General features: G+C 64.8%; 50 protein-coding genes, 2 tRNA genes and 1 other RNA gene (2 of these 53 only partly in view). All 53 read right to left on the minus strand.

Annotated features, from left to right (window positions below; translation table 11 throughout):
• Nucleotides 1-224: the beginning of a TPM domain-containing protein gene (locus IPP68_06175; protein MBL0349944.1), read on the minus strand. It extends 589 nt beyond the left edge of the window; 224 of the gene's 813 nt are visible here — the first part of the coding sequence; it begins with the start codon at nucleotides 222-224; its stop codon lies beyond the left edge, outside the window.
• Nucleotides 221-1393 (minus strand): tetratricopeptide repeat protein, encoded by a 1173-nt coding sequence (locus IPP68_06180; GenBank protein ID MBL0349945.1) that lies wholly within the window; start codon nucleotides 1391-1393, stop codon nucleotides 221-223. The genes IPP68_06175 and IPP68_06180 overlap by 4 nt, the downstream gene beginning before the upstream one ends.
• A gap of 38 nt (nucleotides 1394-1431) precedes the next feature.
• The gene (rpsI, locus tag IPP68_06185) at nucleotides 1432-1851 is read right to left on the minus strand and encodes a 30S ribosomal protein S9 (protein ID MBL0349946.1); all 420 of its coding nucleotides are present in this window, start codon (nucleotides 1849-1851) and stop codon (nucleotides 1432-1434) included.
• Between the two features lie 20 nt (nucleotides 1852-1871).
• Nucleotides 1872-2348 (minus strand): 50S ribosomal protein L13, encoded by a 477-nt coding sequence (rplM, locus tag IPP68_06190; GenBank protein MBL0349947.1) that lies wholly within the window; start codon nucleotides 2346-2348, stop codon nucleotides 1872-1874.
• A gap of 52 nt (nucleotides 2349-2400) precedes the next feature.
• A complete protein-coding gene (locus IPP68_06195; GenBank protein MBL0349948.1) occupies nucleotides 2401-2985 on the minus strand; it encodes an N-acetyltransferase in 585 nt (194 codons plus the stop codon).
• A gap of 30 nt (nucleotides 2986-3015) precedes the next feature.
• A complete protein-coding gene (locus IPP68_06200; protein ID MBL0349949.1) occupies nucleotides 3016-6579 on the minus strand; it encodes a 2-oxoacid:acceptor oxidoreductase family protein in 3564 nt (1187 codons plus the stop codon).
• Nucleotides 6580-6609: 30 nt separating this feature from the next.
• Nucleotides 6610-8292 (minus strand): DNA repair protein RecN, encoded by a 1683-nt coding sequence (recN, locus tag IPP68_06205; protein ID MBL0349950.1) that lies wholly within the window; start codon nucleotides 8290-8292, stop codon nucleotides 6610-6612.
• A 3-nt stretch (nucleotides 8293-8295) separates the two neighbouring features.
• The gene (locus tag IPP68_06210) at nucleotides 8296-9123 is read right to left on the minus strand and encodes an NAD(+)/NADH kinase (protein MBL0349951.1); all 828 of its coding nucleotides are present in this window, start codon (nucleotides 9121-9123) and stop codon (nucleotides 8296-8298) included.
• Nucleotides 9124-9132: 9 nt separating this feature from the next.
• Nucleotides 9133-10101: a response regulator gene (locus tag IPP68_06215; protein MBL0349952.1), complete on the minus strand. Its 969-nt coding sequence runs from the start codon at nucleotides 10099-10101 to the stop codon at nucleotides 9133-9135.
• Nucleotides 10102-10199: 98 nt separating this feature from the next.
• Complete coding sequence (locus IPP68_06220; protein ID MBL0349953.1) at nucleotides 10200-11855, minus strand: glycosyltransferase family 39 protein; 1656 nt, start codon at nucleotides 11853-11855, stop codon at nucleotides 10200-10202.
• A 65-nt stretch (nucleotides 11856-11920) separates the two neighbouring features.
• Nucleotides 11921-12338, minus strand: an RNA gene (rnpB, locus tag IPP68_06225) — RNase P RNA component class A.
• A gap of 2 nt (nucleotides 12339-12340) precedes the next feature.
• Nucleotides 12341-12697 (minus strand): ribonuclease HI family protein, encoded by a 357-nt coding sequence (locus IPP68_06230; GenBank protein MBL0349954.1) that lies wholly within the window; start codon nucleotides 12695-12697, stop codon nucleotides 12341-12343.
• Between the two features lie 98 nt (nucleotides 12698-12795).
• Nucleotides 12796-13521, minus strand: coding sequence for a hypothetical protein (locus IPP68_06235; protein MBL0349955.1), 726 nt, complete (start codon nucleotides 13519-13521; stop codon nucleotides 12796-12798).
• A 122-nt stretch (nucleotides 13522-13643) separates the two neighbouring features.
• Nucleotides 13644-13715 (minus strand) — tRNA-Val (locus tag IPP68_06240).
• A 40-nt stretch (nucleotides 13716-13755) separates the two neighbouring features.
• A tRNA-Ile gene (locus IPP68_06245) sits at nucleotides 13756-13828 on the minus strand.
• 478 nt (nucleotides 13829-14306) lie between these two features.
• Nucleotides 14307-14822, minus strand: coding sequence for a DcrB-related protein (locus IPP68_06250; protein MBL0349956.1), 516 nt, complete (start codon nucleotides 14820-14822; stop codon nucleotides 14307-14309).
• A complete protein-coding gene (locus IPP68_06255) occupies nucleotides 14812-15489 on the minus strand; it encodes a sigma-70 family RNA polymerase sigma factor (GenBank protein MBL0349957.1) in 678 nt (225 codons plus the stop codon). Before IPP68_06255 ends, IPP68_06250 begins: the two co-directional genes overlap by 11 nt.
• On the minus strand, nucleotides 15438-16535 hold the full coding sequence (locus IPP68_06260; GenBank protein MBL0349958.1) for a hypothetical protein: 1098 nt from the start codon (nucleotides 16533-16535) through the stop codon (nucleotides 15438-15440). Before IPP68_06260 ends, IPP68_06255 begins: the two co-directional genes overlap by 52 nt.
• Nucleotides 16536-16537: 2 nt before the next feature.
• Nucleotides 16538-18361, minus strand: a complete 1824-nt coding sequence (gene dnaG, locus IPP68_06265) for a DNA primase (GenBank protein ID MBL0349959.1) — start codon at nucleotides 18359-18361, stop codon at nucleotides 16538-16540.
• A gap of 111 nt (nucleotides 18362-18472) precedes the next feature.
• A complete protein-coding gene (locus tag IPP68_06270; GenBank protein MBL0349960.1) occupies nucleotides 18473-18673 on the minus strand; it encodes a 30S ribosomal protein S21 in 201 nt (66 codons plus the stop codon).
• A 124-nt stretch (nucleotides 18674-18797) separates the two neighbouring features.
• Entirely contained in the window at nucleotides 18798-19142 is a 345-nt protein-coding gene (locus IPP68_06275; protein ID MBL0349961.1) for a histidine triad nucleotide-binding protein, read from the minus strand.
• A gap of 40 nt (nucleotides 19143-19182) precedes the next feature.
• Nucleotides 19183-20085 (minus strand): PorV/PorQ family protein, encoded by a 903-nt coding sequence (locus IPP68_06280; GenBank protein ID MBL0349962.1) that lies wholly within the window; start codon nucleotides 20083-20085, stop codon nucleotides 19183-19185.
• Nucleotides 20082-21872 (minus strand): hypothetical protein, encoded by a 1791-nt coding sequence (locus tag IPP68_06285; GenBank protein ID MBL0349963.1) that lies wholly within the window; start codon nucleotides 21870-21872, stop codon nucleotides 20082-20084. Before IPP68_06285 ends, IPP68_06280 begins: the two co-directional genes overlap by 4 nt.
• A gap of 64 nt (nucleotides 21873-21936) precedes the next feature.
• Complete coding sequence (gene mtaB, locus IPP68_06290; protein ID MBL0349964.1) at nucleotides 21937-23130, minus strand: tRNA (N(6)-L-threonylcarbamoyladenosine(37)-C(2))-methylthiotransferase MtaB; 1194 nt, start codon at nucleotides 23128-23130, stop codon at nucleotides 21937-21939.
• Nucleotides 23127-23543, minus strand: coding sequence for a hypothetical protein (locus IPP68_06295; protein MBL0349965.1), 417 nt, complete (start codon nucleotides 23541-23543; stop codon nucleotides 23127-23129). Before IPP68_06295 ends, mtaB begins: the two co-directional genes overlap by 4 nt.
• Nucleotides 23533-24273: a 16S rRNA (uracil(1498)-N(3))-methyltransferase gene (locus IPP68_06300; protein ID MBL0349966.1), complete on the minus strand. Its 741-nt coding sequence runs from the start codon at nucleotides 24271-24273 to the stop codon at nucleotides 23533-23535. The genes IPP68_06295 and IPP68_06300 overlap by 11 nt, the downstream gene beginning before the upstream one ends.
• Before the next feature lie 9 nt (nucleotides 24274-24282).
• Complete coding sequence (locus tag IPP68_06305; protein MBL0349967.1) at nucleotides 24283-24771, minus strand: prepilin-type N-terminal cleavage/methylation domain-containing protein; 489 nt, start codon at nucleotides 24769-24771, stop codon at nucleotides 24283-24285.
• 69 nt (nucleotides 24772-24840) lie between these two features.
• The gene (gene dnaJ, locus IPP68_06310; protein MBL0349968.1) at nucleotides 24841-25947 is read right to left on the minus strand and encodes a molecular chaperone DnaJ; all 1107 of its coding nucleotides are present in this window, start codon (nucleotides 25945-25947) and stop codon (nucleotides 24841-24843) included.
• A gap of 848 nt (nucleotides 25948-26795) precedes the next feature.
• Nucleotides 26796-28685: a molecular chaperone DnaK gene (dnaK, locus tag IPP68_06315; GenBank protein ID MBL0349969.1), complete on the minus strand. Its 1890-nt coding sequence runs from the start codon at nucleotides 28683-28685 to the stop codon at nucleotides 26796-26798.
• Nucleotides 28686-28746: 61 nt separating this feature from the next.
• Nucleotides 28747-29283 (minus strand): nucleotide exchange factor GrpE, encoded by a 537-nt coding sequence (locus tag IPP68_06320; protein MBL0349970.1) that lies wholly within the window; start codon nucleotides 29281-29283, stop codon nucleotides 28747-28749.
• Nucleotides 29280-30356: a heat-inducible transcription repressor HrcA gene (hrcA, locus tag IPP68_06325; GenBank protein ID MBL0349971.1), complete on the minus strand. Its 1077-nt coding sequence runs from the start codon at nucleotides 30354-30356 to the stop codon at nucleotides 29280-29282. Before hrcA ends, IPP68_06320 begins: the two co-directional genes overlap by 4 nt.
• A 153-nt stretch (nucleotides 30357-30509) precedes the next feature.
• A complete protein-coding gene (locus IPP68_06330) occupies nucleotides 30510-30881 on the minus strand; it encodes a hypothetical protein (GenBank protein ID MBL0349972.1) in 372 nt (123 codons plus the stop codon).
• A gap of 130 nt (nucleotides 30882-31011) precedes the next feature.
• On the minus strand, nucleotides 31012-42168 hold the full coding sequence (locus tag IPP68_06335; protein MBL0349973.1) for a methyltransferase domain-containing protein: 11157 nt from the start codon (nucleotides 42166-42168) through the stop codon (nucleotides 31012-31014).
• 64 nt (nucleotides 42169-42232) lie between these two features.
• Nucleotides 42233-43390: a radical SAM family heme chaperone HemW gene (gene hemW, locus IPP68_06340; GenBank protein ID MBL0349974.1), complete on the minus strand. Its 1158-nt coding sequence runs from the start codon at nucleotides 43388-43390 to the stop codon at nucleotides 42233-42235.
• Nucleotides 43387-44220, minus strand: a complete 834-nt coding sequence (gene lepB, locus IPP68_06345) for a signal peptidase I (protein MBL0349975.1) — start codon at nucleotides 44218-44220, stop codon at nucleotides 43387-43389. The genes hemW and lepB overlap by 4 nt, the downstream gene beginning before the upstream one ends.
• A 113-nt stretch (nucleotides 44221-44333) precedes the next feature.
• Nucleotides 44334-46145, minus strand: coding sequence for an elongation factor 4 (gene lepA / locus IPP68_06350; protein MBL0349976.1), 1812 nt, complete (start codon nucleotides 46143-46145; stop codon nucleotides 44334-44336).
• A 13-nt stretch (nucleotides 46146-46158) separates the two neighbouring features.
• On the minus strand, nucleotides 46159-47907 hold the full coding sequence (gene ptsP, locus IPP68_06355; GenBank protein MBL0349977.1) for a phosphoenolpyruvate--protein phosphotransferase: 1749 nt from the start codon (nucleotides 47905-47907) through the stop codon (nucleotides 46159-46161).
• Entirely contained in the window at nucleotides 47904-48167 is a 264-nt protein-coding gene (locus tag IPP68_06360) for an HPr family phosphocarrier protein (GenBank protein ID MBL0349978.1), read from the minus strand. Before IPP68_06360 ends, ptsP begins: the two co-directional genes overlap by 4 nt.
• Nucleotides 48167-48910 (minus strand): PTS system mannose/fructose/sorbose family transporter subunit IID, encoded by a 744-nt coding sequence (locus tag IPP68_06365; protein ID MBL0349979.1) that lies wholly within the window; start codon nucleotides 48908-48910, stop codon nucleotides 48167-48169. Before IPP68_06365 ends, IPP68_06360 begins: the two co-directional genes overlap by 1 nt.
• Nucleotides 48907-49575, minus strand: a complete 669-nt coding sequence (locus tag IPP68_06370) for a PTS sugar transporter subunit IIC (GenBank protein ID MBL0349980.1) — start codon at nucleotides 49573-49575, stop codon at nucleotides 48907-48909. The genes IPP68_06365 and IPP68_06370 overlap by 4 nt, the downstream gene beginning before the upstream one ends.
• Nucleotides 49572-50066, minus strand: a complete 495-nt coding sequence (locus IPP68_06375; GenBank protein ID MBL0349981.1) for a PTS sugar transporter subunit IIB — start codon at nucleotides 50064-50066, stop codon at nucleotides 49572-49574. The genes IPP68_06370 and IPP68_06375 overlap by 4 nt, the downstream gene beginning before the upstream one ends.
• Nucleotides 50063-50488, minus strand: coding sequence for a PTS mannose transporter subunit IIAB (locus IPP68_06380; protein ID MBL0349982.1), 426 nt, complete (start codon nucleotides 50486-50488; stop codon nucleotides 50063-50065). The genes IPP68_06375 and IPP68_06380 overlap by 4 nt, the downstream gene beginning before the upstream one ends.
• A 48-nt stretch (nucleotides 50489-50536) precedes the next feature.
• Nucleotides 50537-51385, minus strand: a complete 849-nt coding sequence (gene rapZ, locus IPP68_06385; GenBank protein MBL0349983.1) for an RNase adapter RapZ — start codon at nucleotides 51383-51385, stop codon at nucleotides 50537-50539.
• A gap of 50 nt (nucleotides 51386-51435) precedes the next feature.
• Complete coding sequence (gene hprK, locus IPP68_06390) at nucleotides 51436-52416, minus strand: HPr(Ser) kinase/phosphatase (protein ID MBL0349984.1); 981 nt, start codon at nucleotides 52414-52416, stop codon at nucleotides 51436-51438.
• 4 nt (nucleotides 52417-52420) lie between these two features.
• Nucleotides 52421-52879: a PTS sugar transporter subunit IIA gene (locus IPP68_06395; protein ID MBL0349985.1), complete on the minus strand. Its 459-nt coding sequence runs from the start codon at nucleotides 52877-52879 to the stop codon at nucleotides 52421-52423.
• A gap of 32 nt (nucleotides 52880-52911) precedes the next feature.
• Nucleotides 52912-53445, minus strand: a complete 534-nt coding sequence (raiA, locus tag IPP68_06400; protein MBL0349986.1) for a ribosome-associated translation inhibitor RaiA — start codon at nucleotides 53443-53445, stop codon at nucleotides 52912-52914.
• A 134-nt stretch (nucleotides 53446-53579) separates the two neighbouring features.
• Entirely contained in the window at nucleotides 53580-54299 is a 720-nt protein-coding gene (gene lptB / locus IPP68_06405) for an LPS export ABC transporter ATP-binding protein (protein MBL0349987.1), read from the minus strand.
• On the minus strand, nucleotides 54283-55236 hold the full coding sequence (locus IPP68_06410) for a hypothetical protein (GenBank protein MBL0349988.1): 954 nt from the start codon (nucleotides 55234-55236) through the stop codon (nucleotides 54283-54285). The genes lptB and IPP68_06410 overlap by 17 nt, the downstream gene beginning before the upstream one ends.
• On the minus strand, nucleotides 55233-55778 hold the full coding sequence (gene lptC, locus IPP68_06415; protein ID MBL0349989.1) for an LPS export ABC transporter periplasmic protein LptC: 546 nt from the start codon (nucleotides 55776-55778) through the stop codon (nucleotides 55233-55235). Before lptC ends, IPP68_06410 begins: the two co-directional genes overlap by 4 nt.
• Nucleotides 55775-56344: an HAD hydrolase family protein gene (locus IPP68_06420; GenBank protein ID MBL0349990.1), complete on the minus strand. Its 570-nt coding sequence runs from the start codon at nucleotides 56342-56344 to the stop codon at nucleotides 55775-55777. Before IPP68_06420 ends, lptC begins: the two co-directional genes overlap by 4 nt.
• Entirely contained in the window at nucleotides 56334-57308 is a 975-nt protein-coding gene (locus IPP68_06425; protein ID MBL0349991.1) for a KpsF/GutQ family sugar-phosphate isomerase, read from the minus strand. The genes IPP68_06420 and IPP68_06425 overlap by 11 nt, the downstream gene beginning before the upstream one ends.
• Nucleotides 57305-57505 (minus strand): hypothetical protein, encoded by a 201-nt coding sequence (locus tag IPP68_06430; GenBank protein ID MBL0349992.1) that lies wholly within the window; start codon nucleotides 57503-57505, stop codon nucleotides 57305-57307. Before IPP68_06430 ends, IPP68_06425 begins: the two co-directional genes overlap by 4 nt.
• Nucleotides 57506-57512: 7 nt before the next feature.
• Nucleotides 57513-57671, minus strand: partial view of a 3-deoxy-8-phosphooctulonate synthase gene (kdsA, locus tag IPP68_06435; GenBank protein ID MBL0349993.1) — the end only. The gene runs 696 nt beyond the window's last position; the window shows 159 of its 855 coding nt (coding positions 697-855); its start codon lies beyond the right edge, outside the window; the stop codon is at nucleotides 57513-57515.

Raw genomic sequence — 57671 nt, forward strand, 5'->3', positions numbered from 1 at the left:
GCGTTCTCCACCGTGTCGCCTTCCAGGGAGGGGACGGTGACGATGGCCAGTTCGGCCGTGGTCTTGTTCTCCAGGCCGGCGGCCAGGGACGTAAGCCGGGCCCGGGCGTCGGCGTCCAATACCCCGGCGAAATCGGATACGGCGCCCTGGGGTTTGGGGAATTCCCGGGCCACGGCCGTCCCGGCGGCCGTCAGAAATCCCAGGGCCAAAAGGGCCTTTTTCATGGAATGTCTTTCCAACGTTTCACGGTCGCCGGAGATACCCCGAAGGAGCCCAAGGCCGCGACGTTGTTGGGGTTCAAGGCCCACTGGGCCAAAGCCGACTCGTAGGGCAAGTCGTGGCGAAGGGATTCCCGAAGGGCCCGCCGACGGAAAGCCGTTGCCAGGGTCGGCCGGCCGGCCTTTTCCGCCCAGGCCCCCAATCCCAGCAACGCCATCGCGACGCCCCGGGCATCCTCGGATTTACGGAAAAGAGCGAGGGCTTTGTCGTAGGCGCGGCGGGACTCCGCGAGTCGATCCAACCGACGAAAGCTCCCCCCGAGTCCCCACCAGGCGAAGCCTTCGCTGCTTTCGTCCCCGAGCTTTTTGTAAAGACCGGCGGAACGGCGGTAAAGGGGGAGGGTTTTTCGGGCGTCGCCGTAGGTCCGGTGGGCGTTGGCCATGCCGCAAAGCCCGTACGCCCGGCCGAAGGGATCCCCCAGGCGGTCCAAGAGGCCGTGGGCGCGTCGATAGAAAGCGAGGGAGGGGGCGGAGCGGCCGATGACCCGGGCCACGCCGCCGGCGCCGCAGAGGGCAAAGGCTTCCGCGGAACGATCGCCCAACCGTCGGGCCAAGGCCGCCGCCCTGGAAAAAGCACCGACGGCGGAGGGGAGATGGCCGGAAAAACGCTCGACCCCGCCCAAAGACCACCAGGCGTGCTGCCGGGCGGCCGGAGAGGCTCCTTGGGCGCGGAGGACCCGCTGCAGAAGGGCCCGGGCTTTCGGGAAATTCCCCAGGCCCCGCTCCACCAGGGCCGATTCCATCCAAATTTCCTCGGGCGGCGGGGACGAGGCGCCGAACCGGCGCGCCCGCTCCACCGTTCGCCACAGGGCCCGGGCCCGGGCGTACCGGCCCAAAACCCGAAGACAAGCGCTCACTCCCAGGAGGGTTCGAAGGCGCTCCGTGGGTACGTTTAATCGGCGATAGAGGGCGTGGGACCGGCCGTAGAAGGAAAGGGCCTTTTGAAAGGCCCCCAGGGCGCGGAGGGTTTCGGCTTCTTGATGAAGGACGTCCGCCCGCAAATAAGGGTCGCGGGCGATTCGACGAACACGGGCGTAGAGGGGCCGGGCGCGATCGTATTGCCCCTGGGCAAAGAAGCGCTCGGCCTTCTGAAGAAGGAAGAGAGCGTCCGCCATGGCGGGTCGATTGGGGGAGCGGTCGGGGACCGCGGGAATTACCGCTTGGAGTGCTGGTAGCGGCGCCGGGCTTTGGGCTGGCCGGCTTTTTTTCGCTCGACGGCCCGGGGATCGCGCGTGAGGAACCCCTTCGCGCGGAGCGGCGAGCGGAGTTTCGGATCCACGGTCACGAGCGCCCGGGAGAGGCCCAGGCGGATCGCGTCGGCCTGGCCGGTGATGCCGCCGCCGGTGGTCGAAACGATGATGTCAAAGGTGGACAGGGCGTTGGACACCCGGAACGGCGCCAAGGCCGACGCTTTTTGACGCTCGTTGCCGCCGAAAAAGGTTTCAACGCTTTTGCCGTTGACCGTCACGCGGCCCTCGCCGGGAATGAGGCGGACGCGGGCGATGGCCGTTTTTCGGCGGCCCGTGGCCCACAGCGGATTTTGGCGCGTGATTTCGATGGTTTCGGACGTCATGATCGGCCTTTCAGAAAAGGTTACTTGCTCGCCAGGGCGAAGGGACCGCCGGAGCGAATTTTTGGTTTTTTGGTGTCCACGACGATCGCGCCGGGGTAAATCTTGGAGCCCTCGGCCGCCCGGAACACCTTGAGGCGGCGCATGAAGCGGTCGCGCAGGCGGTTCTTGGGAAGCATTCCGTAGACGGCCAACTCCACCGCCCGCTCGGGTTTTTCTTCCAACAGTTTCCCGTAGTGGGTGTAGGTTTGCCCGCCGCGGAAACCCGAGGCGCGGAAATCCATTTTTTGGGTTTTCTTGTTGCCGGTCAGGGCGACTTTTCCGGCGTTGATGACCACGACGCCGTCGCCCAGGTCCTGGTGCGTGTTGAAAGTGGCTTTGCCTTTTCCGCGCAGGAGGCCCGCGCTCAAAGTGGCCAGGCGGCCCAGGGCCACGCTGTCGGCGTCGACCACGAACCAGCGGCGTTCGACGGTGTTCGGTTTGGGGTGATGGGTTTGTATCGTCGGCATAGGGGCAGGATTTTAGAAAATTAATTTCAATTGGTCAAGGGCTTCAGCGTTTTTTTCCGGCGCGGGCGTTTCGGGCCGCGGGGAACCCTTCGGGTTCCGTCGGAGTGGTGCCGTCGGACGGCAAGTCGCCGGCCTTAAACAACGGGGCCGGGGCCACGCCGCCCAGGTCCTTCACCATGGCGATTTCCACGCAGGCGTCGGGGAAATAAGGGCACCGCACGCATTCCGTCCAGACTTTGTGGGGCAGATCGTTTTTGCCCACCCGGGAAAATCCGATTTTATCGAAAAAACCGTCCTTCATGGTCAGGGCAAACACCCGGGTGATGCCCAGGGTTTTCGCGTCTTTCAGGCAAGCGTCGAGCAACTTCCGCCCGATGCCGCGCCCCTGGAAGTCGGGGTCCACCGCGAGGGCTTTGACCTCGGCCAAATTGTCCCATTGAACGGCCAGGGAGCAACACCCCACCACCCGACCCTTGTCGTCGGCCACGTGGAACTGCTGCAAGTTTTCGTAGAGCTCGGAGATGGCCCGGGGCAACAGCTCCTTTTTCTCGGCGAAAACCGAGAGGAGCTTGTGCAGGGCGCGCACATCGCCGATTTTGGCCCGTCGAATGGTGATCACGGGAAGCATTTTACCATTTTGGCGGCGTCTCCCCGGGACTCAGGCGCGGCGGGTGGAGGCGGGTTCCGCCGGACGGCGGAGCTTGAGACGTCCGAGGATCTCCTCGGCCCGGGCCCGGGCCGCGTCCATTTTCGGATAGCGGATTTGCCGGTAGCCCCGGACGCCGGCCGGGACTTGCAGGGCTTCCACGTATTGGCGGTAGGTGGCTTCGTCGTGGAAAATCTGGAAACCGTCGACGATTCCCGTGTACCAGTCGCGGAACGCCTTTTCCTTGTCGTGCCATTGGGGCAGAAGGCGGCGGAGGAGTCCCAGCCGTTTCATGACGTGAAGCTGCCAATTCTGGGACCGCAGATCGAACTCGACCTTCCGACCGAACAACACGAATTGCGGGCGGTTCAGGTGGACGTAGGTCATTTGGTCCCCCCGGGCGGGGTCGACGTCGTAGCGGGCCCGGTCCCGGCGGTATTTTTCCTCCGACGTCAGGAGGCGCGCCACGTACACCTCGTCTTTAATCGCGGTGACCCGGTGCAGATTTTCCAACACCGCGCGGGTGGCGGCGTGCCCGCGGTCTTTTCGGTCTTTTTGATAAACCGTCCAGAGGCGGACCAAATACCCCTTGGCGGCGTCGGGCCCGCCGTATTGAAAGAGGTCGTAAACGGCCTGGGCCAGCCGGGCCCGGGGGGCGTCGTCCATGTCCATCCAGCGGACGGCTTCTTCGACCATCCGACGGTATTCCTTGGACCAACGGCCGCCGCGCACCCAGTGGGATTTCCGCAGAAGCTCGGCGCGGTCTTCCAACACCTCCCAGTAGCCGGGCAGCCGGGGCGAATAGGCTTCGAACCGCCGGGCGTCCACGGTGGCGGCGCGGCCCAGGTCGAAGGCCCGGAGATTTTCCTCCAGGTCCTGGGGCGGCACCATGCGCCCGATGGCCTTCTTCAAATTCTCCAACCCGATGGGAATGACGCCCTTCTGGTAGAGGGCGCCGAGCAGGAGGACGTTGGCGTAGAGTTTCGTCCCGAAGAACGCCTCGGAAATATTCGAGAAATCCAAGCCCAAATACTGGTCCGCCCGCGTGTGGGTCCGGAGGGCGGTTTCCAATTCCAAGACGGAAAAATCGTCCTTGCCGAGGAGCGTTTTGACCGTGGGCATCTTGTGGGTGTTGACCACGGCCACCGTTCGGTCGGGGCTGGCCACCCGCAGATTGACCTTGGGGTCCAAGCCGCGGACCGATTCCAGCAGATCGATGCCGAGCAGAACGTCCGCCCGGCCGTAGGGCACGAGCGGCGCCTTGACCCGTTCGTCCGGGGAGAAAATGACGTGGCCGTAGACGCCGCCGTTGCGGATGGCGAGGCCCTTTTTATCGGCGAAGAGGACGTGGTAGCCCTGGAGCATTCCGGCCTGAACCAGAATGCCCGTGATGACGCCGGAGCCCATGCCGCCCACGCCGGCGGTGTAGCAGTACCACCCGTCGCCCAGGGGGTTCGGCGTCACGGGCGGAAGCGGCGTGGACTCCCAGGGCCGCGGCCCCGGGGCCCGACGGCGGCGGATGGTGATTTCCTCGAAGGACGGGCAAACTTTGCCCTTGGCGCAGGCCCCGTCGGCGATGCACAGGGACTTGTCGGTGATGATTTTGGGGCCCAGCAGGGTTTCCTCGATGCCGAGGCCCGGGCACCCGGTGGCGTTGGTGCATTCGAGGCAGTACTCGCAGACTTCCGGCGTGATGTTGATCACTTTTTCTTCCGGCAGGAAGCCCAGCGCGCGGACGATTTTTTTGCGTTCCTTGCGGACCCGGCGATGGTAGGTGATGCCGCATTCCTTGTCGGCGATCACCACTTTGACGCCGGCCTTCAAAATGACTTCCTCCAGGAGGGCGCGGTAGGATTCCCGGTAGGCCGGGTTCACCCGGAAGATGGGGATGCTGTCCCGGGCCATGCCGCGAATGACCTGCTCGATGTCCTGGGCGAAGGTTTTTTCGGCCATCAAATTCTCGGCGCTCCCCGGCGTGGGCTGGTGCCCCGTCATCGCCGTGGTTTTGTTTTCCAGGATGATGTAGGTGATGTCCTGCCCGTTTTTGATGGAGTCCGAGACCGCGAGCATGCCGGAGTGAAAAAAAGTCGAGTCCCCGAGGAACACCACCTGCTTGTTCTTGATGAAGGGGTCCATGCCGGAGCCCGTGCCGCCGCCCAACCCCATGCCGGAATAATCCTGCATCAGGCCGATGTTCGGCTCGAACTGGAGCATGGAGTGGCAGCCGGATTCGCCGTGGAAAATGACTTCGACCGGCTCCCGCTTGTGGTTTTCCTTCATGAACGCGGCGTCCTGAAAATCGGCCTTGAGGGCTTTGGTCACCGTCGAGGAGTCTCGGTGGGGGCACCCCGGGCAAAAGGTCGGCGTTCGGATCGGGATGGAAATTTTGTAGTCGGCGGTTTTCCGCGCCCGGGCCACGGCCCCGGTGCGGGGCGCGGCGGGGCCGGCCATTTTCATTTCCAAAAGGGGCGCCAGACGGTCCATGACGATCGCGACGTTCAAGCCCCGCTCCACGGGGAAGCCGGGAAGCTCGTCGGGAAACTTCTTCCCCCACACGGCGGGCGGGCGCGTCAGCCGACCGTCCTGGTGCGCCCGCTGGAGGGCCCGCACGACCTGGGTTTCCAGAAAATCCCGCTTTTCCTCCACGACCACGAGGTGTTCCACCCGCGCGGCGAAATCCCGCAACAGGGTTTCGTCCAGGGGAAAGGACATGCCGAATTTGAGAACCGGAAACTGTCCGGCCAAACCCATTTCGTCCAAGGCTTGGACCAGGTAACCGTAGGAGAGCCCGGCCGACACGAAGCCCAGGGGCGCGGAACCCGTCGGGCCTTCCACGCGATTCAGGCCCCGGGTCCGCACGGCCGCCAACAGCTTCTGATAACGGGCGGCCAGCGTGGCCTCGCGCATCGATGTGTGAGGCGGGATCATGACGGTGCGGTCGACGGGCAACTGCCCGGCGGTCAGGACGGTCCGTTGAAGGTGGTTCACGGTCGGAAACAGATTGGGACGGCAGCGCACGGTGCCGCCGCCGTCGGCCTGGTTGGTCGTCAGCACGTAGGTGAAATAGAGGTCGGTCTCGCCGGAAAGTTCGAAGGCGTCTTTGATCCAGTCTTTGATTTCCTGGAAGGTGGCGGGTTCCAACACGGGCATGTGGAGGTGGAGGCTCAAGAACCGGGAATCGGAGTTGATCTGGGTGGTTTCGTTCCAGGGATCGTCGCCGACCACGACCAGGGCGCCGCCGGCGGGTTGTTGGGGTTCCGACAGGTTGCCGATGGCCAGGCCGTCGGCCGCCACGTGCATGCCGACCGATTTCATGACCGCCATGGCGCGCAGATTGGCCAGCCGGGCGCCGTTCAAGCGCGCCGCGGCCAACGCTTCGTTGTTGGCCATTTGGGCCACGACGCCGTTTTCGAGCAGAAGGGGCGCGGCGCGCCCCACCGCGTCGAACACCTCCGACACGGGCGATCCGGGGTATCCGGTCAGGAGCGCCACGCCGCCTTCCAGGGCGCCCTTCAACAGGAGCTCGTTGCCCGTGAACGCGGCCCAACCGTCTTCTTTTAGAAATCGTTTGTCCACACAGCCTCCAAGGTCAAATCGTCGCCCCGCTCAACGGCGGGAAGATTCCAGCAATTCCCGGGCGTGCCGAAGGCCGATGTCGCCTTCGGATTCCTTGCCCGTGCCGCCGAAGAGGCGGGCGATTTCCTGAACCCGGTCCGTTTCCGTCAACGCGCGGACCGACGTCCGTGTCCGGGTTTTTTGAATTTCCTTTTCCACCACGAAATGCCGGTCGCCGCAGGCCGCGATCGTGGCCAAATGCGTCACGCACAGCACCTGATGGGAGCCGCCCAGCTTCGCCAGCTTCCGGCCCAAGACGGCGCCCAGGGCGCCGCCCACGCCGGCGTCAATTTCGTCGAACACCAAGACCGGCACGGCGTCGGTTTTGGCCAGAACGCTTTTAACGGCGAGCATGACCCGGGACAGCTCTCCCCCGGACGCCACGTCGGCCAGGGGGCGCCGCCCTTCGCCGGGATTCGGCGTAAACCAAAACCGAACCTCGTCCATTCCCGCGCTCGTGTAGCGGCCCGGCTCGGCCAGGGCTTCGATGTCCAAGACGGCGTGGGGCAGGCCCACGTCCCGAAATTCCTTGTTGATGGCGGCGTCCAGTTTCTTGGCCGCCGCGCCGCGGGCCGTGGACAACTTTTCGGACCGGGCGGCCAATTGTTTCTCGGCGGCCGCGAGGCGTTCGGCCATGTCCCGGTTTTTGTTTTCCAAATTCTCCAGCCGGTCCAGTTCCCCCGCCACCCGGGCCCGGTAGGCCACCACGTCGGCCAGCGTGGGGCCGTATTTTTTCTTCAGTTTCGCCAGCTGGTCCAACCGCGAAAGGGTTTCCTCCAGCTTCGCCGGGTCCTGTTCCAGACCGCCGGCGAAGGCCTCCAACCGCTGGGCGGCTTCCTCCAGCTGGACGATGGCCCCGTCCAGCAAATCGGCCGTTTCGCCCAGCGGCGCCCCCAGGGCGCGCAAGGAGTCCAACAGCGACCGGGTCCGGCGCGTCAATTCCGCGGCGGAGCCCTCCCGCCGGGAAAGACCGTCCAGGGCCTCTTCGGAGGCGGCGCGCAATTTTTCGGCGTTCTTGAGCTGGGGCAGCAATTGATCCAGGACGGCTTCTTCCTCCGCCCGGGGATCGGCCGCGTCCAACTCCTGCCGTTGATACCGGTACAAATCCAACCGCTGGGCCCGTTCCTGCTCGGAGAGCGCCAAGGTGTCCCGCTCGGCCACCACGGTGCGCCAGGCGTCGAAGGCCGCCGCCACCTCGTCCCGCAAACCCTCCAACCCGCCGTGGGCGTCCAGCAAATCCCGTTGTTCGGCCGCCTTCAGCAACAGCTGGTGTTCGTGCTGCCCGTGCACGTAGGCCAACCGCTCGGCCAGACGCGCCAGGGCGGGCAGGCCCACGGGCCGGTCGTTCACGAAGGCCCGGGATTTCCCCCCGGCCTCCACTTCCCGGCGAATCAACAGCTCCCCGGGCTCTTCTTCCGATAAAACGCCCAGTTCCTCGGCGATCTTCCGCAGGCGCGGCGAACCGATGTCGAACCGCGCCGAGACGGTCAGCCGGGCGGCCCCTTCCCGCACCAGTCCCGCGTCGGCCCGACGGCCCAACACCAACCCCAGGGCGTCCAGGACGATGCTTTTGCCCGCGCCGGTCTCTCCCGTTAATACGTTCAACCCCGGCGCGAATTCGAGGGCGTCGTCTTCCAGCAGGGCCAAATTTTTGATGGACAAATGCGTTAACACGGCCTAACGTTCCCCCCAGCTCAGTTTTTCCCGCAACAAGGAAAAGAAGGGCTGATCCCCCTCGGAATAAATCCGAACGCGCTCCCGGGCCTTGCGGAGGACGAGGGGATGTTCGGAACCCGCCGTCCAATGCTCCTGGCCGTCCAGGGAGATCACCAGCCGCTCCGCCCGGTGCCGGGGATCCAGGCGCACTTCCACCACGCTCTCCGGGGGCAAAATGATGGGCCGCTGGTTCAAACTGTGGGCGCACACCGGGGTGAGCACCAGGAGGTCCATTTCGGGCGACACCAGGGGTCCGCCGGCGGCCATGGAATAGGCGGTGGAGCCCGTGGGCGTCGCGACGATGAGACCGTCGCCCACGTAGTTGCCCAAAAGGGCGCCGTTCACGTGCACCGCCAACCGGACCGCCCGACCCGGGGCCTGGGCGTGGATCACGACGTCGTTGAGCGCCAACCGGGGGCGCCCGGCGGACGCGTGGCCGTCCGCCGACAACATCATCCGGCCGATGGCCGGAAGGCGGCCCTCAAACAACCGTTCCAATAGGGGGTAGACCCGCTCCACGTCCGTGGCCGTGAGAAATCCGAGCCGCCCGACGTTGACGCCCAGGAGCGGCACGCCCCAGGGCGCGGCGAGGCGGGCCGCCGCCAGAAGCGTCCCGTCTCCCCCCAGGGCCAACACCGCCTTGGCGGCGCGCAGGCCCGTGCGGCCCACGACCTTGACGCCCCGGCGGGCCAGCCAGGCCTTGATGTCGGGCAACGCCCGTCGCGCGGCGGATTTGTGGGGGTTGTGAAAAAGAGCGATGGGGGAAAAGGAACCCGGATTGTTCTTCATGCGAAAACCTCAGCCCAGGCTTTCCCGCTTGACCAGTTCCTCCCACACCTTGAGAACGTCGCCGTCCCACCACCCGCGCTCCACCTCTTCCCACATGGTGCGGAAGGCCTTTTGAACCGGGTAGGCGTCTTTGTAGCTCCGCCGGGAGGTGAGGGCGTCGTAGATGTCGACCACGTTGACGATGCGGACCAACTTGGGCACCTGGGCGCCCTTGAGCCCGTCGGGGTACCCGGTGCCGTCCAGGCACTCGTGGTGGTGGCGGATCATGGGCAATATGCCCTCCAAACTTTTCAGCCGCTGGCATATCTCGCAACCGATGGTGGGGTGTTTGCGCATGATTTCCCACTCGGCGTCGTCCAGGGGGCCGGCTTTCTGAAGAATCGCGTCCGGGATGCCGATTTTGCCGATGTCGTGGAGCATGCCGGCCTTCCGCAGGGAATCCAATTCAAAGGCGTTGCAGCCCAGGGCGCGCCCCAGGGTCACGGCGTAGCGGCCCACCCGGTCCGCGTGGCCGAGCGTGTAGCGGTCCTTGGCTTCCAGGGTCCGCACGAGGGTCATCAAGATCGCCTCGGCGTCCTCCAACTCGTCCGTCAGGGACTTGATGCGCAGGAGCGATCGGATCCGGGTCATCAGCTCCATTTGCTGATAGGGTTTGGGAAGAAAATCGTCGCAGCCGGCCTCGATGGCGCGGACGCGTTCTTCGTCCGGCAAAAGCCCCGTCACCATGATGACGGGCAACAGGCGCGTGGTGTGGTGGTTTTTGATCCGACGGCAGGTTTCCAGGCCGTTCAGGCGGGGCATGTCGAAATCGATGATGCAGAGATCGGGGGGGCGTTCCTGAATCCGCTCCAGGGCCTCCTGCCCGTCCTGGGCGGTCACGACCGCGAACCCCTCAATGGTTAAAAGCGTTTCGAGGGCTTTTTGGGCGTAGCGGTCGTCATCGGCAATTAAAATCGTGGCCGAACCCGCGGGTGTCATATTGAGAGATAATACCAGATTCTCCCCCGGGCCTCAACGGAAAAGGCCCCCCGTGCGCCGCCGTTTACCCCGGCCAAATCAAGGCAAAAGAGCGTCCCTCAGCGTCTCGGCCGGGCGCCGGGGGGCGCCGCCGGAACGCTCGTCGCGACGACTTCAAAAAGGGTGTAGCGGTCCAGGGGTTCCTTGGAAAGCGTGTAGGGCAGGGCGCCCCAGGCCGAGGCGTAAAACCCCGCCGCGCCCAGATTGTCCATGACCCGCAGCGGAAACCGCCAGGGGTATTCGTAACGCGCCAAGGGCCGCAGGCCCCGGGGGTTGAACCACCACCGGGGCATGATGACTTCCGACCGCAAAAGCAGGTCCCCGGGACGAAAAATCGTGGATTCAAACGCCGGCTTCCAGCCGGCGTCTTTCAGATCGCTCCCCGTGAAGGAATCGCCCAAAAAGTAACCGGTCCGCCCGTGGGTCAGCCACCCGGCCGCGGCCACGTCGCGGATGATCCACCGGCCCGTTTCCGCCTGGAGGTAATCGGCGAGGCCCAAGGCTCCCCCCGCGACGGCCAACGCCCCCACCCACCCGGCCAATCGCCGGCCCCGTCGCTGGGGGAAGAGTTTAAGATCCTCCCCCCATCGGCGCAGGGTCAAAAAAACCACCGGCGGCAGCAGGGTCAGGAAATACCGCGCCGCCACCCATTGCATCACGTAGATCATCTGAAGGGAGGCGGACAGAAGCCACAGCCAGAGAAAAACGTCCAGCGGGAACCGGGAAAGGAGGGCGGTCCGTCCCGATTCGATAAAAAACGCGGCCCCTCCGACGACCAAAACCGCCATGAAAAAAGATTGAAAGGGCGAGAACCCGCCGAAGGGACTCGAGAGGAACCACGTCAGAAAAACCGCGGCCAAAAGAATCCAGAGGCGGAATTTTCGGGAACGAACAACACCGCCCCAGGTCCCCATCGGGAGGAGGAACACGCCGGAAAAAAAAGCCAGGAAGACGAGAATGTGGCTCCAGGCGAAGGATTGCATCACCCGTTTGGAGGATTCGGTGAGGTGCACGGCCCCGTAGGTGGCGATGTTCCAAAAACTCCAGAGACCCAGGACGACGAAGGGGATGGCCAGGGCGGCCAAGCGCGCGGGCCGGCGGCCGGATTCCCGATCGAACCACCACAGGAGGCCCGCCAGGGGCACCACCGTGGCCGCGGTGTATTTGGTGACGATGGCCAGCCCCATGAACGTCCCGGCGAAAATCAGCCATCCCGCCGACCGGCGGCGCAGGCCTTCAAACCAGCCCCACAAGCCGCCCAGGAAAAAGACCAACATGGTGGAATCGATGAGCAAGGCGTGGGACGACAGCCAAAAGGCCGGCGTCAGGGCGGCGAGAGCCGCGGCGGGCCCCGGCGGCACCGCGAACCGCTGGGCGAGCAAATAGAGAAAAACGATCGCCGCCCCCGACACAAAGAGGGAGAGCAAACGCACGGCCCACAAGCGCCCGCCGGTGAATTTCCAAAAGAGGGCCAGCAGGTAGTGGTGAAGGGGCGGGTTGACCATCCGGGGCGGCTGGCCCCGCTCCCAGCCGACGTTGTCCACGCCGGCGTCGTCGGCGATGAAGTCGTAGGGCCGCGCCGGATGTTCCAGCAGGCCCCGGGCCATCAGGAGGTGGTAGTGGTCGTCGACGAAATAGGCGCGCCCGATGAACGGCAGGCCCAGCAGAACCGGGAGAAGGCCGAACCACAGCGCGGCGGGAATTTTCTTGGTCACGAAGGCATTATAGCGAATCAAAAAGTGGGGCCATGGAACGCGTTGGCGATCCATGGCCCCGTTGGCGTTTGCGGCGGCCTGTACACCGAGTCCTGTCCCCGTCGGCGACCGACGGGGCCGGATCATTTCTCTGGGCCCGACGTCGCCGTCGGGCTCAAGCGGTCCACCGGGAACGTCGCCCCCCTTGCGGGGGACGGGGGCCGGGCCGGCCCGCGCGCGTTCCCTACGACCTTTCTCCGGACGGGGTTTGCCGCCCCCCGTCTCTCGACGGGGGACCGTGAGCTCTTACCTCGCGATTTCACCCTTGCCGTCCCCCCTCGCGGGGGTCTTGGGCGGTGTGTTTTCTGTGGCACTTTCCGTCGGGGGCAAACGCCACCCCCCGCCTTCCCGTTGGGAAGCGTCCCGCCCTGCGGGGCCGAAGCCCCCGGAGCTCGGACTTTCCTCCGCGGCCGTTTTCGCCGCGGCGATCCGGCGGCCGCCGTAAATCAGTGCGTCTTCTTCTTGGCCTCGTCCAGGGCCCGGTTCGCCAGGGCGTCCGCCCGCGTGTTGTGGGCGTGGCCCGAGCGCATGATGTGCTGCACCGTCAGCGCGTCGAAGCGAACGGCGAGGGCTTTGGCCCGGGCCAGCAACGCCTTCATTCGCTCGTCCTTGGCGCGGTACTCGCCGTTGAACTGCTTCACGACAAATTGGGAATCCGTGACCACGCGGGCGCGGCGGGCGCCGGCCCGGGACAATTCCTCCAGCGCGCGGATCAGCCCTTCGTATTCGGCCACCTGGTTGGTGTTGATCCCGATGGCGACCCCGAGCTCCCGCACGGTCCGGTCCGCCGGGTCGACAACCACCAGGCCGAAGGACGCCGGGCCCGGGTTGCCCCGGGAGGCGCCGTCGCAATAGGCCGTCCAAACGCCGTCGGCGGCCGAAGAAAAAAGAGGGAGTTGGGTCAGGAGGCGACGGCGGGTTTGGGAACGATGTAGAGGATTCGCGAACAGCTGTCGCAGGCCACGATTTCCTTGCCCTTCATGGCCTGGTTGACCGTGTCGGCGGTCAGGAGCGTCCGGCAACCGCCGCAGGTCATGCCGTTGACGGGGACCACCACCGCGAACCCGGGGCGGCCGCGCTGAACGGCCTCGTAGCGGTCCCGCGCGTCGGCCGGCGCCGACGCGGCGAAGGCGTCCCGGTCGGCGGTTTTGGCGGCCACGACGGCGTTCCCCTCGGCCTCTTCGGCGTCCAGGGCGGCGATCTTTTTTTCGAGGTCGGTCCGCTCCCGCTGAGCGGCGACGTCGTCTTCCTTGGATTGTTTTTGGAGTTTTTCGATGGATTCCATCAACACCAACACCTGGTCTTCCAAAGCGGTTTTCTGCTGTTTGGAGGCCTCAATCTCCAGCAACAGGGCCTTGTAGGCGTCGTTGGATTTGACGCTGTTGAGCTGCCCCGAGTGTTTTCGGATCTGCTGGTCCTGGGTGTCGATTTCGATCTCGAGGTTTTTCTTCTGGACCTGGGCGTCGGTCAGGGCTTTCTTGCCGGCTTCAAAACGGGCGGCGGAAGCGGCGATCTGGGCTTTGAGGGCGGAACGCTCGGGGGACAGGCGGGCCACCGACGCGCGCAACGCGTCGAGCTCTTTGTCCATTTCCTGCAGGCGGATCAACGACGCGATTTTCTCGTTCACGGGTCTTCCTCGTTTTCCGGCGGCCCCGGGGGGCGCGCCCGTCCCGTCTGGCGACGACGTCCAGGGTCGGGACAGCACCGACGATGGATTTCAATTGGGACGGTGCCCGGCCATCGCTCCGGTGGGTGGTATAGGGATTGAACCTATGACCTTTCGCGTGTGAGGCGAACGCTCTGCCGCTGAGCTAACCACCCACCGGAGCGACGAAGGCTCATTATACAAGATTGTCAAATTTGGGCCCTGGTGGAGTTGAACCACCGGCCAACCCGTTATGAGCGGGACGCTCTAACCGTTGAGCTAAGGGCCCGACGGGAATTCGGAGCCTCTGGCTCCGCCGTCCCGTCAAACTTGTCATCCAAGTCGGGACGGCACCGACGTCGGAAATAAGAGTCGGACGGTGCCGTCGGGTATTTGGCCTCTGGCCAAATGCCCGGCTAAATTTTGGAATTCGGAGCCCGTCGAGCGGCCCCGCCGCTTCAAACGCCCTGGGGCTCTGACCCAGGGTCTGGCTCCGCCGTCCCGTCAAACTCGATCATCCAAGTCGGGACGGCACCGACATCGGAAATATAAGTTGGACGGTGCCGCCGGGTATTGGGCCTCTCCCTTCCGACAAACAGGGACGATGCCTATCGGCAACGCGGCCCAATGCCGCGACAACCACAACAAATCAGCTGTAATTCTTCCATCGGGCCCAGACCCAGCGCCCCGCCGAATCTGAGAATTCGCGATTCCAAACCCCGCCGCCGATTTATTATACCCCATCCGCCCCGGCCGGGCGGGGCCCGCTACTTCCCCAGTCGAAAGCTGTCGGCGCTGTCGTCGAACAACGAATCGAACTTGGGCCCGTCGCTGGCCAGGGAGGTGCCGGTCATCACGAACATCCGGCCCTTGCCGCTGGCGATCAGATAAAAGGATTGTCGAAGCTCCCGCTGGCTCTGGGTGTCTTCGGCCCGGATCCGTTCGCCGGACAACCCCGAGAGCGTCTTGAAGGGCACCCGCTCGATTTGGCGGAATCCGGGGATCATTTTCTTTAGATTTTGAACGTTCAAGTCCACGTAGGCCTTGAGCGTCCCATCGTAGGCCTCGTCCACGACGTTCAAGTTGGCGGTGAATCCCTTCCAGGCGGGCCCGAAGGCGAATTTGTATTTGAAGCCGGGGAAGTCCCGGACGGACCATCCTTCCGGCGGGCAATAGGAAAAACCGCCCGCGCGCTCCACGCGGCGTTCGCCGAGTTCGGCCCGGACGGGCGCCGCTCCGGCGACCAGGACGGCCAGGGAAAAAACGACGCCCTTATTCCACATATTCGCGGAGGAAGCGGCTGCGGCTCGGGTGCCGAAGCTTCCGAATGGCCTTGGCCTCGATCTGGCGGACCCGTTCCCGGGTCACGCTGAAGATGCGGCCCAACTCCTCGAGCGTGCGCGGGTAGCCCGTGCCGATGCCGAAGCGCAGGCGGATGATCTCCGCTTCCCGGTCGCTCAGGGTTTCCAGGGCCTTCTCCACTTCCTGCTGGCGCAGGGCGTCGTTGGCCGCGTGGGAGGGCGACAGGTCGCCCTTGTCCTCCAGAAAATCCTCCAGGACCGAGTCTTCCTCCTCGCCCACGGGGGTGGTGAGGGAAATCGGCTCCTGCATGATCTTCAAAATCTGCCGGACCTTGTCCGTCGAGAGCCGCAGGGCCTTGGAGTATTCCTCCACCGACGGGTCGCGGCCCATTTCCTGGCGGAACTTCCGGCTCACTTTGGTCAGCTTGGAAATGACTTCCTTCATGTGCACCGGGATCCGGATGGTCCGGGCCTGATCGGCGATGGCGCGGTTGATGCTCTGGCGGATCCACCAGGTCGCGTACGTCGAGAACTTAAAGCCGCGCTTCCATTCGAATTTTTCCACGGCCTTGATCAAACCCAAGCCGCCCTCTTGAATCAAGTCCGAAAGCTCCAGGTTCGATCCCACGTGCTTTTTGGCGATGGACACGACCAGCCGGAGGTTGGCCTTGATGAGCTGGAGCTTGTCTTTGAGGATCGCCTCTTCGAGCTCCCGGATCCGGTGGTCCAGGGACAACAGTTCCTGGGGGTGACCGGCAGCATGCGGGCCATGCGGACGAGGCGCAGCTGGATGGTCTCGATGTTCTGCATGGTGCTTTCGATGCCGGTGGTCGTGTAGCCCGTCAGCTTCTGGAACTGCCCCGAGGGCATCTGCTTGGCCAGGGCCTTGTGGTAAAGCTTTTTGAGTTCCGTGTAGGGAAGCTTGAATCGCTTCTCGTAGCGGTGGATTTCGTCTTCGTATTCCCGGACCTTGTGGCCCAGGTTTTTGATCTTGTTGACCAGGCGCTTGATCTTCTCCTGGTTCAAATTGAGGGAGATGATGCGGTTGACGATCTCCCGGCGCTCGTCGTCGATCGCCTCGCGCAATTCCTCTTTTTTGCTGGCGGGGAGCTTGGCTTCCATCTTGACCTTGATCTTGTCGATCCGAAGTTCGGCCTGGATGATGTATTGCACGACGGTCTTGACCCGCCGGCGCATGCCGGAGAGTTCCGACGCCGTCCGGCGGCCCCGGGGCATGAGCTCCTTGGGGGTCATTTCGTCGGCTTCGAGCAGCTGTTCCCAGTTTTGGATTTCGCGGTGGGTGATGGGGGATTCCAGGACCACGAGCTTGAGAATCTTCTCGTTGTCCTTGATGCTCCGGGCCAGAGAGACTTCCTGTTCCCGGGTGAGGAGCGGCACCTTGCCCATTTCGGACAGGTACATGCGGATGGAATTCTGGGTGTCGAGCTCCAGCTCCGGCACGCCGATTTCCTCGGGGCCGTCGGCCTTGGGGCGGCCGTGGTCGTCGCCGCGCTCCACGACGTCGATGCCCATTTCCTCGAGCTTGCCGAAAAGGGTGTCCAGCTCCTCGGTCGTGAAATTGGTCTCCGGGAGTTTCTGGGAAATTTCCTCGTAGGTCAGGTAGCCGGCTTCCTTGCCGTGCTCGATCAATCCCCGCACCACGTCCTGGTAGTTGATGTGCTCGCGTCGTTCCATGGTCACCGTTCCATCGTAGGGCCCGCGGGGTCCGACACTGCCGTTCGCAGTTCGCGGGTCAGGGTTTGGTACCGCAAAATCTGTTCTTCGTCCCGGGGCGCGCGGCCCTCGAGCATTTCCAGCACCCGGGGTTCCAGGGCGGCCCGTTCCCGCCGCCGGGCCAGCGTGGTGAGCCGCGCCACGCCCCGGGCCAAACTTTCCATGGGCCGGTCGAAGGTCTTGGGCTCGAGCAACAGCCCCGTCAGCCAGGGCGCCTCTTCGGCCGCGAGCGCCGCGGCCGCCGCGCCGGGGTCGGGCGCCCGCCCGGCCCGCCGGTCTTCCAGCCAAAAGTGAAACACCCGCCGGCATCGTTCGTCGGCGAAAAGCGCCGCGTCCGGCACCGCGCCCAGCCACGTTTCCGGGTGGAGGGCCAAAATCTGAAGCACTTCCTCTTCGGCGTTTCGAAGCGCCTTGGGGCCCTTGGGCGCCGCCGGTTTCGGCGCCGGCGCGGGGGCCGCCGCGGGGGCCGTCGGGGCCGGCCGGGGCGTTTTCTTCAACAATTCCTGTTTCAAGGCCCCGGGGTCCAGCCGCAACCGCTGGGCCGCGCGCTTCACCCATTCGTCCCGGAGCACCGCGTTGGGCACCCCGGCCACGAACCGGAGCAGTTCCTCGGCCCGGCGAAGGCGGCCGTGCAAATCGCTGAAATTTTCCAGGGCGGGGGCCAGAAGGTCCAGCCAGAAATCCACCACGTCCTGGGACTTCGCCAAAATCTGTTCCAAGGCCTCCGCGCCGTTCGCCTTGACGTAATCGTCGGGGTCCAGGCCCCCGGGCACCTGGGCCACCCGGACGAACAGATCGTCCTTCAAAAACACCTCGGCGCTCCGCCAACTGGCCCGCTGTCCCGCGGGGTCCGGATCAAAGAGCAAAATCGCTTCCTGGGCGTAGCGGCGAAGCAGCTTCGCCTGGTCCGACGTCAGGGCGGTCCCCAGGGGCGCCACCGCGGTGCCGAAACCCGCCTGATGAAGCCCCACCACGTCCATGTAGCCTTCCACCACGATGGCCTGGGCCTTCTCCCGCAGCACCGTCCGGCCTTCGTACAAACCGTAGAGCTGTCGGCCCTTGGTGTAGACCGGGGATTCCGGCGAGTTCAAATACTTGGGGCCGCCGTCTTCCTCCAGCGTCCGGCCGCCGAAGGCCACCACTTGACCATACGGATCGCGGATCGGAAAGATCAGTCGCCCGCCCAGGGGATCGTGGTAGCGCCCCGTCCGGTCGGACCGGGAGGCCAATCCCACTTTCAACAGCGGCTCGATGGCGGTGCCCTTTTTCAAGGCCCGGTCCAGGAAACTGTCCCGGCGGGGGGCGAACCCCAGGGCGAACCCGTCGATGGTTTCCCGGCGGATGCCCCGCTCGGCCAGATGGCGGCGGGCCGGCTCCGCGTCCGCCTGGGTTTTCAAGGCGTCCGCATAGAATTTGGCCGCCTCTTCCAAAAGGCCCAGCAGCTCGTCCCGCTCCTTGGCGCGGCGGGAGGAGGCGTCGTCGCCCCGGTCCCATTCCAAGGGGACACCGGCGCGGCGCGCCAGTTCCCGCAGGGCTTCGGGGAAGGGCAGGTTTTGGGTTTTCATCACGAAGCGGAAGACGTCGCCGCCTTCGTTGCAGGCGCCGAAACAATGCCACAGGCCCTTGTCCGGCATGTAAAAGAACGACGGGGTTTTCTCGTTGTGGAAGGGGCAGTTGCCCTTCCAGCGAGGCCCCGATTGTTTCAGGCTCGGGACCGCCTCCCGGATGATTTCGAGGGTGTCCAGCCGGGATTTGATGCGGTCCAACGTGTCGCGGGATACACCCATGTCATGCGCCCTCGGCCGACGATCCGGCCGGCGGCCCCGGGACACGCCCCCGGGACGCGCGGCTCGGCGTCGCGATGTGTGGAGAAGGAAACGAACGGCCGCCCGGAAGGGCTAGCCGCGGTTTTGACGCATCATGCGTCGGCGCATTTTCCGCCGCGCTTCGGCCTGTTTCCGCTTGCGTTTCACGGAAGGGGGCTCGTAGTGCTCGCGGCGCTTGATTTCCTGCATGATGCCGTTGCGCTCGCATTCGCGTTTGAAACGACGGAGAGCTTCTTCGATGGATTCTCCGTCTCGAACTTTGACAAAAACCATTGGCGATGACACCCCCTTCCCGTTGTGGATGGATTTTCGATGAAAATAAAAAGCCCCTGCACCGGCGCATGTTCGGCCGGCCAAGGTATACCTTCGTTAACAACCGCGCGGTGTTTTGGTTCCGCTAACCCGGCGGCCAGCCGAGTCGACGACCCGCTAAAAAGTGATAGTGCAAATGATCCACGGCCTGACCCGCGTCGGGACCGTTGTTGACCACCAGGCGGAAGCCCTTTTCCTCGACGGAAAATTGAACGGCCAGCTGTTGGGCGGCGCGGAGCGCGGCGCCCCCGAGCGGCAAATCCGCCACCGAAACGTCCATCACGCGGGCCACGTGCATCTTGGGAATGATCAGCGCGTGAATCGGGGCCTGGGGATGAATGTCCCGAAAAGCCAACAGGGTTTCGTCTTCGTAGACCACGTCGGCCGGGATCTCCCGCCGAACGATGCGGCAGAAGAGACAATCTTTCACGGGCGAATTATAGCCGATTTTAAGCGTTTTGGGATGATTTTCAGAATTGAAAACCCACCGAAACGAAGTGGTTCATGCCCAGGTCGGCGAAGGGCCGAAGGGCATAATCCACCGTCATTTTGAGGATCGTCAGCCCCACCCCGGCGGAGGGGTTCCGCAAAATCGTGTTGTAGCCGCCCCGAAGCGCGAAGGAATGGCCCCCCGGAAGGGGCCAGGCCAGTTCCGCGCCGAAGGCGCCGGCGGCGTCCCCTTCCCGGCGAAGCATCGCGTCCGCCAAAAAGGTCCAGTTGGGTTCGATTTTGACCGAGGCGCCCACCGCGAAACGCTGGGGCAAAAATTCGTTGTTGCCGCCGAAATCCAGCCGGGTGCCCAGGTTGGTGGCCGTGGCTCCCAGGCGCCACTTCCGGTCGGTCCCGCCGGAGGCGGTCAGGCCCAAATCCACCGCCATGGCCGTGGCGCTTCGATCCACTTCGGAGCGGACCCACTTGAAGGCCCCGCCCAGGGAGAGCGCGCCGATCTTCAGGGCCCCCCCCGCCACCGCCGCGGCGTCGCCGGGCTTGAAGTTGCCCAGGGCGTTGGTGCCGGAATCGCTTCGGGTGAGGGACCCGGCGGACAAATATTGAACGCCGCCGCCGATGGCCAGGAAGCCCAGCTTCTGGGCGAAGGTGGCGTGGCCGAAACCTGTGTCGTCCAAATAGGGGGAATGGGCCAGAGACACCGAAAGACGCTTCACGTCGGTCAAGGCCGCCGGGTTGGTGAGCACCGCCGAGGCGTCGCCGGACAGGGACGCGCGAACTTCCCCCAGAGCCGCCGAGCGGGGGCTGGGCGGCATGCGCAGGAGGACGCCCGCCGTGGTGCCCCGGGCGTCCCCATTAAAGGACGCCGCCGAAAGGGCCGTCGCAAAAACGAGCGTCAAACCGGCGGCGCGGGCCAGGTTCTTCAATTTTGAATCCCCACTTTCACGATTCGGTCGCCCGCGTCGAAATGGAGGAAGTAAGTGCCGGTGGCGACGATCTCCCCGGCGTCGTTGCGGCCGTCCCATTGGACGTCCCCGGCGCCGTCGGCGATCAACTCCCGGATTTTCTCTCCGGCGAAATCGTAGACTTGCACGCGCCCGTTCGCCCCGGCGTTCTTAATGGAGACCGGGCTTTGGCCGGGCCGAAAGGGATTGGGGCCCACGACGGGCGGCGGGGGCAGGGGCGGCAAATCGCCGTTGACGACGGCGGCGGAGAGCCGCTGGCCGTAGACTTCGGTTTCTCCCAGGTCCAGGGGCGCCTGGCCCAGGCCGCCGAAGACCACCAGGAATTCCCCGGTCCCGTTTCGGGCCGCGACGTTGGGGAGGTAGGCCGTCTCCACACCGTCGAACCCGACGGCGCTCACGAGCAGATTTTCGGGCAACTGCCGGACGCCGGACCGGGAGACGGACTGGGCGAAGATTTCGCCGGGCTCTCCCGGGGTTTGGAAATCAAACCGGTAGTCCCCCTGGTTCCAAACAACGGCGTAAATTTGGGCCCCCACATCAAAGGCCACGTCGGGCATGACCGCGTCGGCGAAAGGATCCGCCACCGGGGCCGAAAAGGGCGCCCGCCGGGCGGGCGCATTGATCGGGGCGTTGTCCCAGGTTCCGATGAGAAAATCGTCGTCGCCCGTTTCCGCGCCCGCCGCGGTCAAACGCTGGCCGACAATTTCGTATTTCGTGTCCATGCAACCGTCGTTGCACACATCCACGGGCTCTTCCTCGTTTCCTTCCCAGACCACCAGGTATTGGTTGTCCAAGGGGTTGTAGGCCACCCGGGGCGAATGGGCGTTGGTGTCGGTGGAACCCAAGGCCCCCATGTCGCTCACGGGAAAATCGTTCACGCCGGTCTCGGCGCCGTTTTCGTCCAGCCGCTGGGCGAAAATTTCGTTTTCCGTGGCGTCGTTGGGCGGAGCGTCGTCCTGCCCCTCCCACACGACGAGGTATTCGTTGTCCCGGGCGTTGACGGCCACCGCCGGGAACCGGGCGAAATAGGTGTTGTTCCCCTCGGGTCCCATGTCGCTGATTCGGAAATTCTCGCCGGCGTGGGGTTGACCGTTCGCGCCCTGGACCAGGCGGCCGTAAATCTCCATGAGGCCGTCGGTGGCGCCGCTCTGCCAAACCACGAGGTAGTCGTCCGTGTTCGGGTTGTAGGCGACCGACGGCGCCGAGCAACCGACCGCGGTGTTTCCCTCCAGATCGGCGAAACCGCTGATCTGGGTCTCGTTGCCCAGCGGGGTGCCGGCCGCCGCCAATCGTTGAACCCAAATTTCGGTATTGCCCGTGGCGTTGCTTTCAAAAGCCAGGAGATATTCGTTCCGCTGTCGGTCGTAGGCGATGGCCGGGGACTTGGCGAAAACCGCCGTGTCGAAGTCGTTTCCCGCCGTCGTCAGGCGGAGCTGGCCGCCGACGGCTTCCCCGGAGGTCCCGTCGATCCGCTGTCCGAAAATCTCGATTTCGTCGTCGGCGGGCGGATCGTCGTCCGTGTCGCCGGCGTACACCACCAAATATTCGTTGTCCTGGGCGTTGTAGGCGACGGCTTGGATTCGATGGGCCGTGTGGCTAAAAGGCAGGATCCCCGTCGTGGGCACGCCGTCCACGCCCATGTGGCTGACCCGAAAATCGTCGACCCCCACTTCCTCGAGGGCGTGGAGGGCGGGGGCGGATAGGGCACAGAACAATCCCGCCGCGATGAGTGTGACGCGTTTGGTCATTTTTAGTCGGTGTCGGAAATTTAACTTGGGAACGGAGGAGCCGCGGTATTATACCACGGTTATTTCAAATCGTGACGGCCGCCAGGCGCCCCGGGGGCAGGTTTCGGTCGTGGGGAACGCGGATGTAGTTTTCGGTCCAGCCCTCCCCGTCGGGTTCGGTGACCACCTGGCGCACGGTGCCGGCGAAACGGGCCCGGAATTGGGCCTTGAGCTTCTCCCCCAGGGCCAAAAGCGCGTCCACCCGGCGCCGCTGAACGTCGTGGGCCAGGGGCGGAAGCTCCGCGGCCTTGGTGCCGGGCCGCGGGGAGTAGGGAAACACGTGCAGGCCCGAGAGGGCCAGGGCTTCGATGCGTTGGTAGGTGTTTTGAAAGGCCGCCTCGGTTTCGGTCGGGAAACCCACCAGGACGTCGGCCGTCAGGCCGCAGTCCGGCAGGTGGCGGCGAATAAAGTCCACGCGCTCCCGATATTTTTCGAAGGCGTACCAACGGCCCATGTCTTTCAACACGCCGTCGTCCGCCGACTGCATCGGAATGTGTAAATGGCGGCAAACTTTCGAATTCCGGGCCGCCAACAAAACGATCTCGTCCGAGACTTCCGTGACTTCCAGGGAGGAAAGGCGGATTCGAAAGTCCCCGGGAATTTCCACCAACTTTTCCAGCAGCCCCGCCAGGTCGAAGCGCTTCCCCTCCAGAGCCCCCTGGTAGAGCCCCAGGCGGATGCCCGTCAAAACGATTTCCCCGTGGCCGGCGGCGGCCAGGGTGGCAATTTCTTGAATCACCTGGTCGGCGGGCTTGTTCCAATAGGTCGGGCGGGTCTGGGGGATGATGCAGTAGGTGCAGGGGGCCCGGCAGCCGTCCTGAATTTTAACGAAAGCCCGGGAGCGGTCCGAAAAGCGGGAGAGGCCGAAAACTTCGGGCGCCACTTCGAAACCCACGCAGGCGGGGAGGCCGTTTTTTTCCGCGTTGGAATAAACTTCCACCCGGGGCGACAGGGCCCGAAGCTCGTCCGGCGCGTGGGTGGCGTAACAGCCGGTGACGATCACCCGGGCGTGGTCGTTTTCCCTGAGGAGGCGGCGGACGAACTGGCGGCACTCCTGGTCGGCCTTGGCCGTCACGGAGCAGGAATTGACCAGGCAAAGGTCGGCGTCGGCGGCTTTCTCGACGGTCACGGCCCCGCCGGAGCTCATCTTTTCCCGGAGAAGTTCGGTGTCGTATTGATTGGCTTTGCAGCCGAAGGTGTGGAGGTAAACGCGGTTCAAGAGGTGTGCCGGATGGTCCGCACCCAGGCCCCCGCCAGGCCGCCCATAACGGCGATGGAGGAAGCCACGAAGGCCACGGGCACGGCGATGCGCCAATAATCGGCTTGCATCAGCACGGCCGCCAGGGGCGCGCCCTGGGGGTTCGCCAGGCTGGCGATGGCGGGCGCCTCGGTCATGGCGTGACGGGTCAGTTGCTGAAGGGAAAAAGGAAGGCCCACGATGACGCCCGAAAGCCAGGCCTGGCGGCCGGCCACGATCCCGGCCAGGAGGCCGATCACAAAGAGGCCCAGGAGAATTCCGATGGGCTCCAGCAGGTAAAAAAGCCCCGCCAAAAGACCCAGGGCCGAGATCGCCGTCGAGGACAGGGCGATCCAGGTCCAGGAATTCTTGGGTTTAGGTGTGTTAAAGCTCATAAAGAAAGGCCGCGGCGGCGGCGAGGCCGGCGGTCTCCGTTCGTAGGATGCGGGGACCCAACGTCACGGTCCGGGCGCCCCGGGCTTCGGCCCGGAAAACTTCCTCCGGGCTCAAGCCACCTTCGGGGCCAATAATAACATTAATGGTCGGAAGGGCGGCGGCCCGCTCCCGTCGGAAAGCGTCCAGGCCCGCTTTCAGCGACGTTCCGGCCGCCGATTCCCAGGGCAAAAAGGTCCATTGGTCCGGCTCGATCCGGGCCAGGGCGGCGTTCCAGTCCAGGGGCGTCTGCACCCGGGGGACGTCCGTGCGGCCGCACTGCTGGGCGGCGGAGCGGATGATTTTTTCCCACCGTTCGAGGCGGGCGGGCAGGCGCTCGGCGGGCACCCGGCCCACGGACCGCTCGGAGTTCACCGGGATGAATTCGTGAACGCCCAGTTCCGTGCCCTTTTCCAAAATCCATTCCATCTTGTCGCCCTTGGGCAGGACTTGAAAGAGGCGCAGGCGGTAACGGGAGGTTTCCTGTTTTTCCTCGGCCACCACCCGGCCGTCCACTTTACTGGGGGTCACGGTCTCCAACACCCCGCGAAAGGACCGGTCCCCCCCGTCGAACAGCTGGATTTCCTCCCCGGGCTGTTTGCGAAGCACCCGGGCCACGTGTTCGGACTCCTGGCGGTTCAGCCAGAAATAGCTGCCGCGGATGTTTTCGGGGGGGACGTAGAAGTGGGGCACGCCCCTATTCTACCACAGGCTCCAGGTCCGTCCGCTGGAATCGGTGTGGGTGCACATGACGTGAACCTCCCCGGTGAGAAAGGACATGGTCGGGTCCAGAGGGACATACCAGGCCACAAACATGCCTCCGTCGGGAAACATCATCGCCAGTTCGGAAGCGACGTAATCCCTGTTGGCGTGGTTGGCGTAACCGGGGATCGTGATCATGGGGGCGGTGTCCAGGTATTTCGGATAAAGCCACCAGGAGGTGAAAGCCGAACCGGTCCCCGTTCCCGTTCCCCCCGCGCTGGGATAGCGCCCTTCGTTGTCGGCGTAATAAATGCTCATGGCGCTTCGAACGGAACCCAGGGCCCCTTTGATGGACGCCTCCCGGGCCTTGACCACCAGGCCCGCGAATTTGGGAATGGCGATGGCGGCGAGGAGGCCGATGATGGCCACCACGATCATCAGTTCGATGAGCGTAAAACCGCCGCTGGGACGGACGGCCGATTTTTTCACCCTTTTAGGTTAGCCCTCGAAGGGAAATATTACAACAGTGTAATGATTTTGGACTCAGAGGCCGGAGAGTTATTTTCCGAAGGCTTTTTTAAAGAAACCTTCGTCGTCGGAAATGCCTTTTTCGCCCATGGTTTGGGCCAGTTCGGCCAGGAGGCGGCGTTGGTCCTTGGAGAGCTTCGTCGGCACCTCGATGGAAATCCGGACGAACAAATCCCCCCGCCCGCTTCCGCGCATGCGCGGCATGCCCGCGCCCCGGACCCGGAGCACCGAGCCCGGCTGGGTGCCGGCGGGAATATGGATGCGGACCGGCTTCTCCAGGGTGGGCACCTCCACCTCGCCCCCCAGGGCCGCCAGGGGGACGGACACCCGGCGAAGGGTCGTGAGATCCTCCCCGTCCCGCTCAAATCGATCGTCGGTGCGCACGCGCACCACCACAAAAAGGTCTCCCGGGGGCGCGCCCCGGCCGCCGGCTTCGCCCGCGCCCGACACCCGCAACACGGTGCCGTCTTCGACCCCGGCCGGCACCCGCACGCGGATGGTCTCGGCCTGGCGGGTGTGTCCCTGCCCTCGGCAGTCGGGGCAGGGGCTTTCCACGATCTGGCCTTCCCCCTGGCACTTGGAGCAGGTTTGGGCGAGGGTGAAAAAGCCCCGGGTCACGCGAACCTGGCCCGCGCCCCGGCAGTCGGGGCAGGTCTTCGACGAGGTTCCCGCCTTGGCGCCCGAACCGCGGCACTTCTCGCAGGCCACCGTGCGGTTCACCCGGACGCTGGACTCCGTTCCGTTGAAGGCTTCCTGGAGGGTGACCACGTGTTCAAATTGCAGATCCGCGCCCTTCCGGGGGCCGCTTCGGCGGCTCCGGCCGCCGCCGAACATGTCGCCGAAGACGCTGGAGAAAATGTCCGAGGCGTCGGCGCCTTCGAACCCGCCGAAGCCGCCGCCCGTCTGGGCCTGGGGGCCGGCGTGGCCGTATTGGTCGTAGGCCTGGCGTTTTTCCGGATTGGACAAAACGTCGTAGGCCTCGTTGATGTCCTTGAGTTTCTCCTCAGCGCCCTTGTCCCCCTGGTTCCGGTCGGGGTGGTACTGGAGGGCCTGTTTCCGGTAGGCGGATTTCAGCTCTTCCGGAGTGGCGGTTTTGGAGACGCCAAGAGTTTCGTAGTAATCCCGCTTCGAGGCCATTATTTGTCCTTTGGTTACCGAAAATTTTTTCCTTCCCCCCTTGAGGGGGAAGGTACGGATGGGGGGTGCTGTTGAATCTTATTTCCTAAAAAATTTGCCGAAGGCTTTTTTAAAATCAACGTCGTGGGCCTTCCCGGCCCACACCCGGCACCGACTTCCCAGGCGCTTCGCCCTGGACCCGAGTGACTTCTCTTTTTGCTTGTCCAAAAAGAGAAGTCACCAAGAGAAAAAGACCCCCCAGACGGCCTGCGCGCGGTCTTTTTGCCGGGCATGCGGAACTCGCCCCGTCAAAAGCCCGTGACGGGGCTCAAACAGTCCTCGGCCGCCGCGGCGACAAAAAGCCCGTGCTCGATTCGCCTCAAGGGGCCCCCGAAAGTCAAAAAAAGGCTTCGGGTGTTGCCTATGCCTATGTAGCTAAAATCCCCCCTTGAGGCGTTATGAGCACGCTTTTTGAAGATCGCGGCCCGGACCTGTCTGATCCGGCCCGTAGGATTTTGAGGGCCGGGAGTTGGTCCGGGCTCCTTCAAAAAAGCGCGCGCAAGCCGTCGGGGGCGGTTTTCTTTTGCTTACTTTTCTTTGGGCGGCCAAAGAAAAGTAAGTTGCCGCCGGGCAACCCCCGGCGACTTTACGTTTCTGATTAGGAGTTTTTGTGTGTCTTTACCGTTATCGTTGGAACGCGCGGAATGTTTTCTTCTTCGTGGGGTTGTTATGGAGGGGGGCGTTTCCGTTGTGGCGGTGGAACGCCGGGCGCATAATTTCTTCTTAGTGAAACTTTTTTACTGAAGTATCGAACAAAAGATGGGATGGGGTTTCCCCCATCCCATCTTCGCTCTTAGATAACTGAGAAACTATTTCTTGCCTTCATCGACAACCTCGGCGTCCACGACGTTGTCGCCGCCGTTTTTCCCGTTCCCGGAACCATTGGAAGGACCGCCCTGCTCGCCGCCGGGTTGGCCCGCGCCGGCCTTGGCGCTGGCCGCCTTGTACATTTCCTCGGCCAGTTTGTGGGAGGCCTTGAGGAGGTCTTCCTTGGCCTTTTTGATTTTCGCCAGGTCGTCGCCCTTGAGCGCTTCTTTGGCGTCGGTGATGCCCCGTTCGATGGCCATGCGCTCGTCCTGGGAGACCTTGTCGCCGTATTCCTTGAGGGCCTTCTCCGTGGAGAAGACGATGGCGTCGGCTTCGTTTTTGGTCTCGATCTCCTCTTTCTTCTTCTTGTCCTCTTCGGCGTGGAGCTCGGCGTCCTTGATGAACTTCTCCACCTCTTCCTTGGAGAGTTTGTTCTTGGCTTCGATGGTGATGTGCTGTTTCTTTTGGGTGCCTTTGTCCAGGGCGGTGACGTTCAGGATGCCGTTGGCGTCGATGTCAAAGGTGACTTCGATCTGGGGCGTGCCCCGGGGGGCGAGGGGAATGCCGTCCAGGTTGAAATGGCCCAGGGACGTGTTGCCCGTGGCCACTTCGCGCTCGCCTTGGAGGACGTGGACCGTGACCGCCTCTTGGTTGTCGGCCGCGGTGGAGAACACCTGGGAGGCCCGGGTGGGGATCGTGGTGTTCTTTTTGATGAGCGGGGTCATGACGCCGCCCAGGGTTTCGATGCCCAGGGTCAGGGGCGTCACGTCCAGAAGCAGGACGTCTTTGACGTCGGAGCTCAAGACGCCGGCCTGCACCGCGGCGCCCAGGGCCACACACTCCATGGGGTTCACGCCGCCTTCGATTTTCCGGCCCACGAAGGTTTCCACGAACTTCAGCACGATGGGCATGCGCGTCGGACCGCCGACCATGACGACCTTGCCGATGGAGGAGGCCGAGAGGCCCGCGCCTTTCAGCGCCTCTTCCATGGGGTGTTTGCAACGGTCGATGATGGGCTGGACCAGGGATTCCAGTTTCGCCCGGGAGAGCTTCATCTGCAAGTGCTTGGCCCCCGAGGCGTCGCCCGTGATGTAGGGCAGGTTGATCTCGGTTTCGAGCACGGTCGAAAGTTCGATCTTGGACTTTTCGGCGGCTTCCTTGAAGCGCTGCATGGCCAGCTTGTCCTTGCGGAGGTCGATGCCGTGTTCCTTGCGGAACTCCTCGGCGATGAAGTCGATCAGGACGTTGTCCATGTCGGTGCCGCCCAGCTGGGTGTCGCCGGAGGTGGCCAACACCTTAAAGTCCGCGGCCTTGATGTCCTTGTCGTAGCCCATTTCCATGACGGTCACGTCCAGCGTGCCGCCGCCCAAGTCGAACACCAGGATCTTCTGGGCCTGGCCGATCTTGTCCAGGCCGTAGGCGAGGCTGGCCGCCGTGGGTTCGTTCACCAGGCGCACGACTTCCAACCCGGCGATCTGGCCGGCGTCCTTGGTGGCCTGGCGCTGGTTGTCGTCGAAGTAGGCGGGCACGGTGATGACGGCCTTCTCCACTTTTTCGCCCAAATAGGCTTCGGCGTCGCGTTTGATTTTCTGCAAGATGAAGGCCGAGAGCTGTTGGGGGGTGTAGGTCTTCCCGTGGATGGTGTATTTGAAGTCCTGGCCCATTTTGCGCTTGAAGGCGAAGACGGTGCCTTCGGGGTTGGAGACGGCCTGACGGCGCGCGGGCTCGCCCACGACCAGCTGGTCGTCTTTGGTGAAGGCCACGTAGCTGGGGAAGGCTTTGCCCCCCATGGTGGTGCCTTCGGCCGAGGGGATGATGACGGGCTTTCCGCCCTCCATGACGGCCGCGGCCGAGTTGGACGTTCCGAGATCGATACCGATGATTTTAGCCATGATTGGTTCCTCCTGAAAATTTCAACGTCGCCTTGCGTTTTTTCTTCCGTGGGGGGCCGTGCTACGCCCCCGCTTTCTTAGACACCTTCACCCGGGCGGGACGGAACAACCCGCCCTGAAACTTGTAGCCCTTCTGCAGGACGGCCAGAATCTTGCCGTCCTCCTCGCCGTCGAGGGTCTCCACCGCTTCGTGGGCCGCGTGGTTGTAGGCGTCCCCCACCGCGGTCGGAATCTCCTCCAGGCCCTCTTCCTTCAGCAGGCGCTTGAACTCGCCGTAGAGCATGTCCAAGCCCTGCACCATGGATTTGACGTCGGGGCTTTGGTGGGCCGCCGCCTCCGCCAGCTCCATCACGTCCATGAGCGACACCAGGCGGAGGACGATTTCTTCCTTGCCCCACCGCCGGGAATCCGCCCGGTCCTTTTCCGTGCGTTTCCGGAAATTCTCGAACTCGGCTTTGAGCCGCAACAGCTGGTCGTAATAATCCGCCGACTTGGCCTGGGCCGCCTGCAGGGACTGTCGCAGGATGTCCAGCTCGGAAATCTTGTCCTGGACGGCGTCTTTTTCGTCGGCCACGGGGTCGGCCGGTTGCTCGGTCATTGATCCTCCAAACGGCGGCTTAACGTCTGTGAAACGATCTGGGCCACGTGGTTCACCAGGCTGATCATGCGGGAATACTCCATGCGCTTGGGGCCGATGATGCCCAACACGCCCATTTGCCGTCCCCCCACCGTGTAGGTGGAGGACACGAGGCTTAAATTCTTGAGGTCCGGGGATTTGTTTTCGGACCCGATTTTGACTTTCACGCCGGAATAGGACGGCGCCCGGCCGTCGGCCATGTCCCGGCCGATCATTTCGCCCAGGGTGCGCTTTTCGTCCAGCAGGTGGACCAGGGAGCGCAGGTCCTCCTGGCCGCTGAAGTCCGGGAGCGAGAGGATGTTCCCCGTCCCTTCCAAATAAAGGTCCCCGGCGGTCGATAGGTCGAAGGCCTGCTGGGTGATCCGCCGGGCCACGTCCAACAAATCCATCTGCCGCTGGTGGATGGCCTCGATGTGGTCCAGCAGGGTGTCCCGCACGTCGGTAAAGGGTTTTCCCCGAAGGCGGTCGTTCAAAAGGCGCGTGAGCTCGTCCAAAAATTCCCGGGGGTAGGGCCGCTCGAAAATCACCTGCCGGTGCTTGACCACGCCCGTGTCGCTCACCAGCACCGCCAAAACCCGCCGGGGTTCCAGGGCGATCAATTCCACGTGCTGCAGGCGCTCCTGGTCGATGGCCGGCGTCAGCACAAAGCCCGTGTACTGGGACATGGCCGAGAGGGTTTTGGAGGTCGACAGCATGAGCTCTTCGATTTCCCGGGCCCGGGATTGGTAATCCCGCTTGAGGCGCTCCTCTTCCTTGATGGCCAGTTTTTGAAGCTCCACCAGGCTGTCCACGTAAAATCGATAGGCCTTGTCCGTGGGGACCCGGCCCGCGGAGGTGTGGGGATGCGTCAAATACCCTTCGCGCTCCAGTTCCCCCATGATGTTCCGGATCGTGGCCGGGGAGAGGTCCAAATGTTTTTGACCCGCGATAAAAGCGGACCCCACCGGCTTGGCGGTCTTGATGTATTGGTGGATGATCGCCTGCAGCAGCTTCCGCTTGCGGTCTTCCTGTTCGATGGGGGAGAGCGTTCGCATTTTATGGGCCCGGGTTTTAATTAGCACTCAAAAACCTGGAGTGCTAACAGTATAACACAGGGCCGATTTTCTGTCAATTACGGGAAAGATCGACGGAAAAAGAAAACCCCCGGGGGCCGGAACCCCCGGGGGTTTTCCCGTGAAATTGTTCGGTTATATGGCCGGGTCTTCGGTGTGGCCCACGCCGTTTTGCTTGCGTTCGCCCCGGCGCTCCATCCGTTCGCCCTGGCGTTCCAGGCGCTCGCCCCGGTTCTCCAGATGCTCGCCTCGTTTTTCCAAGCGTTCGGCGGCTTTCTCGTTGCCGTTGGCCTCGGCTTTGTCCGCCGCCTTCTGCATTTTCTCCCCGCGCTCCTGCATCTTTTCGCCGCGCTTCTCCCGGTGCTCGCCGTGTTTTTCCATGCGCTGCCCGCGATGGGCCCGCGCCGCGCCCGCCTTGCCGCCCTTGGCGGAGCCTTCCGCCCGGGAAATCGCCGTCAGGGAAGAGCAAAAAACCGCCGCCATCAAAAACGCCAACCATTTTTTCATAAGGCCTCCGAATGGGTTGTCATCAAGTTCGCCCCCTCCGCCGCTCCCAAACCCGAGGGACCGCGCCGGTGGGAGCGCGCGGCCCGCCCGATTAAAATCGCCGCGGGGACGGCCCCATTATACGAATCCTTTAAGCCGAGGTGGCGATGGCGCGGGCGGTCCGGTCCATGATTTCCAAATCGACCAACCGAAGAGGCGCGGCCCGAAGCAGGGCGTCGATCAAAAGGAACACCGCGGTGCGGAAGGGTCCCTCGGGCACGTCCGTCGTATCGATGGAGAAAGAGGTCGGCACCGAGATGAGGGACGGCGCGACGCCCTTCAACTCCCGGGCCACCACGCCCAAACGGAGCACCGGCGACTCGTCGTCGTCCACCGCGCCCGGGGGAAGGGCCGTGACCGAGACGGTTCCCCGGAAATTGATCCGGCGCGACCAGTCCACGACGTCGTTGTAAATCGACTGGGAGTGGGGGCCGTAGACAACGGCAAAAACAGTTCGACGGCCCCGGGAAGCCCGAAGGGCCGCCTCGACGAATCCCCGCAGGTCGTCGGGCCGATCCGTCGGGGGCAGAATCACCAGGTGGTCGGCCCGGGGATCGGACTCGGACCGGCGCACCGCCCCGGCCCAGGGGGACCGCGCCGGGAAAACCGCGGGCGGGAGGGCGGAACGGACGGCGTTCAAGGAGAGGGGTCGTTGGGTCGACGCCGCCCATTGGCGGCGGAAAGCCTCGACAAATTCCCGCCGTTGGGCCGCCAACGCTTCGGCCCGGGGACCGGCGGGAAGGATTTCACCCACGTCCAGGGACTCCACCGGGATCAACCGGTCCAACGCGGCGACCAGGGCCCGGGACGTCATTCCCGTCTGGGGCTCGCCCCGGACGGCGGACCGGGCCAGGCGGGATCCCAACTCCCCGGGAGCGGGAACGGCGGCGGGCCGCGCGAGGAAGGGAAACATCTCCTCGACCCGACGATAAAAAGCGGCCAGGACCGACCGGCCGAACCGGAAGGGTTCCACCGCCAATAGAGGGACCCGGGTCCGGGCGGGGCTCAGGAGGCGCCGGGCCCGTTCGGCTTCGTGGAACCACACCAGCCGCCGAGCCATGGCCGGCAGACCCCGGAGGGTTCCCGAAACCGGCCGGGCGAAGCCCTCCGTCAAATAAACGTCCACGCCTTCCCCATCGGCCCGTCGAAGGCTCGCCGCCACAAAGAAACCGGCCAGGAACCGGCGAAGGGCGCTGTCGCCCGCGGCGGCCCGGGCCCGGCGGACCACCTCGTCCCGTGGAACAAAGGCCACGTGAACCCGGCCGGGTTCGTCGGCTCCCTCTTCAAAGGAAAAGGTCACGGATTCCTCGCCCAAAACAGCCCGGAAGGACCTCGCCGCTTCCTTGAGAACGGATTCTTGAAGGTGCCGGGGGAAGGTCCGCCGGGCGCCCAGGGCGCCGGCCAGAAGGACTCCGTGGTAGAAAACCCAGGTGCCGGGCAACAGGGACAGCCACCGCCAGCCGCCCTCCAGAAGACCGAACCCACCGAACAGGACGCCCGCCGAAAGGGCCAGAGCCGTGGCCACCCCGACGACGCTCAACGGAAGGGCCTGGTTTTGATGGTCCCGCCGGACCTGGGCCAATAGATTGTCCAGCATCTCGGCGGCGAGGGCCACGCCGCGATCGTGGGCGGCCGCCGCGGCGGAATTCGCCGGAAGTTTTTTCCGTTCGGCGGCCAGGGGGGCCAACGCGTTGTTAAAGGTGGAGTCCACCTCCCGGGCCCGGAGTCGACGGATCAGTTGAACCACCGTGTCCGCCGTGAGCGGCGCGTCGGGACCCAGGGGCCCGTTGGCCGCCACGGCGCGGAGATAACGCCGGGCCGTCGGCGAGTCCCCCTGGGCCGCGAACCAGCCGAGGGGCTCCGCCGCCAAGGCGTTTTCGTATTGGGCGCGCCGCGCCGTTCCTTCGGGCAGGGCCGCTTTTTCCTCGCCTTGAAGGGCCGACACCACCTCCGTCGAAAGACCGGCCTTGCCCGCCAGGGCCAGAGTGTCGGGCGTGAAAAAGGGCCGCCCCGCCGCCTTGACCCAGGCGCGGACCGCCGCCCGACGGAGATCCAAATCGCCACGGGCCGCGAGGGCCTGCAGGGAGCTCGCCGGTGTCAAGGGGGGCTCGCGTCCGGGGACCAATTCTTTTTCCAAAAGGCGAAAGGCCTCCCGGGCGGCCAGTCGGGCGGGTTCCGGCTCCCCGCCGGGGCCGCCGGCGTAAGCCATGAGGCCCACTTCCAGGGCGGTGACTTGAAGCCAGGGGGCGATGATGAACTCCCCCAAAATGGCGTCGCGCTCTTTGCCCCCGACGCGGTGCAGCCATTCGTGGATCACCCAGCGCGCTTCAAAACTTGTCCGCACGGCGTCCAGGGAAACGATGGCCGATCCCATGGGAAACTGGCGATCGATCAGGACGTCCCACCCGGGCAGGATCAAGTTCCGACGGCCCTTGGGCAGTTGAAGAACGTCCCACACGATCCGCGCTTTCAAATCCAACCGGTCGGCGTAGATAAGCGACAGGCGGCGTACCGTGAAGCCGCCCTCCCCGCCCACCCCCCGGGCTTGGGTCTCGGCGGGGATGTTGGTGGCTCGAAGAACTTGCTCCGAAAACGACGACGGTCCGATCCGACGAAGCGGCGTGATCGTCGTGTTGCCAGCGCTTCCCCGGGGGAGAACCATCAATTGGTCCTTGGCCAACCCGTCGTTTAACCGGTCCAACTCCTCCAGGAACCGAACGGGCAGGGAAGCGAAATTGCCCACGCGCTGGGTGCCCGGGCCACCCCCGGCGATGAAAGCGGTGAAACGCTCCACGGCCCTTCGCCCGTCGGACGTTTTGACAAGGCCCTGATCCACCAAGGCCCGTGCCGGCGCCTCCAGGGGCGCCAGGGACAGGGCCGGGTCCGGGGTTTGGGCCGGGGCGCCGGTCGCGAAAAAGGCCGCCGCGGCCAGGGCCAGGGCCGCGCGCTTCAAATACATGTTGAACCCGGAGTCGTTTCCGCCCCGGGCTTTGTAACGGGTCCGCTCCGACAGGCGCCCGGCCCGGTCGGCCCGGCGGCGGAACACGAGGGTGATCAGATGGCTGTCGTGATCGTCCCCGGACAGCCGCTCAAAAGTCTCCACCGGCGCCCGCAGGGGCTCGTAGTCGAATTCGGAAAATTCCCGGACCCAGTCCGCCGCGGAAGCGAAGCGCCGGAAAACCGTTTGTCCCCGGTCGACGTAGGAAGTCATTTCGTTGGCGGGGTGCCATCGGGCGCTGGGGTGAAGGGCCCAGGGATCCCGCTCGCCTTTTAAGACGAGGTAAAGAATCCCCCCCGGAGCCACGACGCGGGTCAATTCCCGGACGACGCCGGGCAGTTCGGGCCGGGCCAGATAGTGGAGGGAAAGGCGGGCGTAGACGTGTTGAATGGACCCCACGGCGGCGTCGAAACCCCGCCGCATGTCTTCGTCAAGGTAAACCAAATTCCCCGGCGTGTCCGGGCGCGCCCGGGCGGCCCGCAATTCGCTGTCGCGGACGGTCGTGGCGATCACCCGGCGGTCGGGCAGTTGCCGGGCCAGATAGCGTTCGTCGTCTCCCGTGCCGAAGCCGAGGCTCAGCACCACGCCGGGGGCCGGGGTGCCGCGCACCAGGTTTCGAAAATCTTCCGCCTGGGCGGACACGCCCGCGGGCCGGACGTCGGGCATCGCCGGGACGCCCGGCGCTCCCCGAAGGGCCATCTGGACGCTTTCGTCCCGGAAAAGGGCCGCCCCCAGATATTCGTCCAAGGCGGGCTCGGAACCAAAAATGAAACTCAAATGGAGCCCGTTCGGTCGCAGGACCCGGCCCAGGGATCGGGAGACGGTTTCCATGCCCAGGCGGCCCAGGGAGCCGAAATCCAGCACCTGGTGGTCGAACACGAAATCCATCGTTCCGTTGAGTTCCGCCGGGAGGGCGCCCATGGGCGCGCGCCAAACAAAATAGGAGATGGGGTCTCCGACGGCGTTCACCGCCCAATCGGGATGTTGAACGAGGGAATCGTCCTGGGCTTTGAGGTGCTCGGGGACGAGTTCCACGAGGTGGATTTCCCGGACGTGTGGCAGGCGACGCCACAACAGTTCGATTTCGTCGGCGTTGGCCCCGGGGCCCAGGAGCATCGCGCTTCGGACGCCCGTCAGCCGGGCCGCCAGGGGCGCGGGGATTCGATCGAACGCCTTCAAATAGGACTTCACCATCCCCCAGGTTTGGGACGCGGGGCGAACGACGATCTCGGCCCCCGGCGAAGCCGGTGTTTTGGTCGGCAGAGACGCCCAGGAACGGATTCTCAAACGTTGAAACACCGGCGGCCGGTCGCCCCCGGGCCCCGAACGGGGCGCGGAGAGGGCCAGGGTTTTTTCCCGGAGGCGCCGGTTGAAATAGCTGTCATCGCCTTGAACAAGACGAAGTTCCTCGACGTTCCACTCGCCGAAGGCGTCGAAGCGATGGCGCACCGCCCAGGCCCGAAGTCCCCGGACTTCCCGGGCGGTCAGGGGCCGCCGCGGTGAAAACAAAGTGACGGACCCCCGGGGATCCCCGGGAACTCGATCGTTCTCCACCCACACCCCGACGCGTCCCGAATTCGGATCGATGGCCACCCCCCACACCCGATGGAGCGCGGGCGGCGTCCGGGCGAAGTCGGCCGCGGCCGCGGCGGAGATCCGGTTCCAATCGCTCTCGGAGGGCGGCGCCAGGGGCGTCACCGCGTAGGGGCGAACGGTCAAATGACGGTTGGGGGACGGCGTGGCGTAAAAAGCCCCGGCGAAGGGTTGGCGGGAAAAATCCGCGGCCAGAGCGTCGAGCCCGCGGCCCACCTCGGAATTTGGATCGGGAAAGGCCATCAACGAAATGGAATGGATCGCCGCGGGCCGGCCGTTCCGGCCGATAAACCGGTCCCGGGCCGAAAGATGGAAACTGCCGAACCGGCGGGAAAGAGATTCTTCATCGTAAGGGAACCGGAGCCCGCGTTCGAACGATCGGTCCCGGGGGTTGTTCGCCACGGCGGGCCACCCGAAAACGGCGAAATCAAAACCGAGGTGGACAACAACGGCCGCCAGGGCGTGGGCCGTGTCGGGCGCGCCGGGAAGGAGCGCGTAAGGGGCCAGGGCGATGAACCGAGCGGGCAGCTGGGAGAACGCCGTGGCCCAGGCCGCCGCCGGGGAACGCCCGTCCCGGCGCTGGGAGATCGCCTCCAAAAACACGTGGGCCAGCACAAAAACGGCCAGGCTCCCGAGAAACACCGACGGGTCGAGCCCGAAGGCCGCGAGCAAAAGCCCCGGAATTTCCAGGGCCAACCCGAGAACCCCCGCTTTCCTTTCCGCCGTTTCCCACGCGGGATCCAAACCGCGCCAAAGGGACGCCGGCCACCGCCCGGCCCGCGCCAGAGAGAACACCAGGGAGTTGGCGGGCCGACCGTCGCCCGCCGGTTCCCGGCGCTGAAGGGTCAAGGACGCCGTGAAATCTTCGAAGTGGATCGGCAAACGGTAGTAGCGTTCGGTCGTCCCCTCCCGCACGACCCGCAAAGGCAGGGGCCCCGAAACGCCGCCCAACGACCAGGAATCGCGCCAGCGGCGTTCCCAGTCCGCCTCGGACTCCGTCGGCCGGCGCGCCAAACGCGGGTCCTCCATCAACGCCGGCGGCCATTCGACCCAGGGGTCGTTTTGCCCGCGTTCCGGAAAGAAATCGAAAACGCGGATCCGATAGTCGCCGCCGGTCGTTTCCACCCCCACGGCGAAATACCGGTTCTGAAATTGGGTGTCGAGGATTTCGATCCGTCGGGCGTCTTTAAAAAAGTCCCGAAGGGAGGTCAGCAACCCCACGTGGGGCGACCGCGCCACCCCGCGCCGAAGGGCCCGGAACCCCGCGCGGATTTGGCGGAGGAACGGGTGGCGGAAATTGTCCCCGTGGGCGTCCTGGCCGCCGGCTTGGGGGATGTTGTGGCCTTCCTCGTCCGAAAGCTCCCGCAAATCGATCATGAGCGGCACCCCCAGGCGCTCGTAGGTCAGGAGGAGCGCCAGGAACGCGGCCTTGGGGCCGCCCAGGTTCCGCAGGGAGGGTTCGTCGTAATTGCTGGGGAACACCACCGATCGTCCGTTCCGTTCCCGGCGGGCGGTTTCCAGGGCGTTCCGAAGGGGGTTCAACCCGTCGCCCTCGCCCCGCACCAGCGCTTCGTAGGCGTGGAAGGGATCGACCTCGTAGACCTGCTCGTCGGGATAGAGCCGGAGGAAGTCCGACCGCCACTGGTCGTTGCCGTATTCGGGGTACGACTCCATCAGGAATTGAAACCGGGTTCCCCGGGCGGCGGCGTGGGCTTTGGCCTCGGAAATCACCTTGGTCCAGGCGTGCCACAGGGCGTCTTTTTGCGGGGTGCCCAACCGGTGGGCCATGTCGATCCGCACGCGATCGACGCCGGCGTCGATCAACCGCTTCAAATGGTCGATCAAGAATTGCTGGTAATCCGGGTTCGAAAAGTCGGGATCGATCTGGTCTTTGCCCGGCGTGAAATGCCCGACCATGACGCGGGTGGGTTTCCCGTCCTTCACGAGGCGGAGGAGGGCGTGATCGAAATAGTGGTTCAGGAGGCGCTCGTCGCTCCAGGTCGCCATGTCGCCGGCGACCTCGAATTTGTCCTTCGCCCAGGTGTAATTGGTTTCGTTCAGCGCGTCGGGGGAAAGCCAGGGAACCAGATCCAGCGTCACGCGCAGGCCCCAGCGGTGGGCGTCGGCGGTGAATTGGGCCAATTCCGCCCACCGGGCCTCGTTGGTCGCTCCGTCGAAAGCCGCCGGGTTCCAGCGGGACATGTCCACGGAAAAATTGTTTCCGAATTCGTCCGACAGCGGGACCGCCCGGGAACGGCCATTTTCCCGGGCCGAACCGATCATTCGCTTGGTTTGATAATTCCGGACCAGGACCTTGACCGCCCCCGCTTCGATCACGTGTTCGCCCGCCGTCGGTACGGTGTGCACCCGGGCGCCCAGAGCGCTCGGGGTGTAGAGCCCGTTGTACAGGTAAACGCCCCCCGCGCCGGCCCGGGCCAAGTCCGGCAGCAAGCGGCGAATTTTGGAAACGGCCCGTTCGGTGACGATTCGGCCGTTTCGAACCCCGCTGCCCGTGTCCAGCACGTTCACCGGCACGGTGAGGGTCGAGAAACGGGCTCCCGTCGACACCGACCGAATTGCCCCGACCACCGCCGCGAGGGGGAGCGCCGCCTGAAGGCCGGCCGGATCCACCGCGAAGAACACGCCGGTGGCCCACAGGGCGGCCCATCCCCACCAAGCGGCCCGACCGCCGACCCCCCCGGGCGTTTTCCCGGATTCCCGCTCCCCCGCCGTCATTTGAAGACCGGCGAATCCCGCTCGGCGAAAAAGGAAGGTGATCGGTTCCGTCACGGCCAGGAGTGGCATCCACCGCCCGCGGCCCGGTGTCAACAGGTGGCGAACGCGCCGGGATTCGTGGTGGGCGATCAAGGGACGAAGAAGCCCTCCCAACCACTCCCACGGACCCCACGACGACACCAGGTTTTTATGGACGAACACGACGACGCCTTCCGGATCCCGAACGGTCACGGCGCCGAAGAAAGCGGCTTCCCGGCCCACGCCCCGGCGCCGGGCTTCGGCCCGGAGGGCTTCCCCGTTCACGACGTCCACGCGCACGTGGGCCCGCCAAGATGGGGACACGCCCGTCAAGATTTCCTCTTCAAAGGCCCGAACGGTGGCCGCCCGGGGCGGGCCAGCCGACCGTCGCAACAAGGCCAATCCGCTGAGGGCCAACCCCGCGTGGTAAGCGGCCCAGGCCCCGGGAACGCGGACCACCCATTCCATTCCCCCGTTCAAGGAGGAACCGAAAACCTCGAGCAACCCGGGCAGGAGGACCCCGACCAGGGAGAAAAACGCCGAATAGAGGACGGCCCGGAACACGCTGTGGGGCAAGGCGGGATTCTCATGATTGCGGTGGACGTCTTGGACAGCTTCCCGCGAAAATTGAAGGAACCTTCCGAAGGAAGATTCCACCGACCGGAGGGTGGAAACGTCCCCCTTTCTTTTCATGTCCTCGGCGCGATCAAAAATGGCGTTGGCCACGGCGCGTAAATGATCGTCTTGCGCGGCCAACAGCCGTCGCGCGTAAGCCGCAAACTCCCCAGGGGAGACGGGCGACGGATCGTTAAAAAATACCTCCGCGTCGTTTCGCGCCATGGCCCGAACCCAATTGGCCGCGGCGGATTTCCCGTAACGCTCATACCACCGTCCCGCCAGGGCGGAAGCGTAACGCTCCAAATTGGCGGTGCCGGCGGGCATCGCGTCGGCCTGGGCCGTCAAAAGGCGGCCGACGTCCTCCACCGAGAGCCCCAGGCGCGGGGCGAGAACGGCGGCCGATTCCCGGAGAAGGGGGCGCCCTTTGACGGTGACGTACGATTTGACGGCCAAAAGTCGAAGGTCCAGATCGGAGATTTCCGTGAGCCATTGGGCCAATTCCCGGGGGCTTTTTCGCCCCGTTTCCTCGCAGAAACGGCTGAAGACCCAAGACACGGCCCGGAAATAGGGGTGGGTGTCCTTCTCGTCGAACCGCGAGGCGTACATGAAATTGACCGTCTCCAATTTGTAGCGGGGAACGGGCCCCAGGGCGATTTCGGCCAAAATGGCGTCGCGCTCGCCGCCGTTCAAGCGGTGCTCGGTTTCGTGGACCGCCGCGGACTCAAACAAATCCTCGGCGACCTTTTCCACCCCGTCCAAGCCCCGGGGCCATTGGCGCCGATAGACCTCCCCCATTCGAAGCCCCCGATAGTCCGGCGGAAGATCGTCGCCGGCTTTCAGGACGCGAACCACGTTGTCCGCCGTGCGGCGATTGACGCTCCGATGGACGATGGTGAACCCCATGGCGTAACGGCCGTGTTCGTCCACGCCTTCCACCGTTTGCAATCGCTGGTAGCCGTCGAGCGGTTCCACGTAGTAGACGTCGGGGTAGATTCGGGAGGCGCGAAGGATGCGCAACAGGTTCAAGGCGAACCCCGGCGGCGCGTTGTTGGGAAAGAGGATCAAATCCCGCGGGCGAAGCGTGGCGTTGACGCTGTGGAGAAGTTGATAAAAATCTTCCGGCACTTGCGTTTCGCCGGCCGCGTTCAAAGCCCGCAGGGAACCCTCCATCGACAGGAGGCGTTGAACGACCGCCATTTCCTCGGGCGTCAGCGCGGCGTTCCGGGCGGAAATCAGCGAAAGGATTTCGTTGACGCGGGCCGCGGGGTTGGCGAGGAGCACGGGCGGATTCACGGGGGCGGCCGGGGTCGCGGGTCCGGTCGCCGCCAGCCAACCCGCCGCCATCAGAGCGCCCAGAATCGACCTCACCGTGCGGCCCCGCTTCAAGGGCGTTTGAACGAAGGTCCGTTGGCCGTCGCCTTTCGACCGCCAGGCGAATTCCAGGCGGGATCCCCCGGCAAAGTCGGCCCTCAGGCCGGGGCCCGGCGCGCTGTCCGTTCGCTCCACCGAATCCAACGCCAGAGCCCGGGGGAACGCGTTGTAGAGGACCCGGGCCGCCTCGGGAGAGTCCAGGGCGGCGCCGACGGCGAAAGGCAGGAGCCGCTCGCCCTCCAACGGGTCCGGGGTGAGGAACAATTTTTCTCCGGCGAAAAGTTTTTCCAGCGGGGTTCGTTCCTGGGCGAACACGGAGAGGTACGCGGACCCGGCGGCGGCGTCCACCCGGGTCAAGCGGGGAACGGCTTGAATCACGACCCACCCGGCCTCGGCCAATCGGCGGTCCATGGAGGCGGCGTGAAAACCCCCGGTGACCAGGACGGGGTGGCGGGCGCTTTGGGCGCGAACGGCCTGAAGCACTTTCGCCGTCATGGCCGCGTCCCGGGCTTCGGCTTCCCGGTAAAAATCGGCGAAGGATTGGAACCGGACGTCGCTTTCGAAGATTTCCGCCGGACCGGACCGCCATTCCCGCCACTCGGTGGGCGAGAGGGCGAAATCCGCGAGCCGGCCGGCCAGGAAAAACCGGCGGTCCCGGGCCACGAGCGCCCGTTCGGCGGGCGAAACGGCCAGACGGCGGTAGGCGGCGGCTTCCAGGGCGTCCAGCTCCCGCGTCAAATCGTCGGCGCGCAAACGATCGGCGGCGAGGACGTAGTAAAGGTACGACGCCATGGACGGGAAACGAACCAGCGCGACCCCGCGCTCCCGGCAAAGATCGCCCAGGCGCGCGTAAAACGCCCCCGCCGACAGGGCGCCCAGCCGATAGGAAGCGCCCCAATTCAGCAACTGGCCGGTCTGAACCGCCGTCAATCGGGGGAGCAGCGATTCGAGCAGGAGTCGGCGTTCCCGCTCCACCGCGCCGAAGTCCATGCCCTTTTCCATGGCGAAGGCCTGGAGAAAGGCCCGAACGGAGGCTTGGGGCAGACCCGCCGGGGCGGCGTTGGTCACGGCCTGGGCGTATTCCCCCAACCCGGCTCGTCCGTCGCGTCGCCGCTGAACGACGGCGTCGAATTCGGCCAGGGCGGGCGAAAAAGTTTTGCTTTTGAGGGCCGCCGTCTCGGCCTTCCCCTCGCCGATTTCTTTTTGCACGGCGGGCCGGATCGGCGCGGAGCGCAAATAGGCGGCGACGTTGGCGTTGTAACGGTCTTTATCGTCGATCCCGATCAATAACGGCGCGGGATCGGCGGCCGTCACCAGGGCGTGGACGGGCCCGGAGATTTTATTGGCCCGGAGAAAGTAATCCGCGGTGGACCGAACAGCGTCGCGCTCGGGCCGGCGCCGGTAGGCCGCGAGATCGACGGCGCCAAAGGCGCCCTCCAGGGCCACCAGATCGCCCAAGCGGTGGGCGGCCAGGGAAGAAACGGCCTGACCCAGATTGGTCTGGGCCTCGGGGTTTAAGTGAACGTCTTGAAGGTGAACCAGAACGGCAGCGGGGGGCCCTTTGGGAACGAGAAGTCCTCGAACGCTGATGTTCTCGGCGGGCAAGGCCTCCAACACCCGGGCGACTTCCTGCCGAAGGGCGGGAGGAACGGAGAACCGAATGGGAGCCGATTCCGGCGCGGGGATCGGCCAGGCCGCGGTGACACGTGTCGCGTCCAGAGAGGGTCCGGGGAGGGCCGCCAGAGCCAGGACGCGCCGTTGGGCCGTTTGAGATCGGCGGCGCTCGGACCAAAAATTGGATTCCGGAGCGGCCGCCAACAGAACGCTCTGGACAAAGTAGACGGTCGTTAAAAACGCACCGAAAAATCGATGCCAAGACGTGGGCCGGGGGGGGGCGTCTTTGCGGGGTCCCATATCCTCTAATTTAGTCGAGGCGGGCCGAGAAGAACCTTAAATTAATGTAACCTATTTGTAAATATTAGGTGGAACCATCGACGGGGCTCAGGAAGTGCTCAAACATCTGATTGGAAAGGATCCAGCCCCGCCGCGTGGGGAGGAAAGCGTCCCCCTGGCGTTTTAAGAAACCCAGACCGGTGAACCGCTCCAACACCGGACCGAAGAGCGCCCGCGCCACGGCCGACGGCCGGACCCCTTCCCGGAGGCGGAGGCCGAGCATCAGCTCCTCCCCCAGGCGTTCGGCTTCGCCCAATTTCGTCTCTTCCAAAACGGGCCCCACGCCGGATTCGACAGCCGCCAGGTAGTCCGTCAACGATTCGTGATTTTTCCGGCGAAGCCCGTCGGCGTACCAGGCGGCGGAAACCCCCGCGCCCAGGCACTCCTCGTTTCGCCAATAGCGTAAATTGTGACGGCTCTCCCGGCCGGGCCGAGCGAAATTGGAAATTTCGTAGTGAACGAATCCCGCCGCCGCGAGTCGGTCGGCCGCGAGGTCGTACAAATCCGCCTGGAGATCGGCGTCCGCCGCCACCCCCGATTTTTTGAAATACGTCGCGTCCTCCACCGTCAAGGCGTAGGCGGAAAGATGCTCGGGGCCCAAATCCAAAACGCGGTCCAAGGTGTCCCGCCAGCCCGCGGCCGTTTGGCCGGGAAGGCCGAACATCAAGTCGACGCTCACGTTGGCGAAGCCGGCCGCCCGGGCGTCGCGAAAGGCTTTTTTAAAACCGTCGAAAGTGTGAAGGCGTCCGAGGGTTTTCAGCAACCCGTCGTCGGCGGACTGGAGGCCCAGGCTCAACCGGTTGAACCCCGCGGCCCGCGCCGCGGCGAGTTTTTCGGGCGTCGCGCCTTCCGGGTTGGCTTCCAACGTGGCTTCCCACCCCGGCGCGGGAGGGAAAAGGGAGGAGGCCAACTTTGCCAGGGCCGTCAAATCCTCCGCCGCGTACACCGTGGGGGTCCCTCCCCCGACGTAAAGGGTGGCCAGACGTCTCGACGGGAATTCCCGGGCGCGGTCCCGCATCTCCCGCTCCAGGGCGGCCCGATATCGCGGAATGTCGTTTTTCCGTCCGGGGTAGGCCGCGAAATCGCAGAAACGGCATTTGACGTCGCAGAAGGGGATGTGAAGGTAGAGGCCCGTGTCCCGGGGCGCGGACGGGGCGGAACGGCCGGCCGCCGAAGCGGTCAACGGATGATTTTTCGGCGGGAGAGGGGCCAATACACGAACCAGGCCCGGCCTTTGAGGTGGGTGTCCGGCATGGGCCCCCAAAAGCGGGAATCGTAGGACCGGTCGCGGTTGTCGCCCATGCAGAAATAGTGGCCCGCCGGCACGGTCACGGGGCCGAAATTGTCGCGAACGTTTTCCCCTTCCTCCCGGGCCAAATCGCCCCGTTCCCAAACGGCCTGGCGGTCGACGCCGGACCGGGACGGCTCCGGGCCGGGGAAGACTTCCTCGTCCTCAAAATGGGTGTAGGTCTCGTCCGTGGGCGCGCCGTTCACGTAGACTTTTTTGTCCCGCACTTCGATGGTGTCGCCCGGAAGTCCGATGGCGCGCTTGATGAAATCCTTCCCGTAATGGGGGCTGGCGGTGTCGGTCGTGGGGAAGCGGAAGACCACGACGTCCCCGTGCTTGACCGCGCGAAAGCGGAGCACGCGTTTGCCCGTGTAGGGGATGCGCACGCCGTAGACCAGCTTATTGACGAAGAGGTGGTCGCCCTCCAACAGGGTGTTGCGCATGGACCCCGAGGGAATTTTGAAGGCCTGCACCAGGAAATACATGATGACGGCCGCGAGAAGGATCGCCGAAAAACCCGTGTCGGCCCATTCGAGGTTGTCGCGCAGGACCGCGACGGAGATGTCCCGGGCCCGGGAACGGACCGCCCGGGACCCCACGCCGGCGGCGAACCCGCCCAGGGCGATCAGGACCAGCGACAAAACCGAGGGCGTCGGCCATTCTTTGTAGGAAACCAGAAGCGTCGTCACCACCAGCGCCGTCAGCAGCCAGAACACGCCGTTCATGAGCGCCACCCGCCGCCAGTCGGACACCCGGGCTTCGACTTTCATGAACGCCTTGAGGGCCAACCCGTAGACGCCGCTCACCATGGAGATCCAAAATAATTTTTCTTCCATTGTTATTCCTCTTTTTTGCCGGAATCGTCGCGTCGGAGAACGGCCAAAAACGCTTCCTGGGGGATCTCCACCTGCCCGAACTGCCGCATGCGCTTTTTCCCCTCTTTCTGTTTCTCGAGGAGTTTGCGCTTGCGGGAAATATCGCCGCCGTAACATTTGGCCAACACGTCCTTGCGCATGGCGCGGACGGTTTCCCGGGCGACGATGCGACTGCCCACCCGGGCCTGAATGGGCACTTCGAACATCTGCCGGGGGATCAGCTCCCGAAGCCGCTCCGCGATTTCCCGCCCGCGGTAAGCGGCCTGGACGGTGGGAACGACGAAGGAAAAGGCGTCCACTTCCTCGTTGTTGATCAAAATGTCCATGCGCTGCAGGTCCCCGGGGCGATACCCCGCCTGCTCGTAGTCGAAGGAGGCGTACCCCTTGGACAGGGACTTGAGCGCGTCGTAGAAATCCACCACGATTTCGGCCAGGGGGATTTCGTATTTGAGGACCACCCGGGTCGGGGTCAAATAACGCATGTCCAAAAATTGTCCCCGGCGGTCCTGGCACAACTGCATGACGGGCCCGACAAAATCCGACGGGACGACGACGGTCGACAACACGTAGGGTTCGTCGATTTGGACGATGTCGCCGTGGGGTGGAAACTTGGCGGGGCTGTCGTACTCCGCCACTTTCCCCCGCAAATCCGTCACCCGGTAAACCACCGTCGGGGCGGTCACCAACAGGTCCACGCCGAACTCCCGGCGGATGCGTTCCTGGATGATGTCCATGTGCAAGAGGCCCAAAAACCCGCACCGGAACCCGAACCCCAGGGCCACGGAGTTTTCGGGCTGGTGAAAGAGCGCGGCGTCTTCCAAATGAAGCTTCTCGATGGCCTTCTTTAAATTCTCGTAATCGGCCTGGGCCAGGGGGTAGAACCCCGCGAACACGAAGGGCTTCATTTCGCGGTAGCCGGGGTGCGGGGCCTCGGTGGGGCGGACGTCCTCGGTCAAGGTGTCGCCGGCCTTCACCTGGTGAATGTCCTTGATCCCGCAAACGACGTATCCCGCCTCGCCGGTGGAGAGAAGGTCCGCCTTGACGTATTTGGGCTTCAGATACCCCACTTCCTCCACGACGTGCACGGCGCCCGTGGCCACGAAACGGACTTTGAGGCCCGGCTTGATCTGCCCGTCCAGCAATCGGACGTAGACAATCACGCCGCGGTAGGGGTCGAACACCGAATCGAAGGCGAGAGCCGAGAGAGGGCGCGCGGGATCGCCCGTCGGAGCGGGCACGCGCTCCACGATGGCCTGCAAAATCTCCCGAACGCCCTTGCCTTCCTTGGCGCTGGTCAGGAAATAGGGGCCGCCGATGCCGAGGGACTCCTGAAGCTGCTTTTTGACCCCTTCCACGTCGGAGGAGGGCAGATCGATTTTGTTGATGACGGGAATGATCGTGAGCCCCGCCTCCTGGGCCAAGTGAGCGTTGGCCAAGGTTTGGGCCTCCACCCCCTGGCTGGCGTCCACCAACAGCAGGGCGCCCTCGCAGGCCGCCAGGGCCCGGCTGACTTCGTAGGTGAAGTCCACGTGGCCGGGGGTGTCGATCAAATTGAGGATGTAGTCCTGGTTGTTCTGGCGCCAATGCAGGCGGACGGCCTTGGCTTTGATGGTGATGCCGCGCTCCCGCTCCAACTCCATGCCGTCCAGGATTTGGGCCCGCATCTCCCGTTTCTCGATGGTGCCGGTTTCCTCCAGCAGGCGGTCCGCCAGGGTGCTTTTCCCGTGGTCGATGTGGGCGATGATCGAAAAATTGCGGATGTTTTCCGGGTTCATGGCGTTCGACGGCTCAGCGTTTTTGGAACTGGCGGAGAAGGCGCTGAACGTTGTCGCGGGTGGGGTCTTTGAGGACTTCCTGGGCCAGGGCCTGGCAGTCGGCGAAAGACAGGTCCCGGATCATTTTCTTGACCTTGGGAACCAGGCCGGCCGACACCGAAAGTTCGTCAAACTCGAGGCCCAGGAGGATGGGCGTGACGTCCAAATCCGACGCCATCTCGCCGCACATTCCCACCCATTTTCCCGCGGCGTGGGCCGCCTTCACCGTCTGGGCCAACAGCCGGAGGATGGCGGGGTGCAGAGGTTCGTAGAGATGGGCGACCTCGTCGTTGACGCGGTCCACGGCGAGCGTGTATTGGATCAAATCGTTGGTGCCGACCGACATGAAATCGGCTTCCTGGGCCAGGTGATCGACCACCAGGGCCGCCGACGGCACTTCGATCATGAGGCCCACTTCCATTTTGTCGTCGAAGGGCTTGTTCTCCCGGCGGAGCTCCTCCATGCATTCGGACAGGATTTTTCGGCCCGCCCGGAACTCCTCCAACCCCGACACCATGGGGAACATGACCTTGACCTTGCCCACCGCGGAGGCCCGCAGGATGGCCCGGAGTTGCGTGCGGAACAGGTCGTGGTGCTTGAGCGATAGGCGGATGCCTCGGAGCCCCAGGAAAGGGTTCGGTTCGGATTTGCTCAGGTGCGCAAACCCCAAATCCACCAGCTTGTCCCCCCCGATGTCCACGGTCCGGATGATGACCGGGTAGGGAAGCACGGATTGGGCCACCCGGGTGTAAAACTGCAGATGGTCTTCCTCCGTCGGTAGGGCGGCGCGGTTTAGATAGAGGAACTCCGTGCGGAGCAAACCGACGCCCTCGGCGCCGTTCGAGAGAACGCCTTTCATCTCGGTGGGGGAATCGATGTTCGCCGCCAGCGTGAGACGGCGGCCGTCCACGGACTGGGCCGGCTGGTCCCGCAGGCTCTCCAAATCGCGTTTTTCGGCGAGGCGGATGTCCCGTTCGCGGCGGTAGTTGTCGACCAGGTCCGGCGAGGGGTTGATCACGACCGTGCCGGTGTGGCCGTCGACGATCAGCATGTCGCCCGGGCGCACGTGGCGGCTGATGTCGTGCAGGCCGACCACGGCCGGGATCCCCATGGAATTGGCGAGGATGGCGGTGTGGGAGGTCCGGCCGCCGATGTCCGTGGCGAAGCCTTCGGCGAACTTGGTCTGCATGTGAATCGTGTCCGACGGGGTCAGGTTCCGCGCCACGATCACCGACGGTTCCTTCAAATCGTCCAGGGATTGGGGCTCGTGCCCCAGCAAATGCAAAAGGATTTTCCGGCCCACGTCCAACACGTCGTGCCGCCGCTCGCGGAAATATTCGTCGGTGGCGGACTCCAGCGCCTTGACGGCGCCGGCAATGGCTTCCGACAGGGCGTATTCGGCGTTGACCCGGTTTTGGCTGATGTTTTTGACGACGTCCTTGGCGATCAGGGGATCTTCCAGGATCAGGATGTACGCCTCGATCAGGCGCGCGTGGGTTTTGCCGAGCAGTTTCAGGATCTTCTGCTGGGTGGCCAGCATTTCCTTCCGGGTGTCGGCCACCGCCTGGCGGAAGCGGGACACTTCGGCCTTCACCGCCTCGGGCGGCACCTGCCAGCGCCCGACGGCCAGGTCCATGTCCTCCAGGACAAAGGCGCGGCCGATGGCGATTCCCGGCGAAGCGGAAATCCCTTTAAAAACTTTCGGGTCCAGTTCCGTGGTCATTCCTCGTGCACCTGGGTGTTGAAAAAGTCGGTCAGGCTTTCGATCACCTGGTGTTCGTCGGTCCCGTCCGCCACGACCGTGAGTTTCGAACCGAATTCCGCCGTGAGGGTCAGGATGCCCATGATGCTTTTGGCGTCGACCTCCTGATCGTCTTTTCGGAGGCGGACCTGGCTTTCAAATTTCTGGAGGATGCGGACCAGCATCGCCGCGGGGCGGGCGTGCAGTCCCATTTTGTTTAAGACGGTAAAGGTTTGTTCGATCACAGGTACGCTCCTAAAAGGGTCCAACCCAAGGCGACGACGGCCGATCCGACGAACAACGCGGTCGACGACACGCCGCGACGCAACAAGGCCGCGGCCGCGACCGCGGCCCCCGCCAGCGCGAGGGACGCCCGGCCCGTGGCCAGCGCGGCGACCGCCAAAGCGACCGTTCCCGCCGCTCCGGCCACCGCGGCGGCGGCCAACACCCGCTGGAGCCGCAGAGGCTCCAAACGCGGCACCACCGCGGTCCGCCAACGGTATCCCCAGCGCAATCCCTGCCACCGGGCGCCCAAATGCAAAACGTTGTAAACGATCAAAAAAAGGAGCGCGATCCGGACCGGACGCCCCGGATGAACCAGGGCGAGGGCCAAGGCGGCCAGGAAACTCAAGGGCCGCCACAGGGACCAAAAAAACGCTTCGCCCAGGGCCGCCAGAGGCCCGGACATGGCCGACCGGGCCGCGGCGATGGACTCGCTCGACGGACCGTTTCCCCGGGCCCGGTCCGTCTCCAAGCCGGCGACGACCCCGAGCACCACGCCCGCCGTGTACGGGTGGGTGCTGAAAAAACCCGCGTGGGTCCGGGCCACTTCCGCCCGGTCCTCCGATCGTTCGTACAACCGATCGACGACGGGCCACAAACTGTACAGGCAGCCCAAATTCTGCCCCCGCTGAACGGTCCAGAGCCCCTGAAGCCACAGGGACCGGAAGAAAACCCGCGTCAACACCGAACGGTCCAGCGTCACGCCGCGATTCCCGGCCTCGGGGCGCGCGCGGGCCAGCGTCCCAGGAACTGCCACAAAAGCGACCCCGCGCCCACCGCCATCCAAAGCGTCCAGGTCCGGTCCAACGCCAGGCGCAACACGCCGGGCAGGCGCGCGGCGCCCCAATCCCAAAGAGCGCCGCCGAAGGATTCAAAAACCAAAAACACGACCCAACTTTTAAAAATCCAAAGAAGGGCGGTCAGCACCAGGGAGGCTCGAAGCGGGCCGTCGGATCCCCGCGCGAGGCCCTCCAACGCGCGCGCGGCGAAGGGCCGCGTTTGTTTTCGGGCCCAGGCGTCCACGCGCCGGCCCAGGAGGCCCAGGGGAAAGGCGATCAGGCCGGCCAGGGCCAGGGCCCAGCGGGCGTCCACGGCGGCCGTTCCGGCACCGTCGCCGCCCAGCCACGCCATCGACAGAGCCGCCATCAACCCCACGTCCCATTGGCGGGGGCCCGTCGGCGGCACCAACGCCCACAGGGCTTCGCCCACGGCGCCGACCTCGAATCCCGTCATCGGATGATTCAACAGCCAACCGCCGGCGGTGCCCACGATCAAGGGACGCGACAGGAGGAGGGGACCGAAGGAAAAATGATCGAGCGACAAAACGGCGTAGAGCAGCCCGACGCCGACGGGGTTGAGGGGGATCAACGGCCCGCCACGCGGCCGGCGTCCAGGTCCTTCCAATCGACCGACGCGTCCGTCGGCAACGCGCGGGATTCGATTCGAACGCCCCGGGCCTCCAAGGCGCGAAGGTCGTCTTTGTCGCCTTCCGTCAAAAAGAGGTGCGGCGCCACGGACGTCCGCCCGGGGCCGTCGTGCACCCCGCCCAAATTGACGGTGTCGACGGGCGCCCCCGCCTCGACGAGGCGGCGCAAATCCCCCACGCCGGCGGTCAAGACCAGGACCCGGGGTTTTTCCCGGGCGGCGTCGCGAAGAAGGGCCGCGGCCGCGGCCACGGGCACCACGTCCAACCGGACCCCGTCGGGAATCGCCAACCGGATAAAATCCGCCTGCCAGGGATCCGCCGACGCGGCGTCGGAAGCCACCACGAGGCGTTCGGCTTGAATGACCGGCAACCACCCTTCGATGACCTGGCCGTGCACCAGACGGTCGTCGACCCGGACCAAGGCCAAGGTCACCGGGGGCCGCCTTCCAAATGCTCGCGCAATTTCTGCAGGGGGCGCTGGGCGCTCCGGGAGGCGTCTTCGATCAATTTCTGGGACAGCTGGCCCAACGGCATGAGGTGGCGGTTCGCGAGCGAGGTGATCAGCATGGGCAAATTGACGCCGGTGACGAGATCGAACACGTACCCGGGGTTCCGCGCCAGACGGAGGCAGACGTTGCAGGGGGTACCGCCCAGCATGTCCGCCAAGACCAGCACCCCGGCCGGATTGGACAGCGCGTCCAGCGCGGCGCGGATTTTCTTCTCAAATTCGTCCGGGGACTGGGCGTTGTCCAACCCCAAGACCGACACGGCCGATTGACGGCCGATGACGCTTTCGGCGCAGGTGAGCAGCTCCCGACCCAACCCCCCGTGCGTGACGACCAAGACTCCCATCATGAGCGAACGACCCCCGCGATCCAAGTCACAACGATCAAATCGTCGACCTTATTTCCCCGCGTCCCGATGATGGACGCGCACTTCGAAGCGTCCCTGGCCGCGGATCCGGGCCGCCAAGCTTTCGGCGATGGCCACGCTGCGGTGGCGGCCCCCGGTGCAGCCCACGGCCAAGGTCACGTAACTCTTCCCCTCCTGGGCGAAGCGGTCCAGGAGAAATTCCTGCAGCGGGTCCAGCAGCCCGAGGAATTTTTTGGTCATCGGATTTTCCAAAACGAATTTTGACACGGCCGGGTTTTCCCCCGTGAGCGAGCGGAGGCGCGGCACGTAATTGGGATTCGGCAAAAATCGGACGTCCCACACGACGTCCGCGTCCAGGGGAACGCCGTGCTTGTAACCGAAGGAGGTCACGACCACCGCCATGCCCCGGGGGTGGCGGATGTTGAGGGTCTTGAGCACCATCTCTTTGACTTCCCCCGGCGTCAAATGGGAGGAGTCGATGATCTTGTCGGCCTCGGCCATCACGTCGTGGAGGATCCGGCGCTCCCGGCGGATCCCGTTGGACACGGTGCCGCCCAGAGGGTGCCGGCGGCGCGTTTCCGAAAAACGCCGGAAGAGCGTGGTGTTGTCCGCGTCCATGAAAACCACGCGGGGTTCGATGCCTTCCTTTCGAAGGTCCGCCAGGGACCGCCGAAACACCCGCGCCGGCAGGCCCGTCCGAACGTCGACCCCCACGGCGATGCGCGTCAGGCGATGGCCCCAGGTGCGGTAAAGGCGAAGCAGGGAGGGCAGGAGCGGCAAGGGAAGGTTGTCGACGCAGAAGTAACCCATGTCTTCCAGCGCGCGCAGGGCGGAGGTTTTGCCCGCGCCCGACAAACCGGTGACGACCACGCAATCCATGCCCCGGGCGGAGGACCGGCCGGCGGCGGTTCGGGCCACGGGGTTCCCCGTCAGGCCCGGCCGGAGTGGCCGGACATGCGCTGAATCAACCGTTCGTTCAACTCCCGCGCGGAATGGATGCCCTGCTGCTTGAGGCGCTGATTGAGGGCGGCCACTTCGATCAACGACCCCAGATTGCGGCCGGGGTGCACGGGCACGCGAATCTCCGGAACGTGAACGCCCAGAAGCGTGGTGTTCTTCTCCTCGAGGCCCATGCGGTCGTATTCTTTTTTCTGGTCCCACATTTCCAAATAGACGACCAACTCGATCAGGGAGCGTTGAAGCACCGCCCCCACCCCGAAAATTTTCCACACGTCGATGATCCCGAGCCCCCGAACTTCCATGTGGTGCTGGACCAGCTGGTGGCCGGACCCCACCAAAATGCCGCCGGGTTTGTGCCGGATTTCGACGCGATCGTCGGCAACCAGCATGTGGGAGCGTTTCAAGAGTTCCAGGGCGCACTCGGATTTGCCGATGCCGGAATGGCCCAAAATCAACACGCCCATGCCGTAGACGTTCACCAGGGTCCCGTGCACCGAGGTGCAGGGGGCCAACCGTTCCTCCAAATACGCCGTCGTCTCGCCGATGAAACGGGCCGTTTCCCATTGGGATTGAAAGAGGGGGACGCCGTAGCGGTCGCATTGTTCCACCATTTCGGGAACGGGCTCGCGTCCGTGGGTGATGATGAGGCAGGGCAGTTCGGGGACCGACAGGATGCGGTCGAAAATTTCCATCCGCTGGGCGCTGGACAGGGTGGACAGGAAGGCCGATTCGCCCATGCCGAACACTTGAATCCGCTCGCCCCGGTAATATTCAAAAAAACCCGCCAAGGTCAGGCCGGGGCGGTTGATGTCCGCCACGCGGACGACGCGCCGGAACCCCGCCTGCCCCGCCAACAAGGACAGGCGCAGGGCGTCGGCTTGGTTCTTCCAGAATTCTTCGATGTGAAGCGGCGCGGATTTGGCCGCGGCCGCGGAGTCGCCGGTCGTCACTGTCTCAGTACTCGTCTTCTTCCCGGATGATTTTGAGGATTTCGTCGGCGGCTTTCGCGTCCCGAAGGGCCTGCCGGAAAAATTTGTCTTTGAGAAGCCGCGACACCTTGGCCAGAGCCTTCAGGTGGTTGCCGGCGGCGTCGATCGGGGCGGTGAGGAGGAACACGATGTGCACCGGTTCTCCGTCCAAGGCGTCGAAATCAATCCCGCGCTTGGAAATGCCCAGGGCGGCGGCCTGTTCGGGCACCGCGGCCGTCTTGCCGTGCGGGATGGCCACGCCCTGGCCGATGCCCGTGGACCCGAGCGCTTCCCGGTCCATCAGGGTCTTGACCATGGCGGACGGGTCCGGCAATTTGCCGGCCTGGGCCAACAAGCGGCACATTTCCTCGAGCGCGTCTTTTTTGGTGCGCGCGGTGAGGTCCACCGAAATCGCGTGGGGCGATAAAATGTCGATCAGCTTCATGGGGGGCGCGTCCTCGGTCGGGGCCGGGCGACTCAGAGATTCGGCTCCAAGAGGCCGTAGGTCCCGTCTTTTCGTCGATAAATCACTTTGAGCGTTTCGCTCTCGTCAAAGAAAAGCAGGAAATCAAATTCGCCGTCGCCCAACTCCTGGGCGGCCCCGGCCACCGACAAAAATTTCGGCGTCACGCGGCTGATGCGCGTGAGCACGGGCTCCCGGGGCGGCACGGGGGCGGCGAACCGGTCGGCGCCGCGCTCCTCGCCGGGCTTGGAACCCCGCCGACCGCGAACGCGGCGGTCTTTTTCGCGGGACAAATGTTTTTGGAGTTTTTCCGCCGCCAAATCGATGGCCGCGTAGAGATCGCCGGCCACTTCCCGGGCGCGAAAATCGTGGTGCCCCTGGGCGTGGACAACCACTTCGGCGCTGTGCCGATGTTTTTCGACGGAAAGAATGACTTGGGCGCGGAGGACGATCTCGAAATGTCGGGCGACCCGTTCCAATTTCTTGCGCGCGTAGTCGGCCAGCGCGGGGGTTAATTCAATGTGCCGGGCCGTGATGTGAATCTGCATGGCGGTCATCCTTCGATAAAAACGGGTATTGAAATCAGCTCACTTTACAATTTCACCCACGGGGTGTCAAATCCGGGCCCCCGCGCGCTTCCGTCTCAATTTGAAACGCCCCGCGCCGCGCGGGAACCGGCCGGTCAAAGATGAAACTTTTCCCCCAGATAAACCCGGCGCGCTTCGGCGGATTGCAAAAGTTCCTGGGCTTTTCCGTGCACCAAAATTTTTCCGGCGTAGATAATGTAGGCGCGGTCGACGATTTCGAGGGTCGCCTGAACGTTGTGATCGGTGATCAGGAGGCCCAGGCCCCGCGTTTTGAGTTCGCCCAGCACCTGCTGAATGTCGTTAACGGCGAGCGGGTCGATGCCGACGAAGGGTTCGTCCAACAGCAGATAGCGGGGATCGGTGGTGAGGGCCCGGGCGATTTCCGTGCGACGTTTTTCACCGCCGGACAGCGTGTGGGCCATCTGCTTCGCCAGCCGGGTCAAACCGAGGTCCGCCAACAACCGGTCGCGCTTCTCGGTCCGTTGGGCCGGCGAAAGCGGCGTGTGCTCCAGGATGGCGTTCAGGTTGTCTTCCACGGAAAGCCGTCGAAAAATGGACGGTTCCTGGGCCAAATACCCGAGCCCCGCCCGGGCCCGGCGGTACATCGGCAAGGCCGACACGTCCCGATCGTCGATGAGGATGCGCCCGCCGTCCGGCCGGACGAGGCCGACGGTCATGTAAAAGCTGGTTGTTTTGCCGGCGCCGTTCGGCCCCAATAGGCCCACGATTTCGCCGGGGTGCACCTCCACGGAAACGCCGTCCACGACGAAACGGGAGCCGTAACTTTTCCGAAGGTCTTCAGCGCGCAGGGCCACGGGTTTTCTTTTTCTCCTTTTTCAATTTGGACTCGACCGCCGCGGTCTTGGCCTCAAACAGCACCCGGGCCATGGCGTTCCGTTCGACCACGAGACGCCGCGTGGCGGGGCGGTAGGTCATGACCTCGCCCGACACGTCGCGGATTTCCCGGCCCAGGGTTTGACGGCAAAAGGGACGGTCCGATTCCGAGGGGGGCATCGTGTTCGAAAACCCCGGCGGCGGACGAAAACCGTCCTCCAAGGTCAACCGGCCCTCCCGCCCGTCAAAAAGAGCTCGTCCGGACCACAATTCCGTGCGCCGGGGACGGGGCGCCGATTCCTCGGAGCGGATGAACACCCCGCCGCCCGCGTCGGCCATGGAAGGCGGGGCGCTGGACTCCGCCACGCCGCCCGACCGATCCTGAAAAAACGTGATGCGTTGGGCTTCCAGTTGGAAGCGCAATTCCTTTTTTCCGTCGGGCAGAACCATCGCCCGCGTCGCCCGGGCCGGCGCGGACACGCCCCACAACGTGCCGGAGGAATTGGAGGTGTCGTAGGCCGCCTCGTCCCCCCAGGCCTCCCAGGTCAAATTTTCGACGGGGTTGTTCCGACTCATGGCCACGTGGCCCCAGGCGCGGGCCACGGTGTTGCCCTCCTCCGTCACCACCCGGTCCGCCGTGAGGCGGTCGCCTTCGCGGGTCAAGGTTACCTCGCCCGTAAATTCCACGGCCCGGCCCCGTTGAAGCACCTGAACTTTTTTGCTCGTGATCACGGTTTTGGGCGGCGGGGCCACGGGCCCCGCGCCGATCGAAACCGCCGGGGTCGGAATCACCACGACCGCCGCCGAGGTGGAGGCCGCCCCGGGCGCCGCCCCGTTCGAAAAGCCGACGGCCGCCGATTCCGCGGCGCGGAGAGGCGCCGCGCCCACGCACAGCGTCAAACACAAAATTCGTTTCATCGGGGACGCAGACGCTTGGCGTCTTCGCCGGCGATCTCGCCCCGCTGGCGGCGGATTTCAATGGTCGACAAATCCCGGGTCGCTTCCCAGCCGACGCCGCGCACCCGGGACCGGCCCCGGGTGATGACGACCGGCGCCGTGGAGACCAACCGGTCGGCCACGCTGTCGAAGCGCATCCATTCGCTTTCCAGCCGGGCGCCCTCCGTGGAGACCAGCACCACGCCGCCCCCGGCCCACAGGTCCCGGGTGGCGGTGTCGAGCCGTCCCCGGGCCGCGGTCACCGACGAACTGGGACGGTTTTTTTCAAAAAAGCGCAGGCGGGGGGCCGCCAATTCCACCCGGTGGTCGTCGTCGTAAATATCCGCCCGGGGAGACCGCAGGGACCAGGACCGCTCCGCCCCCTGGTAGGTGTCCATCACGAAATCGCGAATGACCTGGTCCGGCATCGCCGGAGCGACAACGCCGGAGGGCGCCGCCGGTCCGCCGCAAGCCGCGGCCCCGATCAACGTCAGGGCGGCGAGCGCGGCCGGTCCCCGGGTCACGGGTTGGGCCGACGGCGTGGATTTTCAAATTGGGCGACGACTTCGGCCATCCGCCCTTGGACGGTCAACACCCGGTCCACCACTTCCCGCAGGGCGCCCCGGCCTCCGGCCGCCCGGGTGACCCAGTGGCAGGCTCTCTTGACCTCGGGGTGGGCGTCGGCGGGGCACACCGCCACGCCGGCCCGCCGCAGGGCGGGCAGGTCCACCAAATCGTCCCCCATAAAAAGGGATTCGGCGGCGCTCAATTTCAGCTTGGCCAGAGTTTCCTCCAACGCCAACCCTTTGTGATCGCAATTCTGGTGGAGGACGGCCACGCCGACTTCCTGGGCCCGGTCCGCCACCTGGCGGGATTTCCGCCCCGTGATCCACGCAACGGGATAACGCGCGCCCAACCGCTTTAAAATAAAAAAAGCGATGCGGTCTTTGACGTTCCACACCTTCACTTCTTCGCCGGAGTTCAAAACGATGATGCCGCCGTCGGTCAAAACGCCGTCGACGTCCATGGCGAAAAGCCGGACGCGTTGGAGCCGTTGATTCAGGGAGCCGCCGATTTTTTTATTCCCCAAGGCCTTCCTCCAACAAATCCTTTTCGTCCAGCAGGCCCACGGGACGGCCCCGGCGGTCCACCACGGGGAAATTGTCCAGCCCGAATTGACGGAAGAGCCCCGCCACGGCGGCCGCCAGATCCTCCGGGGCCACGGTGCGGGGCGATCGCGTCATGACCGCGGTCAGGGGGCGGGACAAGATCGAAGGGTCGGAGGGCAACCGGCGTCGCAGATCGCCGTCGGTGAACACCCCGACCAGCCGGCCCCGGCCGTCCACCACCGACGCCGCGCCCACGCGGGTGTTCGTCATCACTTGAAGAGCGTCGGACACTTTCTTGGTTTGGGACACCAGCGGGTTTTCGGCCCCCTTCCGCATCAAATCCTTGACGCGCAACAGGAGACGTTTTCCGAGGGACCCCGCCGGGTGGAGGCGGGCGAAATCCTCCCGGCCGAAGCCGCGCATTTCCATGACCAGAAGCGCCAGCGCGTCGCCCAGGGCGAGCATGGCGGTGGTGGAGGCGGTGGGGGTGATGTTGAAGGGGCAGGCTTCCTCGGGCACCGCGGTGTTGATGATCAAGTCCGCCGCGCGCCCCAAGGCGGAGCGGGGCCGGCCGGTGAGGCCGATCAGGAACACGCCGCGCTCCCGCAGGAACGCCAAAATTTTGTTGAGCTCCTCGGTTTCCCCCGAATGGGAAAGGGCCAGGACGGTGTCCCCCGGGCGGATCATGCCCAGGTCGCCGTGCAGGCTTTCCGTCGGGTGGACGAAGTAGGCGGGGGTGCCGGTCGAGGCCAGGGTCGCGGCGAGCTTCCGCCCGATCAACCCCGATTTGCCGATGCCCATGACCACCACGCGGCCCTTGGTGGCCTTGAGCCGCTGGGCGGCTTTGAAAAAGGAAGCGTCCAAATGGCGCGCCTGGGCGGCCACGGCCCGGGACTCGATGGCCAGGGTGCGCCGGGCGCGGGCGCGCCAGCCGGACGCGTTCATTTTTTGAGCCAGGGGGTCATCTCCGGCGGAATGTCGCGGAGGCGGTAGGGTTCCGGGAGGCGCGAGAGGAAATGATCCACCGCGAAAAACACGATGGTCAACAGGAGGTAAATCACCGCCAGGGTTTTTAGGTGCCAGGCCCAGGTCGGCCGCCAGAGGACCGGCGCGGTTTCGGGAGCGGTTTTGGTTTGTTTCATCGGGACCTCACAGGAACGCGTTGTCGGTGAAACCCCGCCGTTTGACGAGGCGGTCCAGGGCTTGAAGGCGCCGCAACAGCTCCGGCACGTGGCGCAGGCGGACGGCGTTGGGTCCGTCGGACAGGGCCTTTTCCGGCTCGGGGTGGACTTCCATGAACACGGCGGC

The sequence above is a fragment of the Elusimicrobiota bacterium genome (genome assembly GCA_016722575.1).
GTDB lineage: Bacteria > Elusimicrobiota > Elusimicrobia > FEN-1173 > FEN-1173 > JADKIY01.

Excerpts from the sequence above, each read along its gene's own strand:
- IPP68_06395 (MBL0349985.1), bottom strand. The coding sequence starts at position 52,879 with ATGAAGCTGATCGACATTTTATCGCCCCACGCGATTTCGGTGGACCTC.
- IPP68_06215 (MBL0349952.1), bottom strand. The coding sequence starts at position 10,101 with ATGACACCCGCGGGTTCGGCCACGATTTTAATTGCCGATGACGACCGC.
- IPP68_06210 (MBL0349951.1), bottom strand. The coding sequence starts at position 9,123 with ATGAAGAACAATCCGGGTTCCTTTTCCCCCATCGCTCTTTTTCACAAC.
- IPP68_06380 (MBL0349982.1), bottom strand. The coding sequence starts at position 50,488 with ATGATGGGAGTCTTGGTCGTCACGCACGGGGGGTTGGGTCGGGAGCTG.
- IPP68_06285 (MBL0349963.1), bottom strand. The coding sequence starts at position 21,872 with ATGACCAAACGCGTCACACTCATCGCGGCGGGATTGTTCTGTGCCCTA.
- lepA (MBL0349976.1), bottom strand. The coding sequence starts at position 46,145 with ATGAACCCGGAAAACATCCGCAATTTTTCGATCATCGCCCACATCGAC.
- dnaG (MBL0349959.1), bottom strand. The coding sequence starts at position 18,361 with ATGGGTGTATCCCGCGACACGTTGGACCGCATCAAATCCCGGCTGGAC.
- hrcA (MBL0349971.1), bottom strand. The coding sequence starts at position 30,356 with ATGCGAACGCTCTCCCCCATCGAACAGGAAGACCGCAAGCGGAAGCTG.
- IPP68_06260 (MBL0349958.1), bottom strand. The coding sequence starts at position 16,535 with ATGGAACGACGCGAGCACATCAACTACCAGGACGTGGTGCGGGGATTG.
- lepB (MBL0349975.1), bottom strand. The coding sequence starts at position 44,220 with ATGAACGGCGTGTTCTGGCTGCTGACGGCGCTGGTGGTGACGACGCTT.
- IPP68_06330 (MBL0349972.1), bottom strand. The coding sequence starts at position 30,881 with ATGAAAAAATGGTTGGCGTTTTTGATGGCGGCGGTTTTTTGCTCTTCC.
- IPP68_06425 (MBL0349991.1), bottom strand. The coding sequence starts at position 57,308 with ATGAACGCGTCCGGCTGGCGCGCCCGCGCCCGGCGCACCCTGGCCATC.
- IPP68_06195 (MBL0349948.1), bottom strand. The coding sequence starts at position 2,985 with ATGCTTCCCGTGATCACCATTCGACGGGCCAAAATCGGCGATGTGCGC.
- IPP68_06320 (MBL0349970.1), bottom strand. The coding sequence starts at position 29,283 with ATGACCGAGCAACCGGCCGACCCCGTGGCCGACGAAAAAGACGCCGTC.
- IPP68_06410 (MBL0349988.1), bottom strand. The coding sequence starts at position 55,236 with ATGAAACGAATTTTGTGTTTGACGCTGTGCGTGGGCGCGGCGCCTCTC.
- dnaJ (MBL0349968.1), bottom strand. The coding sequence starts at position 25,947 with ATGGCCTCGAAGCGGGATTACTACGAAACTCTTGGCGTCTCCAAAACC.
- IPP68_06180 (MBL0349945.1), bottom strand. The coding sequence starts at position 1,393 with ATGGCGGACGCTCTCTTCCTTCTTCAGAAGGCCGAGCGCTTCTTTGCC.
- IPP68_06335 (MBL0349973.1), bottom strand. The coding sequence starts at position 42,168 with ATGGGACCCCGCAAAGACGCCCCCCCCCGGCCCACGTCTTGGCATCGA.
- IPP68_06270 (MBL0349960.1), bottom strand. The coding sequence starts at position 18,673 with ATGGTTTTTGTCAAAGTTCGAGACGGAGAATCCATCGAAGAAGCTCTC.
- raiA (MBL0349986.1), bottom strand. The coding sequence starts at position 53,445 with ATGCAGATTCACATCACGGCCCGGCACATTGAATTAACCCCCGCGCTG.
- ptsP (MBL0349977.1), bottom strand. The coding sequence starts at position 47,907 with ATGACCACGGAACTGGACCCGAAAGTTTTTAAAGGGATTTCCGCTTCG.
- IPP68_06250 (MBL0349956.1), bottom strand. The coding sequence starts at position 14,822 with ATGTGGAATAAGGGCGTCGTTTTTTCCCTGGCCGTCCTGGTCGCCGGA.
- rapZ (MBL0349983.1), bottom strand. The coding sequence starts at position 51,385 with ATGGATTGCGTGGTCGTCACCGGTTTGTCGGGCGCGGGCAAAACCTCC.
- rpsI (MBL0349946.1), bottom strand. The coding sequence starts at position 1,851 with ATGACGTCCGAAACCATCGAAATCACGCGCCAAAATCCGCTGTGGGCC.
- dnaK (MBL0349969.1), bottom strand. The coding sequence starts at position 28,685 with ATGGCTAAAATCATCGGTATCGATCTCGGAACGTCCAACTCGGCCGCG.
- IPP68_06430 (MBL0349992.1), bottom strand. The coding sequence starts at position 57,505 with ATGAAACAAACCAAAACCGCTCCCGAAACCGCGCCGGTCCTCTGGCGG.
- IPP68_06295 (MBL0349965.1), bottom strand. The coding sequence starts at position 23,543 with ATGAGCTTTAACACACCTAAACCCAAGAATTCCTGGACCTGGATCGCC.